The organism is Ralstonia sp. Ralssp135, from assembly GCF_047304345.1.
Taxonomy (GTDB): Bacteria; Pseudomonadota; Gammaproteobacteria; order Burkholderiales; family Burkholderiaceae; genus Ralstonia; species Ralstonia chuxiongensis.
Window position 1 is genome coordinate 1 of record NZ_JBGLYZ010000022.1, and the last position, 55,555, is coordinate 55,555.

Annotated in this window: 56 protein-coding genes (1 of these 56 cut by a window edge); 32 read left to right on the forward strand and 24 right to left on the reverse strand. The window is 62.2% G+C overall.

Annotated elements, in window-relative coordinates:
• The first annotated feature begins 45 nt into the window (after positions 1-45).
• The 4 genes from ACCD03_RS15740 to ACCD03_RS15755 all read left to right on the forward strand — a co-directional run bounded on the left by ACCD03_RS15740 (position 46) and on the right by ACCD03_RS15755 (position 3,977).
• Positions 46-681, forward strand: a complete 636-nt coding sequence (locus ACCD03_RS15740) for a LysE family translocator (RefSeq protein WP_253536019.1) — start codon at positions 46-48, stop codon at positions 679-681.
• 30 nt (positions 682-711) lie between these two features.
• The gene (locus ACCD03_RS15745; protein WP_413412230.1) at positions 712-1,905 is read left to right on the forward strand and encodes a low temperature requirement protein A; all 1,194 of its coding nucleotides are present in this window, start codon (positions 712-714) and stop codon (positions 1,903-1,905) included.
• A 94-nt stretch (positions 1,906-1,999) separates the two neighbouring features.
• On the forward strand, positions 2,000-2,707 hold the full coding sequence (locus ACCD03_RS15750; RefSeq protein WP_413412274.1) for a glutathione binding-like protein: 708 nt from the start codon (positions 2,000-2,002) through the stop codon (positions 2,705-2,707).
• A gap of 73 nt (positions 2,708-2,780) precedes the next feature.
• A complete protein-coding gene (locus ACCD03_RS15755) occupies positions 2,781-3,977 on the forward strand; it encodes an MFS transporter (RefSeq protein WP_413412231.1) in 1,197 nt (398 codons plus the stop codon).
• Positions 3,978-4,410: 433 nt separating this feature from the next.
• Here ACCD03_RS15755 and ACCD03_RS15760 read toward each other — a convergent pair whose 3' ends face one another.
• From ACCD03_RS15760 to ACCD03_RS15775, 4 genes are read right to left on the reverse strand one after another with little or no spacing between them, the layout of a single operon-like run.
• A complete protein-coding gene (locus ACCD03_RS15760; RefSeq protein ID WP_253536006.1) occupies positions 4,411-4,665 on the reverse strand; it encodes a hypothetical protein in 255 nt (84 codons plus the stop codon).
• On the reverse strand, positions 4,662-5,078 hold the full coding sequence (locus tag ACCD03_RS15765; RefSeq protein WP_253536004.1) for a VOC family protein: 417 nt from the start codon (positions 5,076-5,078) through the stop codon (positions 4,662-4,664). Before ACCD03_RS15765 ends, ACCD03_RS15760 begins: the two co-directional genes overlap by 4 nt.
• On the reverse strand, positions 5,078-5,584 hold the full coding sequence (locus ACCD03_RS15770; protein ID WP_045204996.1) for a helix-turn-helix domain-containing protein: 507 nt from the start codon (positions 5,582-5,584) through the stop codon (positions 5,078-5,080). The genes ACCD03_RS15765 and ACCD03_RS15770 overlap by 1 nt, the downstream gene beginning before the upstream one ends.
• A 20-nt stretch (positions 5,585-5,604) precedes the next feature.
• Positions 5,605-6,813, reverse strand: coding sequence for a PLP-dependent aminotransferase family protein (locus ACCD03_RS15775; protein ID WP_045204997.1), 1,209 nt, complete (start codon positions 6,811-6,813; stop codon positions 5,605-5,607).
• 126 nt (positions 6,814-6,939) lie between these two features.
• Here ACCD03_RS15775 and ACCD03_RS15780 point away from each other — a divergent pair, with 126 nt between their 5' ends.
• Complete coding sequence (locus ACCD03_RS15780; RefSeq protein ID WP_413412232.1) at positions 6,940-7,293, forward strand: glyoxalase superfamily protein; 354 nt, start codon at positions 6,940-6,942, stop codon at positions 7,291-7,293.
• Positions 7,294-7,366: 73 nt separating this feature from the next.
• On the opposite strand, the gene ACCD03_RS15785 is transcribed toward ACCD03_RS15780, so the two are convergent.
• Positions 7,367-7,555 carry a hypothetical protein gene (locus tag ACCD03_RS15785; RefSeq protein ID WP_024976897.1) on the reverse strand — a complete coding sequence of 63 codons (189 nt, stop codon included), beginning with the start codon at positions 7,553-7,555 and terminating at the stop codon, positions 7,367-7,369.
• Positions 7,556-7,616: 61 nt separating this feature from the next.
• Positions 7,617-8,087 (reverse strand): PRC-barrel domain-containing protein, encoded by a 471-nt coding sequence (locus ACCD03_RS15790; protein ID WP_045204999.1) that lies wholly within the window; start codon positions 8,085-8,087, stop codon positions 7,617-7,619.
• A 199-nt stretch (positions 8,088-8,286) separates the two neighbouring features.
• On the opposite strand from ACCD03_RS15790, the gene ACCD03_RS15795 reads away from it, so the two are divergent.
• Both ACCD03_RS15795 and ACCD03_RS15800 read left to right on the forward strand, forming a co-directional pair.
• The gene (locus tag ACCD03_RS15795) at positions 8,287-8,763 is read left to right on the forward strand and encodes a hemerythrin domain-containing protein (RefSeq protein WP_413412233.1); all 477 of its coding nucleotides are present in this window, start codon (positions 8,287-8,289) and stop codon (positions 8,761-8,763) included.
• 32 nt (positions 8,764-8,795) lie between these two features.
• Positions 8,796-10,592, forward strand: a complete 1,797-nt coding sequence (locus ACCD03_RS15800) for a thiamine pyrophosphate-requiring protein (RefSeq protein ID WP_413412234.1) — start codon at positions 8,796-8,798, stop codon at positions 10,590-10,592.
• Between the two features lie 15 nt (positions 10,593-10,607).
• Here ACCD03_RS15800 and rtcA read toward each other — a convergent pair whose 3' ends face one another.
• The 6 genes from rtcA to ACCD03_RS15830 form a co-directional block, all read right to left on the reverse strand.
• A complete protein-coding gene (rtcA, locus tag ACCD03_RS15805) occupies positions 10,608-11,666 on the reverse strand; it encodes an RNA 3'-terminal phosphate cyclase (protein WP_413412235.1) in 1,059 nt (352 codons plus the stop codon).
• Between the two features lie 43 nt (positions 11,667-11,709).
• The gene (locus ACCD03_RS15810; protein WP_413412236.1) at positions 11,710-12,519 is read right to left on the reverse strand and encodes a nucleotidyltransferase domain-containing protein; all 810 of its coding nucleotides are present in this window, start codon (positions 12,517-12,519) and stop codon (positions 11,710-11,712) included.
• 20 nt (positions 12,520-12,539) lie between these two features.
• Entirely contained in the window at positions 12,540-13,055 is a 516-nt protein-coding gene (locus tag ACCD03_RS15815; RefSeq protein ID WP_413412237.1) for a hypothetical protein, read from the reverse strand.
• A gap of 11 nt (positions 13,056-13,066) precedes the next feature.
• On the reverse strand, positions 13,067-14,281 hold the full coding sequence (locus ACCD03_RS15820) for an RtcB family protein (RefSeq protein WP_413412238.1): 1,215 nt from the start codon (positions 14,279-14,281) through the stop codon (positions 13,067-13,069).
• Positions 14,278-14,637 (reverse strand): zinc-ribbon domain containing protein, encoded by a 360-nt coding sequence (locus tag ACCD03_RS15825; protein ID WP_413412239.1) that lies wholly within the window; start codon positions 14,635-14,637, stop codon positions 14,278-14,280. Before ACCD03_RS15825 ends, ACCD03_RS15820 begins: the two co-directional genes overlap by 4 nt.
• A 354-nt stretch (positions 14,638-14,991) precedes the next feature.
• The gene (locus ACCD03_RS15830; RefSeq protein ID WP_413412240.1) at positions 14,992-16,551 is read right to left on the reverse strand and encodes a vWA domain-containing protein; all 1,560 of its coding nucleotides are present in this window, start codon (positions 16,549-16,551) and stop codon (positions 14,992-14,994) included.
• Positions 16,552-16,748: 197 nt separating this feature from the next.
• Here ACCD03_RS15830 and rtcR point away from each other — a divergent pair, with 197 nt between their 5' ends.
• Positions 16,749-18,347: an RNA repair transcriptional activator RtcR gene (gene rtcR / locus ACCD03_RS15835; protein ID WP_413412241.1), complete on the forward strand. Its 1,599-nt coding sequence runs from the start codon at positions 16,749-16,751 to the stop codon at positions 18,345-18,347.
• Positions 18,348-18,547: 200 nt separating this feature from the next.
• On the opposite strand, the gene ACCD03_RS15840 is transcribed toward rtcR, so the two are convergent.
• The 8 genes from ACCD03_RS15840 to ACCD03_RS15875 all read right to left on the reverse strand — a co-directional run bounded on the left by ACCD03_RS15840 (position 18,548) and on the right by ACCD03_RS15875 (position 26,540).
• A complete protein-coding gene (locus ACCD03_RS15840) occupies positions 18,548-19,450 on the reverse strand; it encodes a patatin-like phospholipase family protein (RefSeq protein WP_045205002.1) in 903 nt (300 codons plus the stop codon).
• Positions 19,451-19,559: 109 nt separating this feature from the next.
• Complete coding sequence (locus ACCD03_RS15845) at positions 19,560-19,832, reverse strand: DUF1145 domain-containing protein (protein ID WP_253535995.1); 273 nt, start codon at positions 19,830-19,832, stop codon at positions 19,560-19,562.
• A gap of 357 nt (positions 19,833-20,189) precedes the next feature.
• Entirely contained in the window at positions 20,190-20,933 is a 744-nt protein-coding gene (locus ACCD03_RS15850; RefSeq protein ID WP_253535991.1) for an EthD domain-containing protein, read from the reverse strand.
• A gap of 40 nt (positions 20,934-20,973) precedes the next feature.
• Positions 20,974-22,443, reverse strand: a complete 1,470-nt coding sequence (locus tag ACCD03_RS15855) for an NAD-dependent succinate-semialdehyde dehydrogenase (protein WP_045205005.1) — start codon at positions 22,441-22,443, stop codon at positions 20,974-20,976.
• Positions 22,444-22,455: 12 nt separating this feature from the next.
• Complete coding sequence (locus ACCD03_RS15860; protein ID WP_045205006.1) at positions 22,456-23,475, reverse strand: dihydrodipicolinate synthase family protein; 1,020 nt, start codon at positions 23,473-23,475, stop codon at positions 22,456-22,458.
• Between the two features lie 32 nt (positions 23,476-23,507).
• Complete coding sequence (locus tag ACCD03_RS15865) at positions 23,508-24,518, reverse strand: ornithine cyclodeaminase family protein (protein ID WP_045205007.1); 1,011 nt, start codon at positions 24,516-24,518, stop codon at positions 23,508-23,510.
• Between the two features lie 115 nt (positions 24,519-24,633).
• On the reverse strand, positions 24,634-25,587 hold the full coding sequence (locus ACCD03_RS15870; RefSeq protein ID WP_253535989.1) for a LysR family transcriptional regulator: 954 nt from the start codon (positions 25,585-25,587) through the stop codon (positions 24,634-24,636).
• Positions 25,584-26,540, reverse strand: coding sequence for a LysR family transcriptional regulator (locus ACCD03_RS15875; protein ID WP_045205008.1), 957 nt, complete (start codon positions 26,538-26,540; stop codon positions 25,584-25,586). Before ACCD03_RS15875 ends, ACCD03_RS15870 begins: the two co-directional genes overlap by 4 nt.
• 305 nt (positions 26,541-26,845) lie before the next feature.
• Between ACCD03_RS15875 and ACCD03_RS15880 the strand changes: the two genes are divergently transcribed.
• The 17 genes from ACCD03_RS15880 to ACCD03_RS15960 all read left to right on the forward strand — a co-directional run bounded on the left by ACCD03_RS15880 (position 26,846) and on the right by ACCD03_RS15960 (position 45,917).
• Positions 26,846-27,778 carry a transporter gene (locus ACCD03_RS15880; protein WP_045205009.1) on the forward strand — a complete coding sequence of 311 codons (933 nt, stop codon included), beginning with the start codon at positions 26,846-26,848 and terminating at the stop codon, positions 27,776-27,778.
• Between the two features lie 21 nt (positions 27,779-27,799).
• Entirely contained in the window at positions 27,800-28,960 is a 1,161-nt protein-coding gene (locus tag ACCD03_RS15885) for an alpha/beta hydrolase family protein (protein WP_045205010.1), read from the forward strand.
• 28 nt (positions 28,961-28,988) lie between these two features.
• Positions 28,989-29,945, forward strand: a complete 957-nt coding sequence (locus ACCD03_RS15890; RefSeq protein ID WP_045205011.1) for a VOC family protein — start codon at positions 28,989-28,991, stop codon at positions 29,943-29,945.
• Between the two features lie 17 nt (positions 29,946-29,962).
• Positions 29,963-30,331 carry a Rieske (2Fe-2S) protein gene (locus ACCD03_RS15895; RefSeq protein ID WP_045205012.1) on the forward strand — a complete coding sequence of 123 codons (369 nt, stop codon included), beginning with the start codon at positions 29,963-29,965 and terminating at the stop codon, positions 30,329-30,331.
• A complete protein-coding gene (locus ACCD03_RS15900; RefSeq protein WP_325654134.1) occupies positions 30,328-31,458 on the forward strand; it encodes an FAD-dependent oxidoreductase in 1,131 nt (376 codons plus the stop codon). Before ACCD03_RS15895 ends, ACCD03_RS15900 begins: the two co-directional genes overlap by 4 nt.
• A 16-nt stretch (positions 31,459-31,474) precedes the next feature.
• Entirely contained in the window at positions 31,475-32,647 is a 1,173-nt protein-coding gene (locus ACCD03_RS15905; protein WP_325654136.1) for an MFS transporter, read from the forward strand.
• Positions 32,644-33,453 carry a cyclase family protein gene (locus ACCD03_RS15910; RefSeq protein WP_253535986.1) on the forward strand — a complete coding sequence of 270 codons (810 nt, stop codon included), beginning with the start codon at positions 32,644-32,646 and terminating at the stop codon, positions 33,451-33,453. The genes ACCD03_RS15905 and ACCD03_RS15910 overlap by 4 nt, the downstream gene beginning before the upstream one ends.
• The gene (locus ACCD03_RS15915; RefSeq protein ID WP_253535985.1) at positions 33,450-34,046 is read left to right on the forward strand and encodes a cupin domain-containing protein; all 597 of its coding nucleotides are present in this window, start codon (positions 33,450-33,452) and stop codon (positions 34,044-34,046) included. Before ACCD03_RS15910 ends, ACCD03_RS15915 begins: the two co-directional genes overlap by 4 nt.
• Positions 34,043-35,050, forward strand: coding sequence for a fumarylacetoacetate hydrolase family protein (locus ACCD03_RS15920; protein ID WP_253535983.1), 1,008 nt, complete (start codon positions 34,043-34,045; stop codon positions 35,048-35,050). The genes ACCD03_RS15915 and ACCD03_RS15920 overlap by 4 nt, the downstream gene beginning before the upstream one ends.
• Complete coding sequence (locus tag ACCD03_RS15925; protein WP_253535981.1) at positions 35,047-35,997, forward strand: NAD-dependent epimerase/dehydratase family protein; 951 nt, start codon at positions 35,047-35,049, stop codon at positions 35,995-35,997. The genes ACCD03_RS15920 and ACCD03_RS15925 overlap by 4 nt, the downstream gene beginning before the upstream one ends.
• Positions 35,998-37,296: 1,299 nt before the next feature.
• The gene (locus ACCD03_RS15930) at positions 37,297-38,421 is read left to right on the forward strand and encodes an ABC-three component system protein (RefSeq protein WP_413412242.1); all 1,125 of its coding nucleotides are present in this window, start codon (positions 37,297-37,299) and stop codon (positions 38,419-38,421) included.
• Positions 38,418-38,915, forward strand: coding sequence for an ABC-three component system middle component 2 (locus ACCD03_RS15935; protein ID WP_413412243.1), 498 nt, complete (start codon positions 38,418-38,420; stop codon positions 38,913-38,915). Before ACCD03_RS15930 ends, ACCD03_RS15935 begins: the two co-directional genes overlap by 4 nt.
• The gene (locus ACCD03_RS15940) at positions 38,915-40,789 is read left to right on the forward strand and encodes a hypothetical protein (protein ID WP_413412244.1); all 1,875 of its coding nucleotides are present in this window, start codon (positions 38,915-38,917) and stop codon (positions 40,787-40,789) included. Before ACCD03_RS15935 ends, ACCD03_RS15940 begins: the two co-directional genes overlap by 1 nt.
• A gap of 128 nt (positions 40,790-40,917) precedes the next feature.
• Complete coding sequence (locus ACCD03_RS15945) at positions 40,918-41,436, forward strand: YkgJ family cysteine cluster protein (RefSeq protein WP_413412245.1); 519 nt, start codon at positions 40,918-40,920, stop codon at positions 41,434-41,436.
• 119 nt (positions 41,437-41,555) lie between these two features.
• Entirely contained in the window at positions 41,556-42,695 is a 1,140-nt protein-coding gene (locus tag ACCD03_RS15950; RefSeq protein ID WP_413412246.1) for a DUF3800 domain-containing protein, read from the forward strand.
• 77 nt (positions 42,696-42,772) lie between these two features.
• Positions 42,773-44,506, forward strand: a complete 1,734-nt coding sequence (locus tag ACCD03_RS15955; RefSeq protein WP_413412247.1) for an ATP-dependent nuclease — start codon at positions 42,773-42,775, stop codon at positions 44,504-44,506.
• The gene (locus ACCD03_RS15960; protein ID WP_413412248.1) at positions 44,442-45,917 is read left to right on the forward strand and encodes a UvrD-helicase domain-containing protein; all 1,476 of its coding nucleotides are present in this window, start codon (positions 44,442-44,444) and stop codon (positions 45,915-45,917) included. Before ACCD03_RS15955 ends, ACCD03_RS15960 begins: the two co-directional genes overlap by 65 nt.
• A gap of 45 nt (positions 45,918-45,962) precedes the next feature.
• Here ACCD03_RS15960 and ACCD03_RS15965 read toward each other — a convergent pair whose 3' ends face one another.
• The 3 genes from ACCD03_RS15965 to ACCD03_RS15975 all read right to left on the reverse strand — a co-directional run bounded on the left by ACCD03_RS15965 (position 45,963) and on the right by ACCD03_RS15975 (position 47,395).
• Positions 45,963-46,658 carry a hypothetical protein gene (locus ACCD03_RS15965; protein ID WP_413412249.1) on the reverse strand — a complete coding sequence of 232 codons (696 nt, stop codon included), beginning with the start codon at positions 46,656-46,658 and terminating at the stop codon, positions 45,963-45,965.
• A gap of 103 nt (positions 46,659-46,761) precedes the next feature.
• Positions 46,762-47,049 (reverse strand): hypothetical protein, encoded by a 288-nt coding sequence (locus ACCD03_RS15970; protein ID WP_413412250.1) that lies wholly within the window; start codon positions 47,047-47,049, stop codon positions 46,762-46,764.
• Positions 47,050-47,074: 25 nt separating this feature from the next.
• A complete protein-coding gene (locus tag ACCD03_RS15975; RefSeq protein ID WP_413412251.1) occupies positions 47,075-47,395 on the reverse strand; it encodes a hypothetical protein in 321 nt (106 codons plus the stop codon).
• 244 nt (positions 47,396-47,639) lie between these two features.
• On the opposite strand from ACCD03_RS15975, the gene ACCD03_RS15980 reads away from it, so the two are divergent.
• The 5 genes from ACCD03_RS15980 to ACCD03_RS16000 all read left to right on the forward strand — a co-directional run bounded on the left by ACCD03_RS15980 (position 47,640) and on the right by ACCD03_RS16000 (position 53,926).
• Entirely contained in the window at positions 47,640-48,020 is a 381-nt protein-coding gene (locus ACCD03_RS15980) for a PHA-granule associated protein 4 (protein WP_413412252.1), read from the forward strand.
• A gap of 700 nt (positions 48,021-48,720) precedes the next feature.
• Positions 48,721-49,146, forward strand: coding sequence for a hypothetical protein (locus ACCD03_RS15985; protein ID WP_413412253.1), 426 nt, complete (start codon positions 48,721-48,723; stop codon positions 49,144-49,146).
• Between the two features lie 8 nt (positions 49,147-49,154).
• Entirely contained in the window at positions 49,155-49,544 is a 390-nt protein-coding gene (locus ACCD03_RS15990; RefSeq protein ID WP_413412254.1) for a hypothetical protein, read from the forward strand.
• Between the two features lie 177 nt (positions 49,545-49,721).
• Positions 49,722-52,244 (forward strand): hypothetical protein, encoded by a 2,523-nt coding sequence (locus tag ACCD03_RS15995; protein ID WP_413412255.1) that lies wholly within the window; start codon positions 49,722-49,724, stop codon positions 52,242-52,244.
• Between the two features lie 2 nt (positions 52,245-52,246).
• The gene (locus ACCD03_RS16000; protein WP_413412256.1) at positions 52,247-53,926 is read left to right on the forward strand and encodes a hypothetical protein; all 1,680 of its coding nucleotides are present in this window, start codon (positions 52,247-52,249) and stop codon (positions 53,924-53,926) included.
• 642 nt (positions 53,927-54,568) lie between these two features.
• Here the strand turns inward: ACCD03_RS16000 and ACCD03_RS16005 are convergent.
• Positions 54,569-55,063, reverse strand: a complete 495-nt coding sequence (locus ACCD03_RS16005; protein WP_413412257.1) for a hypothetical protein — start codon at positions 55,061-55,063, stop codon at positions 54,569-54,571.
• 69 nt (positions 55,064-55,132) lie between these two features.
• On the opposite strand from ACCD03_RS16005, the gene ACCD03_RS16010 reads away from it, so the two are divergent.
• Positions 55,133-55,399: a hypothetical protein gene (locus tag ACCD03_RS16010; RefSeq protein ID WP_413412258.1), complete on the forward strand. Its 267-nt coding sequence runs from the start codon at positions 55,133-55,135 to the stop codon at positions 55,397-55,399.
• Between the two features lie 61 nt (positions 55,400-55,460).
• Positions 55,461-55,555 carry the 5' portion of a hypothetical protein gene (locus ACCD03_RS16015; protein ID WP_413412259.1) on the forward strand. The gene runs 112 nt beyond the window's last position, so 95 of the gene's 207 nt are visible here — the first part of the coding sequence; it begins with the start codon at positions 55,461-55,463; the stop codon falls past the right edge of the window.

Consider the following 55,555-nt stretch of genomic DNA (forward strand, 5'->3'; position numbering starts at 1 on the left):
GGATAACTGTGTCCCCCTCCCCCCAACAACACAGCGAGCCACCCCATGACCCTCCAAACCTGGCTGGCCTTCATCGGCGCCAGCATCATCATCCTGCTCATCCCTGGCCCGACCATCCTGTTGGTGATTGGTGATTCGCTGGCCAACCGTGGCCGCTCGGCGTGGAGCACCGTTGCCGGCGTGGCGGCAGGCGACACGACCGCCATGGCCGTTTCCCTTGCCGGTGCGGGCGCGCTGCTCGCCGCTTCAGCCACGGCCTTCACGGCGCTCAAGCTCATCGGTGGTTCGTACCTCGTCTACCTGGGCATCAAATCCATCCTCAGCGCCCGCCGCCTACGCGACGATGCGCCCGAGGCCACCATCCCCGTGCAGCAGAAGTCCGCCGGCCGCCGCTTCCTCTCCGCCTGGACGGTCACCGCGCTGAACCCCAAGAGCATCGTCTTCTTCGTCGCGTTCGTGCCGCAATTCATGTCCGCTGAGCAGACCTTCCTCTCGCAGAGCGTGATCCTGCTGCCGACCTTCGTCATCCTGGCTGCGGCCAATGCGTCGATGTACGCGCTGGCCGCCAAGCTGCTCGCCAAGCGCCTGACCAGCGTGGCCGCACAGCGCCGCTTCGGCTACACGGGCGGCGCGGTGATGGTGGGCGCAGGCACGCTCACGCTGGGCATGCAGTCGGCCTGATCGCACTTCAAGCCGCACCGAGGACACCCGATGCCCCGTAGTTATCTCCGCCCCTCGCCCGAAGGGGCCCACGGCCACCACCGCGTCACCAACATCGAGCTGTTCTTCGATCTGGTGTTCGTGTTTGCGGTGACGCAGCTCTCGCACCTGCTGATCGGAAACTTCACGCTGCAAGGCGGCGCGCAGGCGCTGCTGCTGATGCTGGCAGTGTGGTGGGTGTGGATCTTCACGTCGTGGGTGACGAACTGGCTTGACCCGGACAAGCTCGCCATCCGCATGCTGATGCTCGTGCTGATGACGGGCGGGCTGCTGCTCTCGGCATCGCTGCCGCAGGCGTTCGGCTCGCGCGGGCTGGCGTTTGCGCTGGCCTATGTGTTCATGCAGTTCGGGCGCACGGTGTTCTTCCTGTGGGCCGTGCGCGGCGAGTCGCTGCCCATGCGGCGCAACTTCCAGCGCATCGCCACGTGGCTCGGCATCTCTGCCGTGCTGTGGCTGGCGGGCGGGCTGTCGGACGGTTCCGTGCGCTGGGCCTGCTGGATCATCGCGCTGACCATCGAATGGCTTGGCCCCTCGATGGGCTTCTACACGCCGGGGCTGGGCCGCTCCACCACCAACGACTGGAACGTGGAAGGCGGCCACATGGCCGAGCGCTGCTCGCTGTTCATCATCATCGCGCTGGGCGAATCGGTGCTGGTGACGGGCTCCACGTTTGCCGGGCTCGACTGGAACGCAGAAAACATCGCGGCGATGGCGATGTCGTTCATCGGCAGCCTGGCGATGTGGTGGCTGTACTTCGACACGATTGCCGAGCGCGGTGCGCGCACCATCTCGCATTCGGCTGATCCGGGGCGGCTCGCACGCCTGGCCTACACCTACATCCACGTGGTGCTGGTGGCCGGCATCATCGTCGGGGCGGTGGCCGATGAGTTCGTGCTGGCGCATCCGGTGGGCCACGCCCATGACGGGACAACGCTGGCGGTGCTGGGCAGTGCGGCGCTATACCTGCTGGGCAACCTGCTGTTCAAGTGGGCGATCTTCGGGCGGCTGCGCCCGGCGCACGTGGTTGGCCTGGTGGTGCTGGGCGGCGCGTGGCTGCCAGCGGTTGAGCTTCCGGCGCTGGCCGTGTCGGCGCTGGCGACGGGCGTGCTGTGTGGCACCGCGGCCTGGGAATGGTACGCACGCGCTTGCGAAACAGCGGAGCCCGCACAGGCGCACGGCCACTGAGTGGTCACCTGAAAATTCCAGTTTTTGGACATTACAAAAGGCCACTCGCCCACATAATCTGTCAACCAACATGACAGAACACGAGGGCCCCGCCATGATCGACCTCTACTACTGCGCCACGCCCAACGGCCTGAAGATGGCGCTGTTCTTTGCCGAAACCGGCTTGCCGCACCGCGTCATCCCCGTCGATATCAGCCGGGGGGACCAGTTCAAGCCCGAGTTCCTGGCCATCTCGCCCAACAACAAGATTCCGGCCATGGTCGATCACGACCCGGCCGAGGGCAGCGAACCCGTGGTGCTGTTCGAATCGGGCGCCATGCTGCTTTACCTGGCCGAGAAGACCGGCCAGTTGATGCCCGCCGACCTGCACGGCCGCATGGAAGTGCTCAAGTGGCTGTTCTGGCAGGTGGGCGGCCTGGGCCCCATGGCCGGGCAGATCGGCCACTTCAACGTGTATGCACCGGAGCGCGTGCCCTACGCCATTGAGCGCTACACCAAGGAAACGAACCGCCTGTACGGCGTGCTCGACCGCCGCCTGGCCGATCGCCCCTACATTGCCGGCAACGACTACACGATCGCCGATATCGCGGCCTATCCGTGGATCGTGCCGCACGCCGGGCACGGCCAGGACTTGAACGACTTTCCGCACCTGCAACGCTGGTTCGAAGCCGTTGGCGCGCGCTCGGCCACGCAGCGCACCTATGCCGGGGTCGAGCGCGCCTACTCGCGCCGCCGCGAAGACATCTCCGACGACGAGCGCAGCGTGCTGTTGGGCCAGACGGCCAGCTCCACCGCGCGCTGATCCTCGCGGAGCCTCCGCGCTCCGCCTCCATTCCGCTTTCTTCTTCGTTTTCCTCTTCTGACAGGAGCCGACCATGCCGGCATCGCTGTGGTGGTTGTGCCTGGGCGCGTTCGCCATCGGCACTGAAGGTTTCATGATCGCCGGCCTGCTGCCGGTGCTGGCCGCAGACCTGGGCGTGAGCGTGCCAGCGGCGGGGCAGCTCGTCACCGTGTTTGCCGTCACGTACGCCGTGGGCTCGCCCGTGATGGCGACGCTGCTGGGCAACGTGGACCGGCGCCGCGTGCTGATCGGCGCGCTGGCCATCTTTGCGGCAGGCAACTTGCTGGCAGCCACCGCGCACGGCTTTGGGCAGTTGATGGCGGCGCGCGTGCTGCTGGCGCTGGCGGCCGGCGTGTTTCTGCCGACGGCCAATGCGGTGGCGACCTCGCTGGTGCCGGCCTCGCGCAGCGGTTCGGCGCTGGCCATCATCACGGGCGGCGGCACGGTGGCGGTGGCGCTCGGCGTGCCGCTGGGGGCGTGGATTGCCGCGCAAGGCGACTGGCGCTCGACGTTCATCGCATGCGGCGTGCTGTCGGCGCTGGCCACAGCAGGCCTCGCGTTCGGCCTGCCGCGCGCCCTGCCGCACAGCGTGACCACGCTGGCGCAACGGCTGAGCGTGGCACGCCGGCCCGGCATGCTGGGTGCGCTGGCGGTGTCCGCGTTGTGGGCGGCAGGCGGCTTTACGTTCTACACCTACGTCGCACCGTTCTTTGTGCAGGGGCTGGGGTTCGCGCCGCAGCATGTGGGCATCGTGCTGTTCCTGGTCGGCAGCTTTGCGGCGCTTGGCACAGGCCTGGGCGGCCACATGACCGACCGCGCAGGCGTGGCGCGCGTGCTGGCGGTGAGCAGCGCGGGCATCGTGCTGGCCTTCTCGGTGCTGTCGCTGTCGGCGCAGGTGCTGCACGGCACGGTGGCCGGCGCCATCGCCATCGGCGCGGTCGTGCTCTGGGGCATGGCCGGCTGGGGCTTCGGCCCGGCGCAAGCGACGCGGCTGATCCGCCTTGCGCCCGATGTGTCGCCGACCACGCTGTCGCTGCATGCATCGGCGGTGTATGTGGGGATTGCGCTGGGGTCGAGCGTTGGCGCACTGGCGCTGGCCCATGGCGGGCCGGGCATGCTGGGCTGGGCCGCCGCCGCGTGCCATGTGGTGGCGGTGGTGCTGTGGCGGATGGGCGGGCGGCATGGGGCAGCGTCGGCCGATGAACCTGCAGCCACGTCGGTCGCCCATTGAAAGCCGAAGCGCGGAACGCGACGCGCCGGGTTCTGAACCCGGCGATCGGACGTCAAACCCTCGCGCTCCGACCCTGGACCCCGGGGCTCGACCCTCAAACCCTCGCGTTCCGACCCTGCCCCCCGGCGCTCGGCCCTCAAACCCTCGCGTTCCGCGCCTGGACCTCGGCGGTCGAGCCTCAAACCTTCGTGCGCCACACTTTGAGCTCGACATTTTCGACCTCAAACACTCGCGCTCCGGGCTTCGAGGTCGACGTTCGGGCCTCAAAGGCTCGGCGTCCGGGCTCCGACCCCTCGCGCTCGGCCCTCTGAGCCCGATTTTTTCGACCTCGAACTGTCATGTTCCGGGCGTTGAGCTTGGTGCACGAGCCTCGGACACTCACGCTCGACTGTCTGAGCCCGGCAATCGAGCCTCAGAGCCTCACGCGCCGCGCTCAGACCGCCGCAGTGGGCGTGTCCCGCTCGCCGGTCGAACGCCGCCCGCCACGCCGATCCAGGTACGGCAGCGCAAACATATAAAGCCCCGTGAACAGCAACAGCGCCAGCGGCAGCAGCGGCGCATAGGTGATCCACGCGGGCGGCTGCGCACCCTTGCCCAGCCCCATGGCGACAAAGTTGGCAATGACCGTGAGCGTGAAGGCCATCGACACCCAGCGATGGAACTGGCGGATTGCGTTGCGGGCGCTCACTTTGCACCCCCAGCGGCCTGGATCATCTTCCAGCCGTTGCCAGCGGGGTCACGAAAGCCGGCATCGACACTGCCGAAGCGCTCGACCGGCTCCTGCGTGAACTCGACGCCGCGCTCGCGCAGTTGTGTGTAGGTCGCCCGGCAATCGGCAACGGTCAGCACCAGCGGCGGCATCGCGCCTTTAGCAACCATGGCGCGCAGCGTCTGCGCGGTGGCCTCGTCGTGAATGGGCGGGCCCGGCTGAAACAGGCCAAGCTGAAACGACGGCTGCTCCGGATGCTGCACCGTCAGCCAACGGTACGGGCCGTTGCGCACATCGGTGTGCACGCGAAACCCGAGCTTGTCGACATAGAACGCCAGCGCCGCGTCCTGATCATCTACATACAGCCCGACGACATTGATCCCTTGGCTCATCACCGCTCCTTGTTGTTGGTGGGTGACGGATTTGTACCGTCCGCCAGCTGGCGGCGCTTCTCCGAAACTGCTGTGACAAGGTCGGGCCGCTGCGCCGCTTTCAGCACACAGGCGGGCACGCGATCAAGTTGCTGCTGCGGCGCGGTGGCCTGGGCGTGGCGGCGCAGGGCGCTCGGGCTCTGCCCGGTGATGTCGCGAAAGATGCGGCCGAAGGTGCCAAGGCTTTCCCAGCCGGTGGCGTAAGCGATTTCGATGATGGGCAGGTCGGTATCGCGCAGCAGGGTGGTGGCCTGCTCGATGCGGCGCGTGAGCAGGTAGCGGTGCGGTGGAATACCGAAGGCCTGCTTGAACGAGCGCGCAAAATGCGCCTCCGACACGCCGCTCACTTCGGCCAGCCGCTTGACGGGCCACGCCTCGTGCGAGGCGGCGTCCATGCGGTCTTTGGCGCGAAGCAGGCGGCGCAGCAGCGCGGGGTCTTGCTGCGCGTCGGTGTGTGCCGTTGCCACCGCGGCCTGCGCCCGGGGGGTCAGCCGAGCTTGAACTCGCCGATGGCGTGTGCGAGCTTGCGCACGCCCTCTTCCACCTGTGCCAGCGACGAGGTGGCGTACGACAGACGCAGCGTCGAGCGATCCGGGTCGACCGGGTAGAACGCCGCACCCGGCACGAACGCCACACCACGCTCGATGGCCACCTTGGCCACATCGCCGGCATTGCGGCCCGGCAAGGCGCACCACAGGAACATGCCGCCGCGCGGGCGGTTGAAGGTCAGTTCGGTTTCCGGCAGCAGCGCGCGCAGGCCGTTGGCCATGGCGTGGGCGCGTTCGGCATAGGCGGCGCGCGTGCGCGGCAGCACGGTGTCCAGCCGATTGCTGCGCAGGTAGGCCGCGGCCGTGGCCTGCGCAAACGTGGAGGTGTGCGCGTCGGCAAACTGCTTGACCATCACCGCGTTGCCCAGCACCGGCTGCGAGGCGATCATCCAGCCCACGCGCAGGCCCGGCGCCATCACCTTCGACAGGCTGCCGAGATAGATCACACGCCCCTGAGCGCCATCGGTCTGCTGCGACAGCGCGTACAGCGACGGCGGCGGGGGTGCATCGAAATACAGATCGCCGTAAGGGTCGTCTTCCACGATCAGCAGGTTGTGGCGCACCGCCACGTCCAGCAGGCGCTTGCGGCGCTCCAGGCTCATCAGCGCGCCGCTCGGGTTGCCGAAGTTGGGAATCACGTAGAGGAATTTGGGGCGCGCGGTGGCGAGCACCTTTTCCAGTGCATCGACATCCAGGCCGTCGCCGTCGGTCGGCACGCCGGCCACCTTGGCGCCGTACAGCTTGAACGCCTGAATGGCGGCGAGGAAGGTGGGGGCTTCGGTCAGCACCGTGTCGCCTTCGCCGATCAGCACCTTGCCCAGCAGATCCAGCCCTTGCTGCGAACCGGTGGTGACGAGGATGTCGGTGTTGGCGACGTTGGCGCCGCGTGCCTTCATCAGCGTGACGATGGCCTCGCGCAGCGGCTCGAAGCCCTCGGTGGCGCCATATTGCAGCGCGCGGGCGGCGTCGGTGGTGAGCGCGCTGTCGGCCGCGGCCTTCAGGCCTTCCACGTCAAACAGGGCCGAGTCAGGAAAACCGCCGGCAAACGAGATCAGGCCCGGTTTGCCGAGCACCTTGAACAGCTCACGGATGGCGGAGGTTTCAACGTTTTGCAGGCGGGGTGCCAGCAGCGATTGCAGGAATTCCATGGCGTGCGTGTCTCTGTAGTTCGAGTGCCCGCCACTTTACGTGATGTGCGCCCCGTGCGCATGCCAACACGGCGTCACAGCCGTGACTAGAATTCCGCCACCGAATCGGTAAAAAGGAGCCCCTGCATGGCCGTCCGACGCATCGTCCCCAACCTGCATGCCGCCGACCCGGCAAGCGCCCGCGCGTTTTATGCCGAACTGCTCGATCTGGAAGTGGTGATGGACCACGGCTGGATCATCACCTTTGCCGATACCGCCAGCACGATGACGCCGCAGGTCAGCATCGCCCGCGAAGGCGGAAACGGTACGCCGGTGCCGGCGCTGTCGGTGGAAGTCGACGATGTGGATGCGGTGCATGCGCGGGCCGTATCGCTGGGCCTGGAAATCGTCTATCCGCTCGTTGACGAGCCCTGGGGCGTGCGCCGCTTTTACGTGCGCGATCCGTTCGGCAACGTGGTTAATATCCTGGCGCACCGTTGACAACACGGGCGGCAGGAACAAAAACGCCCGCATGCCGAATGGGCAATGCGGGCGCGGCAGTGCCGGCTGACGGCTACCGGTGATTGCCGTTGTGGGTGCGCTTGTCCTGGTGTGCGTTCGCGTTTTTGTCCTTGTCGACAACGCGGGTGATACCGCCCGTGGCGGGCGGATCACTGGCCGGGAACGTATCTTCCACGGCCTTTTCCACCAGTTCCTCACGCTTTTCTGCGTGCGGATGCTTCTCTTTCTTGCCTTTCTCCATGGCGCCCTCCTGTTTCAAGCGTGACTGACGACACGCAAGCGAACGGCGTGCCCGGGCGCGCTCAATACTCTTCCCAGTAAGGACGCGACCCGTAGTACTCGTGCACGGACTCGGCCCAGGTCGGGTCGGCCATCGTGGGCCAGCTGTCCTTATCGAAACCGGGAGCAGCCTCAAGGCGGTCCTTGTTGGCGTCGAGCACGAAGCACTTGCGGTCAACGTCCAGTGACATGGCGCTCCACGGCACTGCAAAGAGCTTGTCGCCGATGCCCAGGAAGCCACCCACCGACATCACCGCGTAGGCGATCCGGCCGCGCTGCACGTCGAGCATGATGTCGGTGATCTTGCCGAGGTCTTCTCCGTTGAGATTGACGACGCGATTGCCCTCCAGCGTATCGGCGGCCATCAGTTCCGGGCCCGGGCCGACCGAATCCGTATCGGCGCGCCCAATGATGCGCATGCGTACGCCCGCGGTGGTTCCTACACCGGTGCCAGTGCCGGTGCCCAGCGTGGTGCCGGTTGTCGTGGTTTGCATAGCAGTTACCTCCCATCAATCGGTTGACGTTCAGGATGGTGTGCGGCGGCCACGCATGTGCGCGGCGTCTGTCGCACGCAATCAACCGTGTCAGCACGAAGCTTGCCCGCAGCGCATCGCCCCGAAGGGCATGCGCACGGCATGGCGCTTGCTCGACGGTACGGCGTATCAAAACAGAAACCCCTACCGGAGAGCCCCCATGAACAAAGCTGAAATCCCTGTGGCACAACGCGCCGTGCTGTCGATGCTGCTGGACGATCACCGCGAGGTGAAAAAACTCTTCAAGACGTTCCAGCAAGAGAAAGACAAAGCGGCCTGCGAGCAAATCGTGCGCGAAGCATGTGAAAAGTTGACCGTGCACACGCAGCTTGAGGAAGAAGTGTTCTACCCGTTCGTCCGCGACAACGGAGGCGAAGCGTTCAAGGACCTCGTCGACGAAGCCGTGGTCGAACACGCCACCGCGAAGGACCTGATCAAGCAGTTGAGCGGCATGCACGCGGGCGACGATCTGTTCGCGGCGAAGTTCACGGTGCTGGCCGAGTACGTTTCACACCACGTGGAGGAAGAAGAGACCGAACTCTTTCCCAAGCTGGTCCGTCAGCACGTCGACCTGACGTCGCTGCAGGAGCCCATGACCGCGCGCAAGGAAGCGCTGCTCGCCGAAACAGCAAGCTGACCGACACGACCATCTGATACTGGACAGAAACCATGCAAGCCACCGTCAGCGACTTCCTCGTCGCCCGCCTGTACGACTGGGGCGTGCGGCGCATCTTTGGCTACCCCGGAGACGGCATCAACGGCATGTTCGGTGCGCTGCAGCGGGCCGGCGGCAAGATCGAATTCGTGCAGGTGCGGCATGAAGAAATGGCCGCCTTCATGGCCTCTGCACATGCCAAGTTCACGGGTGAGCTGGGCGTGTGCATGGCAACGTCCGGGCCGGGGGCGACGCACCTCATCACGGGGCTGTACGACGCGCGGCTCGACCACATGCCCGTGCTGGCGATTACCGGGCAGCAGGCGCGCACGGCAGTCGGTGGGCATTACCAGCAGGAGGTCGATCTGGCGGCGATGTTCCGCGACGTGGCCGGCGCGTTTGTCCACCAGGCCAGCATGCCGGCGCAGGTGCGGCATCTGCTGGATCGCGCGGTGCGCATCGCCATCGGGCAACGCCGGGTGACGGCGCTCGTGCTGCCGAATGATCTGCAGGAAATGCCCTACACCGAACCGGCGCGTGCGCACGGCACGGTGCACTCAGGCGTGGGCTACAGCGCGCCGAGCGTGATCCCGCAAGCCGCCGATCTGGAACGCGCGGCGGACATCCTCAACAGCGGCCGCCGGGTGGCGATGCTCGTAGGCGCGGGCGCACTCGGGGCCAGTGCAGAAGTGGCAGCAGTGGCGGAAACGCTGGGTGCGGGCGTGGCCAAGGCGCTGCTTGGCAAGGCCGTCCTGCCCGACGAATTGCCCTATGTGACAGGCGCCATCGGCCTGCTCGGCACCGAGCCGAGTTGGGAACTGATGAACCATTGCGACACGCTGCTGATGATCGGCTCCGGCTTTCCCTATGCAGAATTCCTGCCCAAGGAAGGCCAGGCGCGCGGTGTGCAGATCGACCTCGACCCCGGCATGCTCGGGTTGCGCTATCCGATGGAAGTCAACCTCGTGGGCGACAGCGCACAGACGCTGCGAGCACTGCTGCCGCTGCTCCAGCGCAAGACCGATCGCTATTGGCCTGAACGCATTGCCCGCTGGAATGAAAGCTGGTGGAAGACGCTGGAAGACCGTGCGCTGCAACCGGCCTATCCCGTCAACCCGCAGCGCGTGTTCTGGGAGCTGTCACCCAAGCTGCCGGACAACGTGATCGTCACCAGCGATTCCGGCACGTGTGCCAACTGGTATGCGCGCGATCTCAAGTTCAAGCCCGGCATGATGGGCTCGCTGTCGGGCGGGCTGGCATCGATGGGGGCAGCCGTGCCGTATGCAATTGCCGCCAAGTTTGCGCACCCGGAGAGACCCGTCATTGCATTCGTGGGCGACGGTGCCATGCAGATGAACAACATGGCCGAACTCATCACCGTGTCGAAATATTGGAAGCGCTGGAAGTCTCCCAAGTGGATTTGCATGGTGCTCAACAACCAGGACTTGAACGAAGTCACCTGGGAGCAGCGCGTGATGGAAGGCGACCCGAAGTTCCCGGCCTCACAGGACATCCCTGACGTGCCGTATCACCGCTTTGCCGAGTTGATCGGCCTGAAGGGCATCTACGTCGACGACCCCGACCAACTGGCCGGCGCGTGGGACGAAGCGCTCAACGCAGACCGCCCCGTGGTGCTGGAGGTGAAGACCGACCCCGATGTGCCGCCGCTGCCGCCGCACGTCACGCTGCAGCAGGCACGCAACTTTGCGACGGCACTGGCGTATGGCGACCCGGATGCGAGCGGTGTGCTACGCGGAACGGCGCGGCAGGTGTTGTCGGCGTTGTTTCCGGTGCATAGGGAGAAGGAGTGAGGTGGGAGAGCCGGCTCAAGCCACCTCAACATGGGCAGCGCCCGAGTCCAGCGGGCGCACCACCACTTCCACCGGCAGAAATTTCTCGATCACACCGATGTTGGTCAGCAAATGCGATGACGCAGTGACCACCGTGAAACTGCCCGCACCTGCAAGGGCTAGCGGCAGCACAAGCTGATCGGCGAGGTATTCGTCCACCGCTGCGGTGCTTTGCAGATAGCGCTGCGCGGCAGCGGCGACTTCCTTGCCGATTGTCTCGGCCGTCACGCCACGCTCGCCAAAGCCCGTAAAGACCTCGGTCACGTGCTCGTATTCGATATCGAGGACCAATGCGTTGCCGGGGCCTTCAGCATTGCCGAGATCGCGCACGGTGCCCTCAATGCCCGGAACGAGACGAGTCAACGTGTCCAACTCGCGGCGCGCCACGCTACCGCGCACCCCGGCAACAATGCCCTCCGCACTCAGCGCCCGCAGGGCGCCACGCTCGGTCAGATGCAGCGCAGTCAGCGTGCCGGCGCATGGTGCTACCGTCGCGATCACCTCGCCGCCGCCAGCGGGGTAGAAGCCGTGACGCATGAGCGCAAGCGTCTGCGTCACGCCCATGCGCGCCACCAGCGGCAGCCATGCCCGGATCAGGAAATCGACCGGTGGCGCAGCGCGGTTGTGCGTGCCGCCACTGACCGACACGGTACTCGGCGCATCTGCAAACCAAAGCGCGGGCAGGATGGTCTGCAGCACCAGCGTACAGCTGCCGGCCGTACCGATTGCAAATCGGTAATCGCCGCCACGAATCTTGCCCGGCGTAAACCGCAACGTCTGCGAGCCTGCTTCTGCGCCCTGCACGGTCGCGCCGCTGATCTGCATGGCCGCCTGTACAGCCGTCAGATGCTGGCGCAGCAAACCCGGCTTGGAACGCTTGGCACGAATGTTCGTGATCTCGAACGGCGTGCCGGTCAGCATGGACAGCGTGAGCGCCGTGCGCAGGATCTGGCCGCCCCCTTCACCTTGTGCACCGTCGAGTTCGATGCAGTCGGCGGGTCGCGCTTGCCGTGCTTGTTGTAATTGGGTGTTCATGGTTTGTTCTTTTTGCTTTGCGCACCCCGCAACGGAATGCGCGTCAGGTTGTACAGGGTGCGCGCGCCAGCACGGTGTCATGAAGAAACACATCCAGCGCAGCCGGGTCGCCAGTAGCCTGACGGAAATCGCTAGGCACATCTTCCTGCGCCAGCGCCTCTTCAATGAAGGCATGGATACGCGGAAAGCGTGCACCGTATTCCGCTTCTCCAGATTCCATCTTGATCGCCAGCAGTTGGTTGATCTCCTCTCGCAACGCGGCCTCTCTGACCATTGTGTCGGCCAGATCGGCAAAGCGCATCGGCGGGATGCCCCGCCCTTCGTCGATCCACTGTGCTGCGAGCAGCGGGCGCAGCACGTACAGGTACTTCTTCATGCGCACAGTCTCGCCCTGCAGATAGCCGCGAAAGTTCTTCGCCGCCATCGACACGTAATGCCAGCGCCCCTTGCGCTCGGAGAAGAACGTGGGCGCCAGTGTGCGCATGCGCGCGGCCAGCGCTGTGTCCTGTCGATACACAACCGGGGACGCCAGCCACTCCAGCAGCGTCGGGTTGGAGCGGTGCATGAGTTGCAGCGCCTTGCGCAGCTCCCAGCCCGAGATGTCGAGTTCATCACTGATCGGCAATTCGATCACGTCGCGCTGCGGCTCGACGCGCAGATACCACTCCGGCTGATGCACGTAGACGAAGCGCACGTCGTAGTCGCTGTCGGGCGAGGCAAAGCCCCAGCCACGGCTGCCGGATTCGCACGCGAACAGCACGCGCACATCATGCTGCTGCTCGATGTGCATCAGCTCCGTCAGCACGCGTTCGCGGATGGCGTCAGAGACGGGGTGGGAGTAGAGGAAACTCATAGCGATTCGTGGTTCTTGTCTTAATCAGTGGTGCTTGCTGCCAGCACACACAGCGTGCGGCATCGCGGGTTGTAAGCGGTCAGGCACCAGATGCCCCACCATTCCTTTCCCGCATCAAAGTAGTCACTCCACGCGCTGCGCTCGGGCGCTTCGTCAGGGTTGCCTACCCAGTCGGCGACGTCGAGTTCGTCATCCGGTAGAAGGCACAGCATCGCGAGCCAATCCCGGAAGTCTTTCGCACCGAGCTTCGTCCCATAAGGCGGATCAAGGAAAGCGCGTTCCAACACCCCGCCCTCTTCCATCAGCGCCCGAACTTCAGACACGTCGAGGCTCCTGGGGCAAGCGCTGTCCAGATGGACGTCTCGGGCCAGCCATCCGAGTTGCGCGAACAAGCCGGCGAGCGCCTGGCGGTGAATCTCAATGCCTGGCGCATCCGGCCCCTCAACACGATACAGCTCGAAGTCGAAGACGCAGCGGGCTTGCGCCAAGTGCCGGCGCATCGCTACAAGCTCTGGACCCTCAACACGCGTCAGCATGTTCGATCCTCCTAGCCTTTCACGCACACCACCTGCCGCAGCGTGTGGACGATCTCCACCAGGTCCGCCTGCGCAGCCATCACGTGGTCGATGTCCTTGTAGGCCATCGGGATTTCGTCGATCACATCGGCGTCTTTACGGCATTCCACGTGGGCCGTGGCACGGATCTGGTCATCGACCGTGAAACGCTTCTTGGCCTGCGTGCGGCTCATGGTGCGGCCGGCGCCGTGGCTGCACGAACAGAACGCCTCTTCGTTACCGAGCCCGCGCACGATGAAGCTCTTCGCCCCCATCGAACCCGGAATGATCCCGAGCTGCCCCTTCTGGGCCGACACCGCGCCCTTGCGCGTCACCAGCACATCGCGACCGAAGTGGGTTTCGCGCTGCACGTAGTTGTGGTGGCAATTCACCGCTTCCACGTCAGCCGCAAACGGCTTTGTGATGACCTTGCGCGCGGCCGCAATCACGTTCTGCATCATCGTGGCGCGATTGCGGCGCGCGTAGTCCTGCGCCCAGCCAACGGCTTCAACGTAATCGTTGAAGTGCTCGCTGCCTTCTTCGAAATACGCCAAGTCGCGGTCCGGCAGGTTGGCGATGTGCTGTCGCATATCGGCCTGTGCCAGTTCGATGAACAGGTTGCCGATGGCGTTACCCACCCCGCGCGAACCCGAGTGCAGCATGAACCAGACGCGCTGCTCATCATCCAGGCAGACCTCGATGAAGTGGTTGCCCGTACCTAGCGTTCCCAGGTGCTTGTGGTTGTTCGTCTTGTTCAGCTTCGGGTACTTGTCGGTGATGCGCTTGAAGCCATCGGCCAACTCACCCCACATCGTATCGACGGTTTCCGGCGGCGTGCTCCAGGCCCCCTTGTCGCGCGGGCCCGGCGTACGGCCGTGCGGCACCGCCGCTTCAATGGCGCCGCGCAGCCCCTGCAGGTTGTCAGGCAAATCAGCCGCCGTGAGCGTCGTGCGCGCGGCCATCATGCCGCAGCCGATATCGACGCCGACGGCCGCCGGGATGATCGCGCCCTGCGTCGGGATCACGCTACCAATGGTCGAACCCTTACCCAGGTGCACATCCGGCATCACCGCCAGGTGCTTGAAGATGAACGGCATCTTGGCCGTGTTCATCAGTTGCTTGCGGGCGTCGTCTTCCACCGGCACGCCGTTGGTCCACAGCTTGATGTCGGCGCCGTGTTCGACGTGGAGGGTGTTGTAGGTACTCATGATGCTTTCATTCCGTTGTTGTTGTCGTTGTTCTTCTTGCTGATCGTGCATCCGCTGCGTCGTGTCAATCGGCACGGTTTGCATCGGACGGCGATCGAATCCAGGTTGCCTTTGGCAGTTTCGTACCACCACTTCTGTTGAGCTGCGCTCCAGACTTCATGCTTGCCGCAGTCGACACAGGCGTACCAGGTATCGATGTAGTAACCGCGCTGTATGAACGCCGGCCACGAGAATCCGCGCTGCACGAGCTGCGATGCGTCTACCAGCACGCTACCGCGCGGCCGTGGCGGCACGGGCGCCGGGGCCGGCAGACGCGCAATCCGCTCGCGCTCGCGCCGCACTTGGCGCCGCGCCATGATGGCGGCGCGCCTCTGCTTTCCACTACACATGATGCCTCCGCATTGGGAACGGCGACTAGGTTTGGCGAAACACGCGCTCTATCCACTGAGCTACGGTCCCCCTGATTTGGGACCGACGGGATTCGAACCCGCGACCTCGATCTTCATAGGATGTAGTTCCGCCGGCATTCGCCGAAAAACAAAAGGTGGTGCGACTAGGGGAGCGAGTGGTCTCACGCTTTCGCGCGGGTCGGGTTCGAACCGACTAGATACCCATGTACACCCGCAGGCATTCGCACCTGGCGCGTCAGGACAAGCTCTTCAGCATTCGTGACGCGCCGGTAAAACGTTGTTGTTCACTACACAGACGGCCTACAGCACCGTCGCCTCGATGGCTTCGACCCACTGGCCCGCGCCAAAACTGCCAGACGCGAACTGCGCGATCACGTCGAACACCGCATCGCCAAAACCGCCGACGTTGAGGATGTCCTCACGCTCCATGGCCTGCGTGGTGCCGTACGGTTGCAAATCGATGCAGACCAGCTTGGCGTGCGGATTACGCAGCTTGAGCAAATCCCACTGCAGCATCGTCTGCGTCGCACCGCGGCGCGTGGCATCCACCCACGACTCGTTGTCTGACACCACAATCACCAGATCGACCTTGGCACGCTCTGCCACCAGCTTGGCCAGCGGCGCCGAGCAGTTTGTCCCGCCGCCACCGATGGCGGCCAGCTTGTCGGCATTGGTCATGACCGAATCGCGGGCGTTCAGGCGTACATCCACCACCTGCTGCTCGAACGGCAGCACACGTGCCGTCGGATGCGAGCGCAGGATGGCAGCGGCCACCAGTCCAGCCACGTCGATACAGCGCACGGCCGAAGTCGCGCCCTGACGCCAGCCCGTCAGCGGGCTGCCCATCGAACCCGAGACATCCGGGCACACGACCACGTTGCCTTCTAGCTTCGGCACGTTGGCCAGCGACACGTCGAGCGCGTCCTGCAACGCCTCACGCACGGCCAGCGGTACCGGATCAACCGCTGAACGGTAAGCCGCCAGCAGTTGGTACGGATACACACGCGCCTTGCGCACCTGCGCCGCATCCGCCAGACGTGCAGCCACACGCTTGGTCACACCCGGCAGACTGAACGCACCTTGGCGGGCCAACGTGCTCAGGTTCATGCGCAGCGCGTGCCAACCCATGCGCTCCGACATCACCGCCCATTGCGCCGCGTTCAGCGGCGCGTTGGTCAGTAGTTGGAACGGCACGTCCGGCAACACCTTCGACTCGCCGGCACGGAAGGCGCACAGCTCACGCGTCAGCGGCGGCAGTTGTGCAGCGTCATGCGGCTTACCGATCAGCCACGCAAAGAACGCGGCACGCCAGGCCTCGACCGGCTTCGGGTGCACCATCTTCACCACATCCGCCAAGGACGGTGCGTTGCCCACGGCGGCCTGCAGGAGCTGCACTTCCGTGGCGGTGTTCAGCCACGTCTGCACGAGCTTCTTCGGACGGCTGCCGAGCGACTTGCGGCCCGTTGCGCCGCTACGCACGATCTGCACGAAATTGCGCAGCATCTTGCCGGTGTCGATCGTGCGGCCGAACACCGTCGGCAGCAGTGCACTGCCCTTGGCCGCCAGCACGGCGGTCAGCAGGGCTGGCATGTCTTTCATCAGGCCTCGCTCGCGGCTGTACACCGCGGTCTTGGCAATGAAGGCATCGTCCACTTGCAGCGCCAATTGCAGCACGTCGGCCAGTTGCGTTTCGGCCGCAGCGTAGAAGGTGTGGTTCAGGCAGCCCGTCATCGCCAATTGCGCCAGCTGGTGCTGGGGCGACATTGCATAGGCCGGGGCGCCTGCCTGGTTGATCGCGTCGGTCGCATTGGCTTGGACCGTCTTCGCGAGCAAGGTCTGAAACAGTTGCTGGTTAGCCATTTGGCATCTCGCGTTGTGTTGTTGATGTCTTCTCTAGTGCAATGGGTATGCCAGGTCACTTTCAACCAAGCGCAGGCCCGCGTATCTCCTTGATTTCATTGAATTCCCGCGCACCCAACGCAGATGTAGGCATGCCGAATTTCCACAAAACTCGATCTATTGATATATTGATTTATCTTTTTGGATAGCACGTCAGGATGCGCAAAACCGTCGCCATCGGCTTCGTCGGCACCACACTCGATTACGTGGGCAAGGGTGCCCAGCGCTGGGAACGCTGGCGCCCGACCGTCGGCCTGTGCCAGCAGGACGACATGGTCATCCACCGTCTTGAGCTGCTGCACGACGCGCGCAGCCGCGGCCTGTTCGAACGACTGCGCGCGGACATCGCTTCCGTATCGCCCGAGACCGAGGTGCGCAGTGTCGAAGTAGCACTACGCGACCCGTGGGACTTCGAAGAGGTCTACAGCACGCTGCACGACTTCACGCGCGGCTATGCCTTCGACACCGAGGCCGAGGACTACCTCATCCACATCACTACCGGCACGCACGTCGCGCAGATCTGTTGGTTCCTGCTGGCCGAGGCGCGCTACCTCCCGGCACAGCTCATTCAGACCGCACCGCCGCGCAAGAAGGAACTCGGCAACACGGCCGGGAGCTACAGCGTCATCGACCTGGATCTCTCGCGTTACGACAAGATCGCCACGCGCTTTGCGCGCGAGCGTGAAGACACGGTATCGCTGCTGAAATCCGGCATTGCCACGCGCAACCCGGCGTTCAACCGGATGATCGAGCAGATCGAGCGCGTGGCCTCGCGCTCGAAGGCGCCAATGCTGTTGTTCGGGCCGACGGGCGCAGGCAAGTCATTCCTCGCGCGCCGTGTGTACGAGATGAAGAAGGCGCGCCATCAACTGGCAGGCCGCTTTGTCGAGGTGAACTGCGCCACGCTGCGCGGTGACAGCGCCATGTCGGCGCTCTTCGGCCACGTGAAAGGTGCCTTCACCGGCGCGCAAACCGAGCGCGCGGGCCTGCTGCGCAGCGCGGACGGCGGTCTGCTGTTTCTCGATGAGATCGGAGAACTCGGCCTGGATGAACAAGCCATGTTGCTCAAGGCCATCGAAGAGAAGCGCTTCCTGCCGTTCGGCAGCGACCGCGAAGTCGAAAGCGATTTCCAGCTCATCGCCGGCACCGTGCGCGACCTCCGGCAATGGGTGGCCGAGGGCCGCTTTCGCGAAGACTTGTATGCGCGGATCAACCTGTGGACGTTCGACCTGCCGGGCCTCGCCGATCGCCCTGAAGATCTGGAACCGAACCTCGATTTCGAACTGGCCCGCTTTGCCCGCGAGCACGGCGATCAGGTGCGCTTCCATACCGAAGCGCGTCGCATCTACCTGAAGTTCGTCACCTCGCCGCAGGCGCGCTGGACGGGCAACTTCCGAGAGCTGTCGGCCAGCGTCACGCGACTGGCAACGCTGGCCGAAGGCGGGCGTATCACGGAGGCCGATGTCACGGATGAAATCGCCCGGCTGCAACGTACGTGGGCCGAACCTGATTCGACGGGCAAAGGAGACTCCCTCGCTGGCCTGATCGGCGATGACGTTGCGTCGATCGATCTTTTCGACCGCATGCAACTGGAGAACGTGATTGCCGTGTGCCGCGAATCGGCATCGCTGTCGGACGCCGGGCGCCGGCTCTTCGACGTGTCGCGCACCGAGAAGGCCAAGGTGAATGATGCAGACCGGCTGCGTAAATACCTCGCACGGTTCGGACTCGATTGGGCAACCGTGCGCGCGGGCTAGGCGCTCGGCAAGATGCCGTCCATTCCTAACATTCCCGTCGGCATCTCGCGCGATGATCGGCGCCTGCTACCAGACTGTCCTGGTGCTCCGTGGATAACGGCAGCAGCCTGAGGGCAGCGGCGCGCGTGTTCAACGTTGCGCCCACACAGATTCAGTTTCGACGCCACGCTGAAATTGCTCTGCCCTACTTTGCCGTGACATCAAACCTGGGCACTGCAACTAGCCTGGGTCGCGTCGTGATGGTGCTCACGCAGCGCGCCCGGTATGCCGGTACCCGCCAGGCCATCGGCCGCCAGCCATGCCGCAGTGGCGGCAGCGGCGCGGTCGATGAGTTCTCCGCAGCGGGCGTAGTCGTAGGGCGACACATCGAGGGGGCACAGCGGTGGCACCACGGCAATGGGCACCTGCCCGGCCCAGCGCTCCAGGTCTTGCACAAGCTGACGCGCAACCAGCAGTGACAAGGCGTTCAGCGCGTGCTCGATGGCGCTGCGCGGGGCGCGACGGTCGGCACAGGCAAACCCCGCTGGCAATACGACGACACGTGTGGCGCCCAGCCGGATGGCGGCGGAGATTGGCGTGTTGTTGGCGACGCCCCCGTCGATCAACAGGCGATCACCAATGCGCACCGGCGGAAACACGCCCGGAATGGCGGCGCTGGCAAGCACCGCTGGCACGATGGCTCCGGAAGACAGCACCACCTCGGCGCCAGTTTGCATGTCGGTGGCCACAACGTGCAGGGGGAGCGTGGCCGCCTCCAGCAGGGTCTGCCCGAAATGCCGCGTCAGCAGGCGCTGCAGGCCGGATGCATCGACTAGGTGCTCCCGTTGCCCACCCAGGAGCCCGAGCATGCTGAACATTGCCCGCCAGGACCATGGCATCACGTCGGCGCGCCGCACACCGCGCCACAGCGCCTCGAGCTGGGCCGTGCCCGCCGCGTGCGGATTGCACGCAAAAAAGGCTGCGTTGATGGCGCCCGCCGAGGCGCCCACCACCATATCCGGGACCACGCCCGAGGCCACCAGCTCGCGCAGCATGCCGGCCTCGATGGCGCCGAGGCTGCCGCCGCCAGCAAAGACAAACGCCGTTCGTTCCACTCTGTCCATGATCAATGCTGCGTTGCAGCAAATAAGTCCAATCGAGTCAATCAGGAGACGACTGCAACTAGAGTAGGTCTGCGCTGCCGTTGCGGCTAGTCAGGCCGATTGGCGCCGATCAGCGAGCTTGCCGTGCAGCGTCTGCCATCGGCTTCCAGTGCAGAAAGCCGAACAGCAACGTCAGCAACACGCTGTCGAGCAACGGGCCCTTGTGCAGCGACACCTTCCGGAAGCAAAACACCACCTCCAACGCATGCGCGGCCAGCAACACCAAGGCCGCGACGCGCAACCAGCCGATGGCATCGGCGGACAGCGGCAGCGGCGTGGCATAGCTGGCCAGCGCAACGCCATACACGGCGAGCAGGACGAGCTTGCTGAGGACGGTGAACATGCAGGTCTCCAAAGAGTCGGTGATTGAGTTGCCATGCAGCATACCGGGCACCCCAATCACGCCAGCCGCTTCAAACACCTGGATAGACGCCGTCCTCCAGCCGGCCGTGTCGGCAGCCGGGCATTTGTCAGGCCACGGCCTGGCGGGGCAGCGCCTCGCTCAGATCCGCCAGCGTGGGCGCGTTGTCGGTGCCGAGTTGTCGCTCCGTCAGCACCACGCGCGCACAGACGACAACCTCGGCAGCAGGGCCCTCCTATCGATTGAGATGGTGAATCGCGAAGCAAGGCTTTCTAAGCTGTCGTAAGCGCCGTAGCTGTACGCGTCTAACACGCCAATGCAAGAGCATGGCGCTTGATGCTAGCTGCGCTCGTAAATTGGTACTTCCGTCGCGTAGAGGAAGAAGGACTGGGCCGGACGGTAGAACGTGGTGGTGGCGTTAGCGTTGATCGCGAGCAGCGCGCGTTCATAGGCGCGGAATGCGCCAACGGACGACACATCATCGAACCAGAGACTGGCAACACCTTCGTAGGCGGGCACATCCGTGGCACTGAAGTAGGCCAGCATGGCATTGAATTCCGGAACCTGTCTGTTATGTACGCAGCGTCGCAATGCGGCTGCGGCAAGCGGCTCGGCGGCCAAGGCCAGCTCGTGCGCCCGCGACCATCGATCAAAGAACTCGGGTAGTGACAATCCTTCCGCTGCCCGCAGGTAGTGCAGAACCTTGGCCCCACATGCGCGTTTCGGCGTCACAACCGGCTGCTCCGCTTCCACCGCCACCAAACTGAGCGAAACGCTGGCGTCTGCGAAGTTGGCGGCATCAGGTCCAACGTTTGTACGCACGTGCTCATGGGCAAAGGTGGCGGACATGTCCTGCGCATTGTCCCAATACAGTTCCGTTACCGAATCCCGTGCAACCGTCATCGAATGCTCGGGTTCGGCGGTCGATCCGAACGCCGCATCGAAGACGTGGTTCTGTACATAGCGCCGCAGGGTGACGGGGTTCTCATTCGAGATCGCGCCATGCACGTGCTGTACATAGGCCACGTATTCGGCATGCGTCATGCCAGGGCGGCGGCAGACCGCAGCGATCATCTTGATCATCGTTGTCCTTTGTGAGTTGAGGTTGGGCTATCCATCAGGCTCAAGCGGCGTCGAGGCCGTCCCAGCACAGATATTTGACCTCCAGGAACTCGTCGATACCGAGGTGCGAACCTTCGCGCCCCAGGCCGCTTTGCTTCACACCACCGAATGGCGCGACTTCGGTCGAGATCAGGCCGGTGTTGATTCCGACCATGCCCGACTCGATGCGGGCAGCGTTGCGCCAGATGCGGGCAGCGTCGCGGCTGTACAAATACGCGGCAAGTCCGTATTCGGTGTCGTTGGCCATGGCGATGGCGTCATCGTCGGTATCGAAGCGGAATAGAGGCGCCACGGGGCCGAAGGTCTCCTCGCGGGCAATCAGCATATCGTGCGTGACGTCAACCAGCACGGTCGGCTCGAAGAAGTTGCCACCGAGCGCATGCCGGTTGCCACCGTGCAGAAGCCGCGCGCCTTTGTCTAGGGCATCGACCACGTGCTCTTCAACTTTTCGCACGGCCGCCGTGTCGATCAGCGGGCCAAGCTGCACGTCTGCTTCCAGGCCGTTACCCGTACGCAGGCGGGCTACGCGTTCGGCCACGCGTTCGGCAAGCGCATCGTAAATGCTGGACTGCACCAGCACGCGATTTGCGCTGATACACGCCTGCCCCGTGTTGCGGAACTTGGCTGCGACTACGCCATCGGCTGCGGCATCAAGATCGGCGTCGTCAAAGATAATGAATGGTGCGTTGCCGCCGAGTTCCATCGAGCATTTCTTCACTGTCTGTGCGGCTTGGGCCAGCAAGACACGACCGACTTCGGTCGAGCCCGTGAAGGTGAGCTTGCGGATCAGCGGGTTGGCCGTCAGCTCACCGCCGATCGCTCGCGTGTCGTTGCCCGTCACTACGCTGAAGGCACCGGCCGGAACACCCGCACGCTGTGCCAGTTCGGCAAGTGCCAACGCGGTCATCGGTGTCTGGCTGGCGGGCTTGAGCACCATCGTGCAGCCGGCGGCAAGCGCCGGCCCCGCCTTGCGCGTGATCATTGCGGCGGGAAAATTCCACGGCGTGATGGCTGCGCATACGCCGATCGGTTCGCGCAGCGCGACAACGCGCTGCGCTTCCTTGGCGCCTGGAATCACATCACCGCGCACGCGCGTTGCCTCTTCGGCAAACCAGCGCAGGAACGATGCGGCGTAGTCGATTTCGCCACGGGCTTCAGCCAGCGGCTTGCCTTCTTCCAGCGTGATGAGCGTTGCGAGATCTTCACGATGCGCCAACGTCAATTCGTACCACCGGCGCAGAACTTCACCACGATGCTTGGCGGTGGTACGGCGCCAGGTGGTAAAGGCGCTATGCGCCGCATCGATGGCGCGGCGTACTTCCTCCTCGCGGCAGCGCGGCAGTTCTACGAGCAACGATTGATCGGCCGGGTTGTGCAGCGCATAACGACCGTGCGGTGTGCTTTCCACCCATTCGCCGGCGATGAAAGCGGCTTCGCGCCACAGCGTGGGATCTTTCAGAAGGTGCTTCATGGTTGTGCTCCTTCAGCAGGGGAAGCGGCCAACCATGAAGGCTTCATCCGGGTCCGACGTGACGGGCAGGCCCGACGCCACCAGACCTTGGCGCAGCATCTTCATCAGGCGATCCGGCACGCGCATGGCTGGCGCGCGCAGGGGGCCACCGTTAAAGCCGGCGAGCCAGTCCTGATACTTCCACATGGTGCGGTTGAGCACGCCGGTGCCGCCCGCGTAGGTTTGCGCGGCCGCGCCGTTGGCGCTGCGTGCCGGATTGACCTTCCAGTACATCGCCATGGCCTCTTCCCACCGGCCGGTGCGTGCCAGTTCAAACGCCTTCGGGTAGTAGTCACCCATCCACGCGGTGTTGCTGGTGCCGGAGAACTGCAGCTCCATCAGACTCATCAGCGGAATCGCATCGCCTTCGATCGGGCAACTGATGACGACCTCGTTGCGGAAGTGGTGGTACATCTCGCAGATGCCAGCCGGCAGCGGGAATCCTTGCTCGGATTTGATCGCAACGATGTTGGGGCAATCGTCGAGCAGCCGGCGCACCAGGCTGACCGGCATGCCCGCCGGATGTACACGCTCGAAGCCCCACAGCGGGATCGGGAACAGCATCACCGCAAGGTCGGTCGCGTCACAGAAGGTCTTCGTGTAGTTGTAGATTTCTTCCTCGCTCGTTGGCCAGAACTGGGGCGGGTAAGACAGCAGGACGATGTCGGCGCCAGCTTTCTCGGCCAGCTTTACGGCCTCAATGTTTTCGGCCAGCGTGCCAAACGCCGCATGGAAGAAGAGGCCAAGCCGGTTGCCTGCGGTCTCGCGTGCCCAGGCCGTGAACTGGGCGTTTTCTTCGGGCGTGATGGCAACTTCGCTGCACAGCAACGTGTAGCTGAACCCAAGCTTGGTTGCCAATTCAATGTCGTGGCGGATGCCGTGTTCGTTCAGGCGCTTCAAGTCGGCGCTGTAGCTGGGTATGGTGACGGCCGAGCAGCCGATCAGGTGTTCGCGCGCCCAGGCGCGGGCGTCGGATTTCTTGTAGGTGGCCATCGTTGGCGTCTCCTTGGGAATGTGGGGGTGATTTATTTGGCGATCGGAACAATGCTGGCCGGCAGGGGCACGCCGCGCCCTTGCTCCTTGGCATGTGCAAAGAGCATCTCGGCAATGACGATGTCCTGAAGCGCGGACCCGACAGACTTGTAGAGCACGATGTCGCTGTCAGCCTGGCGGGGCTTGATCTCTCCCGCAGCGAGCGCCGAGAGCGGCACCAGCTTGCTGGCGATGGGCACGCCTGCACGCGAGGCGGCGATGGCATCGCCAGTATCGTGGGCGACTTCCTGTGGCATGTCGGCCACGATGCAGGCGGCGCGCGCCATCGTTTCCTCGTCGACTTCGCGCTGTTCCGGCAGCGTGGAACCCAGCGAGACCACCGTAGCGCCCGGCGACAGCCACGCGCCGCGCAGGACGGGTGACTCGTCCCGACTGCGCGCGGCACAGATGACGATATCCGCACCCTCCACAGCCGCTTCAGGCGACTCCGATGCGGCGATGTCCAGTGCAGTGCGAAACGATTCGGCAAAGCGCTCGCGGCTCGCAGGCGTGGGGCTGTATACGCGCACGGATTGCAGTGTGCGCACCGCACGCAGGCAATCGAGTGCATTGCGTGCTTCAAAGCCAGAGCCGATGATCGCCACGTGCAGCGGCCGATTGGGTGCTAGCAGGTCCACCGCCAACGCCACGGTCGCTGCCGTACGCAGGCCGGTGACCCTGTTGCCATCGACCAATGCACTCAGGGCCATGGTCTTCTGATCGAACAACGAGATCAGGTAACTTGCCCGGCGCGCACGCGGGGATGCCGCGATCAGCTTGCAGCCCATGTGGCCGCCGGCCGGCGACACGGCGGTCAGGCTGCGCAGCCAGATGCCGTCACCACGTGCCATCGAGCGCGGCGGCACCATGGCGTCGGACGTGGGTTTAGCGTAGGCCTTGGCGAGGGCAGCGACGGCCGAAGGCCAGTCGGCAAGCGATGCGACATCGGCATCGCTCAGGAACAACGTGGGGGCGAGCAGTTCGCTCGGTTGCAGGTCGGACATGGCGCTGGGCGTGGAAGTCAACGGCCAGCCGACTATAGAAGGCCGCACCTGCGCGAGGTACTGCCTGACAGCGAAAGCAGCTATGCACCAGATCGATAGCTGCGGAAGATGCCGCTCAGGTGATGTGAGACTCCGCTACGCGATGGATCAGGCGGCGCACTTCCAGCGTGGCCCGCGTGTGGGGTCGGAGCGGGGATTCCGCCAAGACCACGAAGCGCTCAAGCAGAGGCTGGACGATCTGCGACGACGCCAGCCGCGCATCCAGCATGCCGGGCTGCACGGATGCGATAGCGTAGCCGCCGCCGGCTGCGGCAATCTCGTATTGCAGGCGGACGGAGTCGGCCTCTACCGCCACTTGCAGTGGCAAGGCGTGGTCTGTGGCCAGACGATCCAGCCGCGCACGCAACAGATGAGGGCGACTGGGTACGACAAGAGGAACACCGGCCAGCGCGGTCAGCGCGACATCGCTCTTGCTGACAAGGGCATCCCCACGTCGGCCAACCAGATGCAGAGGTACGCGCGCAAGCACGTGTGCGTCACCAATGCTCGCCTCGTCTTCCCGCAGAACAATGCCCATGTCGAGCCGGCCGTCCCGCAATTGCTCTTCAAGCTGCGCGCTGGCACCTTCCACCAGGTGTAGCCGCACGCCGGGCAGCTGCTCGCGCACGGCGGCGAACAGCGGCGCTGCAAATTGCCCGACCGCCGAAGGCAGCAAGCCGACCAGCACCTCCCCAACGGGTTGGCCGCGCGCATTGCGAATGTCATCGGCAAGAGCGTCGGCCTCATCCACAAGACGGGCGACACGCGGCAGTGTCTGCTCACCAAACTCTGTGAGCACGACACCGCGACCGGTTCTGCGAAACAGGCGCTGCCCACACTGCTGCTCAAGCTGTGCAATGTTGCGGCTGACCATGGACTGCGGCATATCGAGCATCGCGGCGGCCTTGCTCAGGCTTCCTGATGCGGCAACGCGTACAAACAGCAGCCAGCGTGGGTCGATGATCGGTAGCGTGCTGAGCATGTCCGGCATGACCACCTTGCCGGGCTTTGGCGAGGGTGTCGGCTTCATGGCTGCGGTGCGGACGGTGATACCGGCGGCGATGCACCAGGCGCGGCAGCGTCCATGGCCGCCGCCGCTTCCTTGATAAGCGCACGCAGCCAGCGCAGGCCAAGATCGGCGCTGCGGTGCTTGTGCCACTGCATGGATTGCTCCATGCGAGGAATGGGCACCGGCACCGGGCGAATCGTGATGGGCAGGCTGCGGACGGCCTGCGCGGCGAGCCGCTTGTGCATGGTGGCAATCCGGTCGGTGCCGATCAACAGGTGCGCGGGTGCCACAAAGCTGAATGTGGTGGTCTCTATCCGTCGGACGATGCCCAGCTTGTGCATGAACCATTGCTCCAGCGCGGAGTGTTCGTCCCCCGGCTGCACGACGATGTGGCCGGCGCCCATGTAGCGCTCGGCGGTCAGTTCGCCCCTGGCCAGCGGGCTTTGGTCCCACAGCACGCAACAAAAGGTTTCCTCAAACACGACCTCGGCTGGGTGCTCGGCCGGGCAGTAGTCCTTGGGGATGATAAGCAGGTCGACTTCACCGCGCTCCAGCGCACGCTCGGGGTATGCGACCTGCGGGCGCAGTTCAAAGCGGACGCCCGGTGCCTGGTGGTATGCGAGCCGCAGCAGATGCGGCATCAGGGTCATCGTCGTGTAGTCCGAGACCAAGAGGCGGAAGATCCGATCCGATTGGCGTGGCAGGAAGGCCGGTTGTGCGGCGACGGTGGCATCGATCCGCACAAGGATGTCGCGCACGGGGTCTTTCAGGCCTTCTGCACGTGCCGTCAGTTCCATCTTGCGGCCGACTTGGACCAGCAGCTCGTCGTCAAAGTACTCGCGCAGCCGCGCCAGCGCATTGCTCATTGCGGCCTGGCTCAGATGGACCTTCTCTGCGGCGCGGCTGATGTTCTGTTCGGTCAGGAGAGCGTCGAGGGCGACGAGCAGATTTAGGTTGAGCTTGTTAAAGCGCATGGGCGCCGTCTCCGTTGAAGGTCTTCTCCCGAAGCGATTGGGGCAACCCCCGCAGCGTGGTCTTGCGGTCTCGCGCTAGGGTTTCCCCTGAAAGTATTCAGGGCGCCAATACAGCGGATGGAAACAATCAATTTGAGCCATTCGCGAGGGCATCTTAATCTAAACCCGTCCTGGCACACACGCGAATTGCGGTGCACAACCCAGGATGATGTGCGCCCCAAATAGACGGCAGCAGCAGCTTGGTTGCGCGCATTCAACGACAAGACAGACACCCGACACGAGGTGTCGAAAAGTGAGGAGACAACATGAGCAAACGACTAGCCGCGGCGTGCACTGCCGCAGGCTGCATGACGCTGGCCGCGCTGGCGTCGAACACCGCGAATGCATTTGAAGGGGGCGTTTCGCCGTATCCGGCCGGTGCTGCGGGCACCAGCATCGCAGCCATGCCGCCGATCCCTGGGTTGTTCGTGCTGGAGCAATTCAGTTACAGCCACTCCAACGGGTTATACGACAACAGCGGCAACAAACTGCCGATTCCGTTCAGTATCTCTGCGCCGTCGATGACGACGCGCTTGCTGGCGGCGTATCCGGTCACCGTGCTGGGTGCGGGTCTGTATTCCCAACTGGTTGTGCCGGTGGTCTCGCTGCATACGGACATTGTCGGGCAGAGCCAACGCCATAACGGCTTGTCGAATATCACGGTATCGCCTGCCATCTTGAAGTGGTCGGTCACGCGCAACCTCGCCATCGTCACGGGCTTTGATATCGCGCTCGCCAACGGTGCATACAACCAGGACCGCCCAAGCGTGGCAGTGGGCTACACGTCATGGCAGCCGGTCTTCTCGTTTCGTTACAACGTGCCCAACGGCATTGACGTTGGCATGACCAACCGCTTGCTCATCAACCGGGAAAACGGCGACACCGGATACCGCTCGGGTTCGGCCTATGTGGCGGATTTCACGGCGGGGTGGAACTTCGGCAAATGGAAAGTCGGCGTGGTGGGCGGCTATCTGAACCAGTTCACCGACGACAAGCTCAATGGCGCGACCGTCGCCAACAACCGTGCCCGCAGCTTGGCACTGGGGCCATCCATTGCGTACGACGCGGGCGCCTTCAATATCAACATCAACTATCAGCAAGGGGTGTATGCAGCCAACACATCCAAGAGCAGCGCAGTGTGGCTGAACATCGCCATCCCGCTGTGGGCGAAGCCGCCTGGCCCGGGCAACGGCATCTGAAAACGCATTAAAGGAATCGGGATGTTCCGCTATTTCCCTACGAACTACGTCTGGAATCTGTCCGTCGATCTTGCCATTGAAATGGGGGCGCGCATCGGCGAAATTGAGGCGATGTGCGCACCATTGCAGGAGGCCGCCAAGCAGCCTGATGCCGCCGGTACGCGCGCGTTTCGCGAAACGTGGTCGCGCATGGCCGACAAGCTGTGCGAGCTGGCCGCGGAGGACGAAGCGCGAGGGCGCACGCTGTCCGCCGGCGACAAGTACAACCGTGCCGCCACGTACTACCTCACCGGCGAGCGCTTGCAAGCGCACGGCGCGGAAGGCCGTCTTGAGCTGTACAAGCGCTTTCTGGAGGTGTTTGCCAAGGGCATTGCCGCGACGGGCGAAAACTGCGAACGCGTGGAGATCCCGTATGGCGATGCGCATCTCTCTGCGCTCTATGTCCGTGCGGAGGGCGTGACCGGGCGGGCCCCGATTCTCGTGCAGATCAACGGGTTGGACTCGACCAAGGAGATGAAGTACCGCGTCGGGCTGCCGCAGTGGCTGGCGCGGCGTGGGGTGTCGTCGCTCGTGGTTGATCAGCCTGGTACGGGCGAGGCCTTGCGCCTGCACGACATGCATGCGGTCTACAACACCGAAGTGTGGGCCAGCAAGATCGTCGACTGGCTGGAAACGCGCGATGACATCGACCCGAAACGCATCGGCCTGGAAGGCGTTTCACTCGGCGGCTACTACTGTCCGCGCGCGGTGGCTTTCGAGCCGCGCTTTGCATGCGGCGTGGTGTGGGGCGCCAACCATGACTGGCGCGACGTGCAGAAAAAGCGCCTGGCGCGCGAGGGAAGCTTTCCCGTGCCGCACTACTGGGAACACGTGCGCTGGGTGTGGGGCGCGCCCGACATGGACACCTTCATGCGCATTGCCGAAAACGTGCATCTGGATGGCGTGCTTGACCGCATTCGTGTTCCGTTTCTCGTCACCCATGGCGAGAAGGACTCGCAAATTCCCGTGCACTGGGCCCACCGCACGTATGAGCAACTCGTCAACAGCCCCAAGCGCGAGCTGAAGATCTTTACCGACCGCGAAGGCGGCGTGCAGCACAGCAGTTTCGATAACTCGGCCAACGCTGGTGCCTACATCGCCGACTGGGTCGCAGAAACACTGGGCGGCCGGACGGCCCCCTGATCATCAACCCATGACCGATAGGACTACCATGAACATCATCGGACCCGATGCACTGCTGTTTGGCGTCGACGACGTTGCCGCGTGCGCGCAATATCTGACCGACTACGGCCTGAAGCCGGTGGGCGTGACCGCCGCCGGAGGCCGCTTCGAGGCGCTGGACGGCACGTTCATCCGCATTGCGCACAAGGACGATGCGACCTTGCCGCCCTCGCTCGGCACCGCGAGCTTCCTACGCCAGACCATCTACGGCGTGGCCGACCAGCAGACGCTGGAGGCGATTGCCGCAGAGCTGCAGAAAGACCGCCCCGTCGAACGCCATGCGGATGGCTCCATCCACGCTGTGGACGATGCGGGCTTTGCACTGGCGTTTCAGGTGACGGTTCGCCGCCCGCTGGAGTTACCGGCGGAGCGTGTCAACGCACCGGGCGCACCTGCGCAGCGGCCGGCGAACGTTGTAGGCGTGGACGGCGATGCCGTGGTGCAGGCCCGCACGCTCTCGCACGTTGTCTACTTCGTGCCGGATGCCGCGAAGGCGGAGGCGTTCTACGTCAAGCGCCTGGGCTTTGTCTGCACCGATCGCTTTGTCGGCGTGGGGCCTTTCTTGCGCCCTGCCGGCACGCTCGACCACCACACGCTTTTCATGATCGAGACGCCGCCATTCATGAAGGGCTGTGAACATTTCACGTTCCATCTGGGCGGCCCGACCGAGGTGATGCAGGCCGGGGCGCGACTGGTCGAGAAGGGCTATCAATCGTTCTGGGGCCCGGGGCGCCATCGCTTCGGCTCCAACTGGTTCTGGTACTTCAACAGCCCGCTCGGCTGCCATGTGGAATACGACGCCGACATGGACTTGCACGATACCGACTGGATCGCACGCGAAGCACCCATGGGGGCGGACACCTCGCAACTGTTCCTGTTCCAGCATCGCGAGAACTGGGCACCGGGCGGTCCGCCGGCAACCGATGCGGCGCACGCCGCATCCTGAGGGATCTGAACTCAGCCATGTCGACATCCAACCGCGTACCGCTATGCCAGTTGCATGAGTTGATCGATGGCCATTCGCGTGGTTTTGACCCGCGCGGTATCGGCCAGGACACGGTCTTCGTGGTGCGGCGAGGCGAGGCACTTCATGCCTACCGTGATGCCTGCCCGCATCAGGGCGGAACGCCGATGGCATGGCGCAAAGATGCCTACCTCAATGGCGACGGCACCCGCATCGTCTGCCATGCGCATGGCGCGCAATTCGATATCGGCTCCGGCGTTTGCGTTCTTGGCCCCTGCCTGGGACAAGCGCTGGAGCCCATCAAGATCGAGGTGGCCGAAAACGGCACCGTGTTCTTGATGCCAGACAACAAGGAGACACCACAATGACATCCCCAGTGCAGAAGATCCTCGTGATTGGCGGCGGCTTTTCCGGCATGGCCGCAGCCATCCAATGCGCCAAGCTCGGCATGCAGATCGACATGGTCGAGATTGATGCGAAATGGCGGGCCTATGGCGCCGGCATCAGCATCGGTGGCCCAACGCTGCGCGCCTTGAAAACTATTGGCGTACTCGATGCATTCCGAGAGCGCGGCTATTGTGGCGATGGCGTCAATCTTTTCACATCGAGCGGCCAGGCGCTGGGGCAGCTACCCACGCCGCGTGTGGCCGGACCAGATGTGCCGGGCGGCGGCGCAATCATGCGCCCGGCGCTGGCTGACATCCTGGCCAAGGCGACAGTCGCTGCGGGCGTGAAGGTGCGCCTGGGCTGCACATTCACGGCGATTGAGCAACGCGCCGACGGGGTGGACGTTGCCTTTACCGATGGCACACAAGGTCGCTACGACCTCGTGATCGGCGCCGATGGGTTGTACTCGAAGGTGCGCGAGGCAGCGTTTCCCAATGCACCCACGCCGCAGTACACCGGCCAGGGTGTCTGGCGTGCCGTGGTTCCTCGCCCCGCAGACATTACGTGCGCGACGATGTGGCTCGGGCAGAAGGTCAAGACAGGCGTCAACCCCGTGTCGCAAGACGAGATGTACCTGTTCGTGACCGAAGACCGTGAGGCGAACGAGTACATCGACCCGCAACGTTGGCCGCAGATGCTGTCGGATCTGCTCGCACCGTTCAGCGCGCCGTTGATGCAAACCATCCGCGCGCAGATCTCCGCAAAGTCGCTCATCAACTATCGCCCACTGGAAAGCCTATTGATGCCGCGCCCGTGGTTCAGCGGCCGCATCGTGCTGATCGGGGATACGGTCCACGCGACCACACCGCACATGGCGGCCGGTGCCGGTATCGGCCTGGAAGACGCCATCGTGCTAGCCGAGGAATTGGAGCGCGCTGCCACGCTCGATGCCGCACTGCAAGCCTTCCAGGATCGCCGCTGGGACCGTTGCCGCATGGTGGTGGAAAACTCCGGCCGCCTGGGCGAGATCGAGATTGCCGGCGGTGACAAGGCCGAGCACGCCCGCATCATGCGCGACACGCTCATGAGCCTGGCACAGGCCATCTGACACGGCGGAGACCTCCATGGAATCGAATCTTGAGACCGGCGGCGCAGCGCGATTGGGCGGCCGGGGCACGTTCGCGCTACTGGCTGCACATTGCGCCGGCATGGTCGACATGGTCGCCTTGCCGGTGTGGGTTGGCACCCTGATCGGAAGCTATCACCTCGACCCGCAAGAGGCGGGTGGCTTGGTAACGTTGTTTTTAGCGGCGGCGGTGGCAAGCAGCGTAGTCTTCGCGCCACGACTGAATCGTCTGCCGGCCCGTGCTTCTGTATCTGCTGGCTTTGGGGTGGCCATGCTGGCGTTTCTCAGCATGGCAGCCGTGGGCGACAGTTATGCGGCCATGGCAAGTTTGCATGCTGTTGCGGGTTTCGCCGTGGGATGCAGCCTGAGCTTTACGCACGGCACGATCGGGCGCAGTCGCAATCCGCATCGGTTGTTTGCTGCGGCGGGCTTGGCGCTGGGCTGCTTTGCCATCGCTTTTCTGGGTGTGACACCGGGCTTGGTCGCGTTGCACGGTGGACCGATCCTCTTCCGCGTCTTCGCGGGTGTCATGGCGATTGCCGCCGTGCTGTGTGCGGCGGCGTTTCCGGCCCTTGAGGCGCCGCGCCTTGAGATGTCCGCTGCCGAGCCGAGCTTTTCGCCAGCCGTATGGAGCGGCATGCTGGGCGTGGCCTGCATGGCAGTGACCCAGGCAATGGTGTTCAGCTTTGTCGAACGCATTGGCGTGGATCGAGGTTTCGGCCTGGCCGCCGTCACCTCCGTATTGATCGCAACGGGGTTGGTGAACCTGCTGCCAGCGCCAATGGCGGGGTTCCTGGAGTTGCATGTGCCGGCCCGGCGGGTTGTGCTGGGTGGGCCGCTCGTGCAGGCAACACTTGCGCTCGTCATCACGCAGAGTTCTGCGCTGGCCCCGTATGCGGCGGCCGGCGCGGTGTTCGTTGCCGTCATGATCTTCACGCACACCTTCGCGTTTGGCGTGCTGGCCCGGATGGACGTCACCGGCCGCGCCGTGGCCGCCACGCCCGCCATGCTGATGACTGGCGCCGCCGTCGGGCCGATCCTTGGCGGCACGCTGGTCAAGTTTCTTGGCTACGGCAGCCTTGGCATCGCCGCTGTCTTGATGGCCATTGCCGCCATGCTGTGTTTCTCACGTCTTGAGCGCCGCGCTGTGCCCGCAGGAGCCTCCGCATGAAGCCAACTCGACGCTTTGTCGATCTCTCCATCTATCTGGAGAACGACGTGCTCTCCGACCCGCCGCCGCTGGCACCGAAGATCACCTATCAGAAGCATGCCGATACCTTGCCCGAGTTCATGGCGATGCTGCCCGGCACGAAGCCTGAGGACTACCCCGACGGCGAAGCCGCTGCGGCCGAGTGGGTCACGCTCACCACGCACAGCGGCACGCATCTCGATGCGCCCTGGCACTTCCATTCGACCATGGACGCCACCCTTGGCGAGGCCAAACCGTCGATCACCATCGACGAAGTTCCGCTGGAATGGTGCTTCCAGCCCGGCGTGAAACTCGACTTCCGGCACTTCCCCGACGGCTACGTGGTGACGGCCGCCGATGTGGAGGCAGAGCTTGCACGCATCGGCCACACGCTGCAGCCGCTCGACATCGTCGTGGTCAACACGCGGGCGGGCGCGCGCTATGGGCACAACGACTACGTCAACGCAGGCTGCGGCATGGGCTACGAGGCGACGATGTACCTGCTCGAACGCGGCGTGCGCCTGACCGGAACCGATGCATGGAGCTGGGATGCACCGTTCTCCTACACCGCCAAGAAGATCGCCGAGACGGGCGATACCTCACTGATCTGGGAAGGGCACAAGGCCGGTCGCGACATTGGCTACTGCCATCTGGAGAAGCTGCACAACCTCGAGGCCCTGCCTCCGCATGGATTTGTCATCAGTTGCTTTCCGCACAAGATTCGCGGGGCATCCGCAGGGTGGACGCGCGCGGTCGCCATCTTTAACGCTGAACGGGACATTGCATGAGCTTTCCAACAATTCAACGTATCGTGACGGGCAACGACGCCGACGGGCGCGCGGTGATCGTCTCGCAAGGGCCATTGCCGACCGTGGTGGAAATTGCGGCCATTCCCGGCACGGTGTTCCACGAAGTGTGGAGCACGTCGGGCAACCCGGTGCCGATCGACAACGGTGCGGATCCCACCGTGGGCGCGCTGATGTTGCCGCCGCCAAAGCAAGGCACGCGCTTCCGATTTGTCGATATTCCGCCCGATACCTCGGAGTTCCTGGCGCGTGGCGCGACCCGGATGCAGGAAGCGTTCACCCAGGTGGGCGATGCACATGCATCTACCGTGCGCGCCGATTCGCCGCATCCGCTGATGCATCGCACGGAATCGATCGACTACGGCGTGGTGATCGATGGCGAGATGACGCTGGTGCTCGATGATTCCGAGGTGGCGCTTGCACCGGGAAGCGTGGTCATTCAACGCGGCACCAATCACGCCTGGGCCAACCGCTCCAGCCGGCCATGCAGGATGCTCTTCGTGCTGATCGACGGCGTGTACGACCCGGCCATCGCCGAGGCATTGCAGGCCCGGACGCAACGGGAGGCGCAATGAAGTTCGCCACATTGCCCGGCGAGGGAACCGATGGTCGCCTTGTGTTGGTGTCGCGCGATCTTCAGCGCGCTGTCGATGCCACCCCAATTGCCGCCACGTTGATCGATGCACTGGAGCGTTGGGAGCATGTTGCGCCCAAGCTGCAGGCGCGCTACGACGATCTCAATGCGGGGCGTATTGCTGATGCACGTGCATTTGATGCTGCCGCTTGCCTGGCACCGCTGCCGCGTAGTCCGCAATGGTGCGATGGCTCGGCGTTTCTCAACCACGGTCGACTGATGGAGCGCGCATTCAATACGCCGCCGATTCCAGATTTCGCCACCATCCCCGTGATGTACCAGGGTGCGAGCGACGACTTTCTCAGCCCGACGCAGGATGTGCCGTTGCCCAGTGAGGCCGACGGTATCGATTTCGAAGGCGAGTTTGGTGTGGTCGTCGGTCGTATACCGATGGGCGTCTCTGCCACGCAGGCCTTGGAGCACATCCGCCTGCTCGTGCAGATCAACGATTGGAGCCTGCGCGCATTTGGGCCGCGCGAGATGAAGACAGGTTTTGGGTTTCTACAGGCCAAACCGTCGACCAGCTTTGCGCCGGTCGCCATCACGCCCGACGAGTTGGGCGGAAATTGGCGCGACGGCCGCGTGCAACTGCGTCTGCATATCGAATGGAATGGTCACTGGTTTGGTCATCCATGTGGCAGCGAAATGAATTTCAGCTTTGGCGACCTCATTGCACATGCCGCGCGTACACGCCAACTGTCCGCTGGAACCATCATCGGCTCCGGCACGGTATCGAATGTGAGCCGCACAGCTGGATCGGCATGTATTGCAGAGCGGCGTGTGATCGAGATCATCGACGAAGGCGAAGCCAAGACTGGCTTCATGCGCTTCGGCGATCGGGTCAGGATGATGGCGCACGACGCAGAAGGTGAGATGCCGTTCGGCATCATTGAGCAGCGTGTTGTTCAAGCGGGTGCCGCTAGCGCAAAAGAGGAACACCGATGAGAGCCTTGGTGACGGGTGCCAATGGTTTCGTAGGATCAGCGTTGGTTCGCCGGTTATTGCGCGATGGGGTCGCTACCACAGGCGATGTCACAGAGTTGCTGCTTGTGGACCAACAGATCGACGCCATCCCCGCGGATGCGCGCGTTACTGTCATCAACGGAGACTTTGGCACGCCGCACACACTTGATGCTGTGCTGTCAAAGCCCGTGGATCTCGTCTTTCACTTGGCGAGTGTGCCGGGCGCACAGGCCGAAGCCAATCGGGATCTGGGCGACCGTATTAATTTGCATGGCACCCTGGCGTTGTTCGAATGCCTCGCAAAACAGCCGAGCGTTCATGGGACCGTGCCGCGAGTCGTCTTTGCCAGCAGTGTCGCGGTTTATGGAGTCCCTCTGCCGTCGCACATGGACGAGCATTCGGCGGTACACCCCACCATCAGTTACGGCGTGCACAAGTTAGTTGGCGAGCAATTGTTGGCCGATTGGACGCGTCGCGGCTCGGTCGATGGCCGCTCGTTGCGCTTGCCGGGCATCGTGGCGCGGCCCGGATTGTCCCTAGGACACGGCTCCGCCTTCATGAGTGCGATCTTTCGCGTCGCTCAGCACGGGCAACCCTATGTATGTCCTGTCTCGCCATCGGCAACAGCATGGTGGATGTCGCGTGCCTGCTGCGTCGACAACTTGGTACATGCTGCGCGGCTGTCTTCGGACGGTCTACACGCGGAGCGCGTCTGGACACCCCCCGTGCTGCGATTGGAGGTTGGTGCGCTCGTCGACGCGCTGACGCATAGGTTCGGCCCGATGCAAATCAGCTATGCCCCCGAGGATGGGATCGAGCGATTGTTTGGCCGCCAGCCACCGCTGATCGATCGTCGCGCTGTCGCGGCTGGCTTTCAACACGACGGCACTGTCGAGGCGTTGATCGAACGGGCGCTGATGGAGGGCTGAAATGGTTCAGCCAGCCCACATGGCCGCCTTCGGCGACATATTTTTAATAGAGCATCGGTGAGCATCGACGCATCATCCATGCGGGTCAGAAGCGTTCCAGATTGTTGACGCGCCTCGCTATGGAAGGGCACACGTGAGCGATCGACCTACTTGACACATGAGAGCTGGCGACTGTCATTGACCCCGTTCGGCGCGTGGGAGAACCGCATGAAATCGCAGGTGTCGCCGTCATGCTTGCTAGCCCAGCGGATGGTTTATGACGGGTCAACACATCGTCGTGGACGGAGGGACGACTATTAGCGATGGAAGTTGACGCACGTCGATGATTTGCAGCCGGCGCCCGTTGAGGTCATTCTGGCGTACACATCACGAAACGCGAGATGTATTGCTCCACTACTGAAGGGAGCGCACGTGCCACATAACATTCTCGCGAGCGGAGGAAAAACCAGGGTGCTAAGCGGGGGTAAAAAGCACCGCGCCAAGCTGGCGCGCCCGCAAACATTACGTAGTGCTTAAAGCCTTGCAGTACAGCGGTTTCTGGAGGGGCTCGCCCCCCAGAATCCAAACTTTTCAGCGAGTTTGAAACGCTTTCATTTCCTCGCCACATTCTAGCGATTTGAAATAGTTATTGCGCCGCGTTCCCGAAGTTGTTGCGCCGCTGTCCCGGAATGCCTTATGACCACTGGGTTTCCGGGGCGGCGCAACAACTAATTGAAACACCAAGCTAGGAAGGCAGACGTCCGGGTTTGCGTCTGCTGTTCTTCTCCACAGAACCCATCTCATGCGCTCAGCGCGCCCCCAGCGCATTTGAGCGCGCTTTCCCACCTCCGCGTCAAACTTCACTCGCGCATCGAGATGCGTATATCGCCGAATGCGTCCCTCGTCGACTAACGGCGGATTTCTACTGCGCGTTACATCTAAGACCTGGCCTGCGCGGCCTGCCTGCCACGCCATGTCGCCAGCGTCGCTCCCAGTCGCCAATACGCCAATACGCAGCGGCTCGTCGCTCCACACTCTTGTCCAAGTGGTTCGTGCTCTGGAGCGCGAGCAGTGGTTCGAGACCATTGCCACTGTCCCGACTATCAACCCGCTCATGCTGACTCGAGCCGCTGCGCTTCGTCAGCGAGCAAGCTAGCCACGCGTCAAAAATTCGGCCTGAAGCCGTTCGCCAAATAACCTGCGGATTTGCATCGCCGCACCCCTCATCGGCAGGGGTTGTCGTTGATTTTGAATTTGCTCCCCTCGGGCCGGCTAGAATATCCAAAAAAGCGAACATAATCCCTCTGGGGGAGGTGCGCCGTGGCGAAGAATCAAATACAAAAAGCCAGTGCTGCTTTTAGCGCGCTGCCTGACCCTACTCCGTGGCCAGGAGCGAATGCTCGCTTGCTGGGACTGGGCTTAGGGTTACCGGTTTCTTCTATTGACCGCCTTGCTCAGTTTGGTGCGACTGAATTCGAGCGGTTTACCCTCGAATGGGCAACTGGTTATCTCGCCAAACAATTGAATGTTGTCGAAGTGCAGCAGCGAGGCGGCTCTGGCGACAAGGGGCGGGACGTTATCGTATGGCTCGACCCAGTCGACGTGAAACCTAGGCGATGGCATCTATACCAATGCAAGCACTATGATGCCAATCTTGGTCTGCCAAAGGCGGGCGGCGAAATCGCGAAGGTGCTGTTCTACACTCACGAGGGGGACTACACGGCGCCGGAAAAGTATTATTTTGTGACGCACAAAGGCATAACCTCTCCATTCCAAGACCTTCTCGACGACCCAGATAAACTTAAGCAGGAAATCATTTCGAACTGGGACACTTACGCCAAGTCAATCACCACAAAGCACGTTATCACCCTGACCCCGGAACTCAAGAAGCACATAGAAGAGTTTGACTTCAGTGTTTTCCGCGCGAAGCAACCTCATGAGCTACTCGCAGAGCACGCGAAAACTCAGTTTCACCTCACGGTCTTCGGCGCGCCGCTAATAGACCGCCCACCGCCCCAATCCCCACCCTCCACCGTGGCGGCTACGGAGACACGGTACATCCAGCAGTTGTACCGCGTTATCGGTCATGACATGGGCACCCCTGTTCAGGCCGCCGCAGACTTTCAGCACAGCCAGGCGCACCAAAAGATTTTCGAGCGTTCACGTGTCACTTTCTACTGCGCTGAAGGCCTCAAGGAGCTCGCTCGTGACCACATGGACCCCGAGCATTTCGAGTCTCTGCTAGACGAGTTCGATAATGGTCTCTACTACGCCTACACCGACCATGTGTCGCAGCCACTTGCCCGTATGAAAAGTACGGTACAAGCTGCGCAATCTCTACAGTTGGGGGCTCATCCTCTCGCACCGCACGTCACCACCAAGGACCGTGAAGGCATGTGTCACCAGTTGGCCAATGAGAACCTAGTTGACTGGTGTAACCCATGAGCAAACGCCAGCACGTGAGGCCATTCAATTCTGCCCTTGAGTATGGGTTGCGTACCCTGTTCATTCTGAACGCGTCCAAGGCCGCTCCAATAGACCTCCAGCGGATTGTTTCCTACGACTACCTCCTTGTGCACTCTGGAGATGTCGATGATGGGCCGGCGAGCCTGCATCCGGCCGTGCCTCATCGAGGGACGGAGCTTCTTGTGAAACGCAGCTTGATACAAGCCGGCCTTAATCAGATGCTTTCAAGAGAATTGGTTAAAGTGATTTTCTCCTCTGATGGATTCCTGTATCGGGCGACGAATTTAACAGAGCCATTCATAAATCTTCTAAAGTCACCATACGCGAAAGAATTGCAAAGCCGAGCACTATGGACTATCAAAGTCTTTGGTGGTTACACGAACGAGCAGCTTACCTCGTTTATGGAAGGTAATGTCGGTCGTTGGGGTGCTGAATTTGACCAGATTACCGCGGTTGATTTACTGGATTTGTGATGATGCTTCGGATAAGAAAGATACTTTTGCGTGGCCACGGTGTTGACGACGCGTACGTTGAATTCGAAAGTGGCGCAAACATTCTTGCCGGCGAGTCTGATACCGGTAAGAGCTTCCTGGTGCGTTGCCTAGACTATATTTTTGGCGCCGAAAAACTAAAAAATAATCTCAAGGAAGCGGCGCAATATACGCATCTCTTCGTCGAATTCGAGAACCCCGAGCAGGGCTTCCTCACGCTTGAGCGTCCCCTTAAAGGCGGGAACCTACTAGCGCACCAAACGCAAATTAAGGACATCAAGGAGGTGGGTAAGGAGATTGCTCCAGTCCGAAAAGGAACGAGCAAAGGCCCCGACGTCACCTCTGTAATATTTCCCTTCTGCGGCATCAAAGAGGCTCGGCTGCGCAAGAATGTTCGAGGCGAAACGCAACGCCTAAGCATACGAGTGCTCGCGCCGATTTTTCTTGTCGACGAAGTCTCCATCATTGATGAGCAGTCTCCTGTAACAGGTCGAACAGGATTCGACGATACGGCTCGCAAGCGCATGTTCTCGTTCCTGCTCTCTGGCAAGGATGACGACGGCATTGTCGCAGCTGAGAAGGACGAGGTTGTAAAAGCACGCCTTAAGGCGAAGCTCGAGCTTGTCGATGACCTGCTGCGACCGCTCAACGAACGCTTCGCTGCATCTGATAGAGATACGCCAACGGCTCCGTCAATTGAATTCGACGAGCTCATTGGCATCTTGACCCAAGAGCTTGAGTCGGTTACTGGCGCCACCGCCGCCTTGCGCGAGAAGTCTCAGGCGGCAATGACACGGAGCGTACGCGCCGATTCGCAATTGCTCGGCGTTTCAGAAATACTTTCAAAGTATCACCTTCTGAACGAACGGTATCGCACTGATTTGGAGCGATTGGACTTTCTCAGCGAAGGCGCCCACTATTTTGGCTCTCTCCAAGAGGTCCCTTGTCCGCTCTGCGAGCAGAAGATGCCACACGGGCATACCGAGGAACAGGGGACTGATACGGCGACCGACGGACAGTCGATTCGACGTGCCGCGACTGCTGAGGCCGAAAAGATTCTTGCGCACAGAGCCGACCTTGCGAGAGCAATCGGTAGTCTGGAGCTGCGGAGGGACGAACTCAGCGATGAAAAGCAGAACGCTGAGCTTGCTCTTTGGCTTCTCCAAGAAGAGCTTACCCAGACGTTTGCACCGAGGCTGGATGACACTGCAAAACGCCTTGAGCTGCTAGTCGAGCTACGTGCCGACAAAGAAGCTGAGCGCGCTGAACGTGAGCGCTGGTCAAGTCTGCTCGAACTCCGAGCAAATATTGAAGCCTCCCTCACTGAGCGCGGTCAAGTGAAGCAAGAATGGGATGCGTTGCCTTCTGAGCCTTTGCGTGGCCTTTGCGTAGAAATCGAAAAGGTCTTGGCCGAGTGGCACTGGAAGGGCACGCCTCGCGTTACCTTTGACGAGAAGGAGTTTGACATCGTTGTCGATGGGCAAGCGCGCCAATCTCACGGCAAAGGTGTACGGGCGGTGCTCTATTCGGCCTTTGTTATCGGTCTCCTTCGATTCTGCGCCGCAAACCAACTTCCTCACCCCGGTGTAGTAGTAATCGACTCTCCGCTAACCAGCTATAAGAAGAAGGCAGCCAAGGAAGTGTCAGGCTCTGACGAGCCAATTGAAGCCGGCGTCGAAGCAGGTTTCTGGCATTCGCTCACGCGCGTACCAAAGGACGTGCAAATAATTGTGATTGAAAATAAGGAGCCGCCGACGTCCGTCGCGGACGAAGTTCACTACGAATGGTTTTCGGGGGAGTTTGCCAACAGCGGCGAGCGAGCCGCACTAATTCCTGCCGTTACCGCTCAAACCTGAGCGTGCTGTGTCAGTTGTAACCAATTCATATTCCGGGGAGCGAACTATCCATGCATGAGAGAAGTGGTGCCGGTTCGACTGACGCAGAGCAAGCGCGCGCTGAGGCGCTGCAGCAGCGAGACTTGTTCATGGCAAGCGTCTCCAAAGAACTGCTGGAGGAGGAAGACTCGATTGGCAAAACGGTGACGCTGATGAACAGTGGCGCTCGTCCGAAGCTGCGCAAGATTTATGCGCTGGTCGACAAGCTTGTCGACGCTGCCGGTCCTTTCGTAGCTTGCAGACGCGGCTGCAGCGACTGCTGCCATATCAACGTCAACATCACCGAGGTCGAAGCGCAGCTTATCGAAGAGCAAACCGGGCGAGGATATAAACGACTATCAACACCAGTTCGGCATCCAGCGGACAAATTCACCGGAGTGCCGTGCCCATTTTTGGCGGACGGTGCTTGTTCGATATATTCAGTTCGACCATTCATGTGCCGGCATCACCTGTCCTTCAATTTGAACGCGTATTGGTGCGCCCCAGAGAGAGCACACTTGGCAGAGATGCCAATGGTCTCCTTTGGAGCTGCAAAGGAGGCTCACCGCTCCGTCACCCGCCTGGACGGGGGTGGCATACATGGTGACATCCGAGACTTCTTCCCTTGAGTTCGGCGCGGTGGCGGACAGGCTAGTTCCTGTCAGGCAGCGCGCGTTGAGATGCTGAGCTGCAAACCACTGACTTGTGGTCGCTGCTTTCGCAGGCCACGCAAATCACCGGAGTGCAAATGCCAGAAGCTGACATCTTTGCTGGTCTTCCAGCAGAACAGGATGAAGGTGTTGACGCCGCCGCACCACCCGAAGGCGAAGAGGCACTCGCAAAAAAGCTCGCCAAGGTCGAAAAGGAAAAGGCAGCGCTATTGAAGTCTCTTGCTGCAGGTGATTTCAGTACAACGCGGACCAGGGTGGCATTCATCCTTAACTTGTACAAGGACACGAGAAACAGTGACGTGACCTTGGCTATCAAGTATTGGGAACAATTCCAACCAGAGCTATACAGCAATCACGGAATCTTGCCTCAGAATCTCTTCAGGCTGGAACGATTCCATCTCATTGTTAGGGCCCGCGCGAAGATTCAGAACGAGTACGGTTTGTACCTTGCTGATGATGCTATCCGGAGACACCGGCGACGAAACGAAGAAGCGATGGAAGCGGACGTCGTCGCCGACGCTGCATCCCGAGGTGTTGTCCAGGTTTTCGCTGACGAAACAGGGAAAACGCAGCGCTTCGTCACTGTGGCGGCAATATGGGTGCTGGCTGGACGAGCGGTGTACGAGGTTACGCAAGCCGTGCGGGCATGGCAAAAGACATCTGTTTGGGCCAATAGGGAAATTCACTTTGCGAAGCTTGGCGCCAGAGATGCAGACGTTCTCCAAGAATTGCTCAATGTTGTAGTCAACCACAGAGCATTTCTCAGCTTCAAGGTCATCTCATACGAGAGAGAGGGGTCCCGCCGAAGTGTCGAGGACATCGTAGCAAGGTTGCACGAGTTCATGCTCGTAAGAGGCTTGGAACATGAGGTAGGTAGCGCTCGTGTCGGCCTACCTCTAGCCGTCACGGTGACGCTTGATGAGGAGCCCTCGCTAGATGAGATTGCCCGTAGTGACCTTAAAGCAGCGGTGGAAAGGCGCTATGACGAAGTCTTCGAGGGGCGAGCCAGCATTGATTCTGTCGTTTCAGTGCGCTCCCATGACAGCGTGCTTGTACAACTTGCGGACCTTATTGCCGGCGCCGTTAATCGACGACTTAACCATGTCGCGGAACGCGGCGTGAAGGACGATATGGCAGACGCCATCGTCGATGCCTTTGGTCTTGTGGACCGAGAAGAGGATATTGGCCTGGACGCGTTTGCGCGGCTTCATGTGTAGTGTCTGCTCTCCTGTCCGCGCATCCCTTAGACCGCTTCCGCCGCGTTGGGACATTTTCCTGACCGATGAGAGGAAACATGACCCGAGTCCGTCATCTTGAAATTCGCAATTTCCGCTCGATACAGACGCTCGATTGGACACCGTCCAACGGCGTGAACTGCCTTATTGGGCCGGGCGACAGCGGCAAGTCGACCATACTCGATGCCATCGACCTGTGCCTTGGAGCACGGAGAAGCGCACCTTTCGGTGACACGGACTTCTTCGGCCTAGACGTCAACCGGACCATCGTGATTGCGGTCACGCTCGGCGCACTACCCGACGCGCTGAAGAACATCGACACCTACGGAGAGTTCCTTCGCGGATTTCACCTTGGCACGGGTCTGCTTGAAGACGAGCCACGCGCAGGTCTTGAAACGGTTCTGACGCTGAAGCTTGAGGTCAAGGGCGACCTCGAGCCAAGTTGGACGCTTCATTCCGAACGAGCCGCCCACCAGCATCTGGAACGGTCTCTGGCCTGGAAGGACCGCAGCCTCCTAGCACCGGCCCGAATCGGCACCTACGCAAACACGAACCTGTCTTGGGCTAGGGGCTCGGTATTAAACCGGCTCACGGAAGAGCGCGCGAACCTTGGCTCGGAACTCGCCGGCGCGGCACGCGCCGCCCGGGCCACCTTCGGCGCACAGGCGGCCGCGCAGCTCGCCCAGACCCTGCAAGTGGTTACGCAGACAGCTACCGGCCTGGGCGTAGAAGTTGGTGCGAGCGCTCAGGCGCTACTTGATGCTCACTCGGTGTCGATTGGCGACGGTGCTATCGCGCTCCACAGCGAGACCGGCATTCCTCTACGCTCGCTGGGTACCGGTTCAGGGCGGCTCCTTGTCGCAGGGTTGCAAAGGGCAGCAGCAGCGGCCGCTACAGTCGCGCTGGTAGACGAAGTCGAGTACGGACTTGAGCCGCATCGGCTCATGCGACTGCTCGATTCACTCGGGGCGAAGGACCCAACCCAGCCCCTGCAGGTCTTTATGACGACCCATTCACCGGTGGCGCTCCGGGAGCTCTCTGGCAACCAGCTTTTCGTCATGCGGCAGCGTTCGGGCATCCACACAGCCACATGCGCTGGCACGGACGATGGCATCCAGGGCACATTGCGGAAGGCGGCCGAGGCCTTTCTGTCCAAGTCCGTCATTGTCTGCGAAGGTGCCAGTGAGGTTGGATTCGCTCGCGGGATGGACCAGTGGTGGGTCCACTGTGGGGCGACGTCATTCCTAGCCCATGGCGGCTCATACGTGGACTCAGGAGGAGGAAGCCCGGACCAGTGCTTTATACGAGGCGAGGCATTCCTCAAGCTAGGCTATCGTGTGCTTGTCTTCGTCGACGCGGACAAGCCTGTTTCAACCGTCGGGCTCGTCGAGAGATTCGTTGCGGCCGGCGGACAGTACATCACGTGGCAGCCCGGCTTGGCGCTCGAGGACGAGCTATTCCGCCATTCAAGTGATGACGCCGTGCACGAGCTGCTGACTAAGGCGGACGAGATGATTGGCCGCGACCTCATGGCCGAGCACATCAAGTCGAAGTCAAACGGGCATGTCACCTTGGAGGCCATAGAGGCCGAACGGCTAAACGGCGGCTACACGCCAGCGAGCCGAACGTTGCTCGGACTCGCCGCTCGCAACAACAAAAACGGTTGGTTCAAGTCCGTGAGTGGCTTCCAGGAAATCGCCAGAGACATCGTCGGCCCCCACATAGCGAATGCTGAGCCGGGCTTCATCGAAGTCACGAACCAGCTCTGGAGGTGGACGAGTGCCGCCGCCTGAAATCGACATCTTTCAGGCGCGCCTAGGCTCAGTTACCGCCCCAGCCGGATGCGGTAAGACCCAGCTCATCGCGGACGCGCTCACTCAGCACACAGACAACAAGCCAGTCTTGGTGCTGACGCACACCAACGCTGGAGTGACAGCCCTACGTGCAAGGCTCCAGCGCGGTGGCGTCCCGAGCTCAGCGTACAGGGTGTCTACCATCGACGGTTTCGCGATGCGGCTAGCGGACAAGTTTCCGCTCCGCGCGGGCCTCGACGCGCGCGTTTTGGAACTGGCCAACCCGAACGCCGATTACCCCGCTATCCGAGGTGCAGTGCAACGGCTTCTACAGGTCGGTCACATCAGTGACCCCATAGCCTCGACATATTCGCGCTTACTGGTCGACGAATATCAGGACTGCAACACCGCGCAGCATGCCATCGTCTGTTCCGTTGCGCAGATATTGCCAACTTGCATCTTCGGGGACCCGATGCAGGCGATATTCGGCTTCCGCGACCCACTGGTCCACTGGGAGCGTGAGGCGCAGGCTGCGTTCCCGCCCATCGGCGCACTGCAGACCCCTTGGCGATGGCGACTCGCAGGCATGGACGCACTGGGTGCCTGGCTGCTTCAGGCCCGCGCGGCACTACAAGCGGGTCAACCTGTGGACCTGCGTGGAGTGCCAGAGGGAGTCCAGTGGGTTCAACTGACCCGAGGCATGGAAGTGCAGCAGCGACTCATGGCCGCCCGGATAGAAGCGCCAAACCGAGACGGCCGCGTTTTGGTGATTGGCGATTCCATGAATGCCAACGGCCGCCATCAACTCACAATGCAGACGCCGGGCGCCACATCCGTCGAGGCCGTCGACCTGAGGGACATGGTGAACTTCGCCCGCCAGTTCGATTTGACGAGCCCCAACGCGCTACGACAACTGGCCGAGTTCGCAGCTTCAACGATGACCGGGGTAGGTGTCGCAAACTTGCTCGCACGAGTCGAAACGATACGAGGCGGCCGAGCCCGTACGCCGGCGACAGCTGCGGAGGCCGCAGCTGCGGCGTTCATGGCGGCTCCCAGCTACACGACCTCGATTGAGCTGCTCCAGGCCCTCGCGGACCAACACGGTGCTCGTGTTTACCGACCCGAAGTTCTGCACTGCTGTATTTCAGCGCTAAGGTCGGCCGGGGGTGAAGGTGGGTTCATTGGCGCAGCGACGCAGGCTCGCGAACGGAATCGCCATTTGGGGCGACCGCTGGGCCGGCGAGCCGTTGGGAGCACGCTTCTTTTGAAAGGGCTGGAGGCTGACGTCGCGGTCATTCTGGAGCCAGAGCGCATGACTGCGCAGCACCTCTACGTAGCGCTCACGCGAGGTGCAAGGCGAGTCGTGGTCTGCTCGTCGACGCCCTTGCTAACGCCGGCCATGGGCCGTTAGTAATCGCTTATTCAACAATCGAAGCGGAACTGAATGGTGCCAACGTCAGGCGTTAACTAGTGTGACCTCCTCCCGCCTCCCAAGATGCGTATTAAGGTACTCGAAGGCGACGATGTTTGGGGCGATGCCTAGCTCGTCAACCCAAATCCGTATGGCGACCTCCTTCTGGGCTAAGGCAGGTAAGACCGCTGCAGAGAATCGTTCAGCCAGTTGCCGATACCCGCGTTGTGCCAGAACTTCATGCGCGAGAACGTGGGCTTCACTCCCGGGGATAACATGCAAAGCGAAAGCCCATAGAGCTGCAGCGGCCTCTCTATTGTCCGCCTCGTTTTCGCGAATCTCGTTCCAACGCTGGAGCATCATTTGCTCCCAGTAGCCCCTCCTCTCGGGGCAACGCCGTAGCTCCTCCGGGACAACTATCAGGTGCTCGAAGGCATTGTCTTGCTTCGTAAGACTGTCTTCCATGCCTGGCTGCCACGGCTCATAGTCACCGCGAACCACAAGAAGCGGAACGCCCTCGGCCAAAAATCTCCGTAGGTGTAGGACTTCATGCACGACTGAGCCGTCTGCTAGCGCCTTTGGCGCCGGCGTAAATATCTCCCCATGGCTCAGGTGTGGCTGACATGAGACTCGCTTGTCAGGACGAACCGTAACGACAATCGGGACGCCGCTCCTGTGCTCCACCTCTTCAACCAAATCGCGTACATGTCCGCTGAGCTTGGACAAATATTCATCCTGCATGTGGTTGCGTCCTCGCAAATTCGTTCACGTATGGCGCGTGCAAGAAACAAACCTTAGAACAGGTCCCCATGCACAGGACGCGATGAACCATTGTAGGCACTCATCACGGCGGCATCTTTCCGCACGTGTCTATCTCGTACTCCCACTCCTGCAACCAGGACTCTGCCGCCAGCTCGCCTCGAAGGGCGCCAAGGATGAGGTCGGTATCTGTTGTGCCTTCACCCGGCGGCAGTGACTGCTCCAGTTGCCGTGCGCGCATGATGACCACCTGCAGGCATTTGATTTCCCAGAGCAGCCTACGTACGACCGGGTCACGGCCGTACTGTCGCTGAATCTCCTGCAGACGCCTTCTGGTGAGCGGCGGGAAGCGGCGCCGTAGTGGAAACGACATTGTGGAATCCCCCAACGCGGTAACGCTACCGCCGGCCCCGCGACAAGCGCTTCAACGCCTGTTCTTCTTCCGTCGACCAACTCAGCGGTCGTTCCCATAGGGCGGGCTCCGCAAACAGCGCGGAATCCAGCGCATTCAATCTCGTTAGGAACGGCTTATCGATGCCCCATACGCGAGCCAACGTGAGGACGCCGTACGCCTGCGTGGCGATGTCTTGCAGGCGATAGATTTCCCAGAGCAAGTCGCGCACTTCCGGCGTTGGGTTGCTCTGCCAGATGGAACGAAGCGCCGCGGAAGAAAGCTTCTTGCGGTGAGTTGCGGGGGCGGAAAAGTCACGTGCTGCCATGGCCGAACTACTGTATATTTATCCAGTATCTGCGGCCAAAGGCATCCCGTCAACGAGCGCCTGCTCCATGTGGCGGATGAGCCGCCAACAACGCGTGGCGAGTGCAGCTGACCCTCGTCCAGGTGATGGCCAATAGCGGTCGACTCAACCAAGCAGGCAGCGCCCGTCTGAGTGCGCTCGAACAAAAATGATGCAAACAGAACAAGGGGTACGCATGCCCTCGCGAATTCCGCGGAGCGGCCATATGGCGACAGGCACGGCGCGCGCCGGTAGCAAGGAAGAGGCGCTACGGTTGGTGGGTTCGGGCGGTGTCGCGGCCGTCGAACTCGACTACGAATCTGGTTGGCAAGACGCAGTTGAGTTGGGACGGCTCGGCCGAGCAGTTGGCGTGCGTGTCGAGTTCCGAGGCCATGAGAGCATCGCGGTCAAATCCCCTGCTGCCCTGGTCGCTGGCCTTGCGCGCGCGAAGCCGTCGTTCCGGCAACGGAATCTCTACTGCCAGTTCGACTTGGACTTATTGCCCGCGGGCCAACTGGAGCAGCTCGAGGTCAAGGCCACAAAGCTGGGCGACTACATTTTGGGTGGCCACCTGCTGCGAGACGTCGACGCTGTCTGGTCCGAGTAGCTCAGTGCGCTGACCGCATTTCATCTCACCGGCAACCTGATGTGGCTCGCATCGAATTGGGAAGCAAAGCAACTCCAATATGCTTCCCCATTCAATGGGCGCTTCTATGCTGCCTTGCTCTCGGTTCTTGACGGAAGCGCGACGCGTGCTGCGGTTGAACTGGTCATCGACGGAACTCGTGGTAGAGCGGCGGACGGATACGCTCACTTGCTGGTCGTTGAGCCAGAAGGCGTGGCAAGTGACCCATTTGCTGCTCTTCGTATCCTTGGCGACATCTCGACGGGACTTGCGCAGGCTGTGAGCCCTGTGGATGAACATCCAGACCGACGGCGAGGGGATAGCGGTGAGCGCAGCTAGTATGAATCTGCAGTTGGCAGTCTGCCAGCGATTCAATGCACAGTATTTCGGTTGCGACCACATGCTGACGGTTGGCATCTCGCGCAACGTCAGGTCAGGACTGCGCCCCCTAAACGGCTTGCGACTCAAGCCAGAGGGGGAAACGTCGGGCTGGTACATCTGGGCGGGTGAGCAATTCTCAGAGGCACCGGATTTCTTCGTTCCTCTGCATGTTTCGCATCTGCTTACATGGGCTCCACAGGTCATGCCATATTTGGGGGTGCCACCAGGGTGGCGATTCCTCGTCACTGACGGGTACGAGGATGTGTGGGAGGACCCATATTTACTCCGGAGCCCATAACAGATGAACTACTTCTTTCTTGAGCCGGAGGTTGCGGGGGCGTTGGGTGAGAACACTGTTCTCGACGCTAGCACGCATCCACCCAGGGTCGAAAAATTGCATTTCGAGTTCAGCGGCTGGCTAGGAGACGCCATATTGGAGAGCTTCCCCTGCGTGATTGCAACGCTGTCCGCCTCGGAGGCCCTTGAACAAAGCGGCGTAACTGGGATTCAGCTTGCGGAACTGGAGGTGTCGACGTCGGTTGGGTTCCGGGACATGTATCCGGCGCGCGAAATACCGAGCTTTCGATGGCTGAAAGTCCAAGGAGAGGCCGGTAGGCATGATTTTGGTATTGCTGCAGACCTGCGTGTTGTTGTCTCTGAGAAAGCCTTGGACGTGCTCCGACCGTTTGGAATCGAACACGCTGTGACAGAACCATTTTTGCAGTGACACCAGCCATGAGGCTCGACGTCGAAGGTAAGGCCAGTGTCAGCAATCCGACACCAGCACAGATTGCCAGAGCGATTCGGTCGCTGAAAAGCTATGGGCGGTCCTCCTACGCCTCTTTGACGAATGAGTCAGGCGACTACATACAGGTCGCCGGGGGCGGCGTAAGTTGCATGGTCGAGCTATTCGACGCCTCAGCAGATGTTCGCTCCAGGGCTTTCCACGATAAGCCCAGCGCCGCCCGCCCTGATGGAACAATCTTGGTTTTCGGAGCAGGCAACCTTCCCATGCGCTCCGACGAATGGTTCATCACTGCCCAGCTTGTCGAAATCTTTCTGGCCTTCCAGGCTAACGCACCATTTCCGGGCTACATCCGCTGGCGTCCGGCGCCACCACTCTAGTTCCTGCTCGTAACGTGCTGCTGTGCGCAGTGTGACCTCTCTCCGTGCTGAGGTAGGGGACGCCCCCCACGTTTGCTCTATTGCGGCCACTTGCCACTGTGGCAAGCTATTCGCGCCAACAGTCATAGGCTGTGCGCGGGCAATACGAATAGCGAGTGGTAAGAGAGTTGGGGAGCTATGCAAACAACGCTGTTGTCGCTCGTCCATGCGGCCAAGCCGCGACGGGCGCTTTTCACGACGTACACTTTCAGCATTTTCTGGTTCGAGACATTTGCCCTGCCGGCCCTGCGCAATGCGGGCTGCAAGCAGATTGACGTCCTCGTCGATGAGCGGGAAGCACGCAAGTCGTGCGAGGAAGCCACCAGTCTGAGCGCAGGCAGCGCGTACCGCATCATTCCGGTCTACATGAACGGCACGGCGGTGTTTCACCCGAAGCTCGTCTATCTGCAAGGCTCGGAACATGACCACTTGGTGGTGTCTAGCGCGAACCTGACCCTGGCTGGCCACGGGAAGAATCTGGAAGTGCTCGATGCCGTTAGCTCGTACCGTGAGCCGGCGGTGTTCGGGGAGTTCGCGGGCTTCCTCGACTCGCTTACGAACAGGTTGGAGTTCTCCGATGAGGACCGGGCGATTCTGCGCGAGTACAAGCAACGCGCAAGAGACTTGCGCCAAGCAGCCGGCGATATTCCGGAGGCTCGCCGCACGACATGGCTTATTCACACCGTTGACCAGCCGGCTAACAGCCAGTTCGTCGCACTCGCTGACGAACAACTGGAGGCCCCCACGAGCCTCACCGTTCTGTCGCCCTATCACTCACCCTCCGGTGCTCCGGTAGCGCGCTTGGCCGCTGCGCTCGGTGTGCAGGAGCTGAGTATCGGCATCGAAGCGGGAAGGCGCATTGCGCCCTTTGACCCCGACGCGGTCCAGTTTGAGCATCCGCCGCAGTACGTCACGGCAGTCACGGAAAACAATCTTCGCTTTCCCCATGCCAAGTGCTTTGAAGTCCAAGCGGCGAATGGCGTCTTGCTCATGACGGGCTCGGTCAATGCGACACAACAGAGCCTTGAGACGACGAAGAACATCGAGGTATCCCTCACCAGACGCCTGCCGGAAGCGCCACTCCAGTGGCAGCCGGTAGAACCCAAGGAATTTGTGTCATGCGATTTCAGCGCAGCAGCAATGACACCGCGTGCGGCGTCATTGCAAGCGACCTGGACGCAGGCTCACCGCCTAGTCGGGCGCGTAAAACCTGCGGGGCAAGCGCAGGCAGTCACCTTGCAACTGTGGGCCGGTACAAACCTCCTCTGGGCGGAGGAAGGTGTCCAGTTGGCGGCAGACGGTACGTTCAATACCCGGATGAGCCAGTATTTCGATGCGTCACTCGGGTTGCGCCTGGAACTGACCGGCCCGACCATCGAGGCCCGGGGCTGGGTCAACGTGGAGTACGAGCTGTCGGCCAATGAGCAGGAGCGCACGCTGACGCGTGCGTCGACGCGGCTCTTGGCGGGCCACTTTGGTATCGAGGACATCCACACCATTGTCGGCTGGATTCGAGGCCTTGGTGGGGCGGCCGCCAAAGCGACGCCGGCCGCTGGTGCCGCTTCCCCGAACTCAGGCCAAACGGCTGCCGCGGTCCCCGCCGCCAAGGTGACCTACGAAGAGTGGCGTGATAGCGTCGAGCAATATCGCGGTTTCGGCCTTCAGGCCTCGGTAGCCGGCCAGTCGTTTGAGTCGGCCATCAAGTGGCTGAATCGGGACTTGCATGCCCGCCACTCGACAGGGACATCCAAAGCCGCGGACGCGGGCAGTAGGCGCATGCGGTTGCTCGCGGACGACGAGCGTGGGACGTTGGACGATGCGCCCGAGCCAATTAGCGAGGCGGATGCCAACGAGCTAGAGCAAAGCCTAGTGGCCTCCATTCCGTTTGCGCTCGAACTGGATGCGCACGCGGCCATCGTCCCGTTGCTGGTCGAGCTCTCCGGATGCCAGATGCTGAAGTACGCCATGGAGTGCCTGGACAGCGCCAGCGATGCCGGGCGGTCGGCAGATGGCGTGCAGCTCGTGCTCGACGCGTGGCTGACGCGTTTCTCGAAGTTCGACTACAGCGCGGTCAATCGCGAGCGCTTGCTGCCCCTTTTCTACGCCATGGCTTGTTGCGCCGCCTACTATCATCCGAGGGCAGCAATCGCCGCCCTGAAGGAAGCAGTGGTGCGCCTAGCTGGCCGCCCTGTTAGTACGCAGGAGATGGTCGACCTGGCATCCATGGCGCTGCAGTCGAATCGGTTTGAGCGCGTAGCGGCCGGCGACCGTGCGGCCGTTACGGCGCGTGCGCAGGCGATTTGCGAGAGTGCGACGTTGTCTGAAACGCTCGAAACGCTCATTGCCCAGACTCTGAACGACACGGCTACGAAATCGCCTGCAGAGAGCAACTCCACGGCGCTGCCGATTCCTGTCGAATACACCGCCGTGTTCGACGCGTTGCGGCAGCACAGGACCTCCAAGCAAGGCGCGTTCGGCTTGATACGCCCTCAGGGCACTATGGGCTGCCTCTACTGTTACAAGGCTGTCAACGATAAGGAACAACTGACGTTGAGGACCACGCGCGCTGTTCTCTGTGGAAACTGCAAGCGCCCGCTGTTCTACGACCTCGATGCTGCTGCGCTCGCGCGCCATGGGCTGACCGGAAAATTTCGAGGATAACGATGTTAGCTGCCCCGCTCTACACCAAGGCCCTGGATAGCGCCCAGACGCTGGACCCCCTGGGCACACAGGCCGTCAACGAGGCGCTTTACCGCTCTGTGTTTCCGGGCATCAACAACGTGGTGCGCTACATCCGCGTGTACTCGGCCATCTGCTGGATGGTTCGGCGAATTGATGAGACGGCCAAGGCCGAAGCGACCCCTGACATTGCAGCATTGTCGGCAGCCGGGCTGGGCAAAATCCAGTTACTGCTGACCTGGTACAACAAGCTGCAAGGCGTAGCGTCGCTTCCTGGCTCGGAACGCCACTTTCCGGAGGACAACACCCGCGTCAAGTTGAGCTTCCGGACCCTGGTTGGCGCGGAGATGGCAAATGCGCTCAGGGCCGACCCGGACTACGGGGTGCTAAAGGATGGCGCGAAGTTCCTCACCGCCGTGGAGTACCGTCCAAGCCTGGTCAACGGCCTTCAGTTCCTCATGGCCCGTCAGGCCATCACCGACACGTACACTTTGACCGAAGCCGGCAACGCCTTGGCGGACGCATACGAGGATGTTATTGCTGAGCACCCCTGGCGAGAATGGTTGGCCGACGTCAACGCGCTGTACGTCACTCGCGACGAGGTCCTGGATATGGGGGACATGCTCCGTCTCGACCTGCAGTCGGAGGGGGAGCAGCATGCATTTCTGTCGCGCTACTACCCAGAGCGCGAAGACCAGGAATGCATGTCAGACTCGGATTGGAACCGTTGGGCCGGTTTGACGCTCGCCCTGCGGGCGCTTGCCGCCGAAGAAGCTACCGGCCGGGAAAGCGGTGTTTCGTCGGATGACATTCGGATGACCATGGCGCGCGGGTCAACTTTGACGGGTGCCGCCCTGGACCTCTCTGAGGTCGCTGAGGCTCAGGGCTGGTGGGCAAACCTGCAGCTTCGCCAGTATCTGAAGCTAGCGCTGGAGACGCTGTTTCGCTACACCCAAAGCTGGGTGCACGATGCGACAGTCGCCCAGGGGAACCGCCCCCGAGACATCGACGACTGCGCCGCAGGGGTGGGCGCGTTGTTGCTCAAAGAACTACCGCCAGAGCTCCAAGGGAGCGTGGCTACTTTTGCAGAAGCCGTGACGGCGCTCCAGGGCACGTACCCGTCCTTCTACGCTGCGGGAATCGCTGTTCCTGAGCTGCGGCTCGATGTACGCTCGAATGCGCTGTGGGAACTGAGCAACTTTGTGCAACGGAGCCCGAAAGAAGCCCTGGCGTTGCAGGAGGTATACAGGGCGTTGGTGTACTGCGCGCTTGAGGCTGAGAACATGGCGGGCAACCCCTATGTGGTGCAGAGCTATGACGCCGAGCGAGGACGCCTGTCTTTAGCGACGCTGCGCCACGTGTTCGTGCAGTTCAGGGGCGCGTCGCCAGCGGAGTTCATTGGCCACATCGTCAAGAACTATGTGTTGCTCCAGCATTTCTCGGTGGTACGCAGTCGCACCTTCGACGGCCGGAATCGCTTCGTACTGATGCTTGGCGACAACGGCCTGGAGCGCGTGGCTAATCAAGGGCTGACCAGCGCGGGTTGGTTGGAGGACCGACTGCATCACGCGATGCTCCTGTTGGCCCAATGTGGGCTGATTGAGGAACACGACGATGGCGGCTATGTTCTGACGGACGCCGGACGCGCGCGGCTTGTTCAATAGTGCGGCAAGCAGCGTCGCCTGTTGACCACAGTACCGAAGCATTTCGACTGGCCGCACAATGGTTTGAATGCTTTTTGCTCGTGAAGGCACGGACCACTCGTTGATTCGCCAGACCATCATGGCGGTAGCGACGTCGACGCGGCAGGTCCGCCGTCAAGGGCCATCAGCACGTAATATCGAGAACCGACAAGCCGGAGGCAACTGTGCTGAGCCCCCAGGAATTTGCCGGTTTGCTCTTGGTCACAGATGGCTGATGCTGCCTCCGAAACGAGATGAGGCAGGCTCGATGGCTGAGTGTGAACCTCGGGCCGACCTAGCTTCGGCCGCTGCCGTCCTCATCCGTACCCAAGTCTGGCGTGCTGGCCAAGGTCTCTTTGGACAGACGCCTAAGACTTGCCACGCTTTGCGCGGCACTTTTCGAGCTCTTGCGAGAGTGCCTCAATTTCAGCCTCCATACTGGCTGCCCGCCGGAGCAACTGAGCAATCTGGTACCAATATTCGTAACCGAGGTCGCCGTCTGCTAACGCGAGTTCATGCAACTTGCGAAGTGCAATCTCTAGGTCGATTTGGTTCTCGGAAGTCATCATCGTGCTCCCTTGTGTGCCGGCGGCGTTTCGACGAGGCAGTAGGCCTGGATACGCGTCAGCGGCGCAAATGTTTCCGTCCTCGGGCATCACCAGTCATCACGCGAATGATTGAAGGGTTGGCCTGTGAGAGGTGTGGCAATTCCGCGTGGTACCCATATAGTCGATGCAGTGCGACAGCAATCGCACATGAGCGCGAGTATCCGCCCTCACAATGCACGACGACCGATGCGATTTCCGAGGGTAGGGATTCGACAAACGTACGAATGGCAGAGCCGTGCTCAGCCGTGAATGCGTGAGGAAGCTTTTCCTTTGCTCGAGCAGACAGGTCAGGATTGAGGAAATCGACGTCAGCAAAGCTCAACCGGAGTGCGTGAGTTAAGCCGCCGATGTTGGCTGGTGGGCGCTCTGGCGCGGTGACGGAGATGATGGCAATCGATGCGAGTTCAGGCAGTCGCTCAGCGTCCGCACGTGATAGTGCAAAGACCTGTCGCGTGCCATCGGTGGGAGGCCTGTACAGCTTGCTTAGGATGTCTTGCAGGCGTTGCGCCATTTTCGCACCTCAAGCGTCTCGACCCAGGTTCCGCAGAACTAGCGCCGAACAACCCTCCCGAGAAACATCGTGAACAAGGAATTCAACTGCGGCTTTGTGATTGAGCAGCATCACCGTGTCGACACCACCGTACAGCTCACCGCCTTTGAGCAGTTCTGCGGCCGCGTGCAAGCTGTAGCGGTTGCCTTCCAAGCGGGACGAGTTCCCAGCCAGGTCGACGAGTGGGTCCATGAGGGTACGGTCCGACTACCTCGCAGCGGAAAGAACCAGACTTCGACTCCCGGCACGATAGAGTTCTTCCGCCACTTTGCGCGGCATCAGCTGCGATTTGCGTAGGACGAAATCACGCTGGTACGTGACAGGACTTCGAGCCGCCATTGGAACGTCGAGCTGATGGATGAGCTCGAACGCTACCAGCGACCAGATTGGATGCGCGGTGCTTTCAGTATCGGAGCTCACAGCCGTCGTCGCTAAAGAAGCGTTCCACGTTGG

What these genes read in the sequence shown, in the direction of transcription:
- ACCD03_RS15740 (WP_253536019.1), top strand. Translation starts at nt 46, where the DNA reads ATGACCCTCCAAACCTGGCTGGCCTTCATCGGCGCCAGCATCATCATC.
- ACCD03_RS15745 (WP_413412230.1), top strand. Translation starts at nt 712, where the DNA reads ATGCCCCGTAGTTATCTCCGCCCCTCGCCCGAAGGGGCCCACGGCCAC.
- ACCD03_RS15750 (WP_413412274.1), top strand. Translation starts at nt 2,000, where the DNA reads ATGATCGACCTCTACTACTGCGCCACGCCCAACGGCCTGAAGATGGCG.
- ACCD03_RS15755 (WP_413412231.1), top strand. Translation starts at nt 2,781, where the DNA reads ATGCCGGCATCGCTGTGGTGGTTGTGCCTGGGCGCGTTCGCCATCGGC.
- ACCD03_RS15765 (WP_253536004.1), bottom strand. Translation starts at nt 5,078, where the DNA reads ATGAGCCAAGGGATCAATGTCGTCGGGCTGTATGTAGATGATCAGGAC.
- ACCD03_RS15775 (WP_045204997.1), bottom strand. Translation starts at nt 6,813, where the DNA reads ATGGAATTCCTGCAATCGCTGCTGGCACCCCGCCTGCAAAACGTTGAA.
- ACCD03_RS15780 (WP_413412232.1), top strand. Translation starts at nt 6,940, where the DNA reads ATGGCCGTCCGACGCATCGTCCCCAACCTGCATGCCGCCGACCCGGCA.
- ACCD03_RS15785 (WP_024976897.1), bottom strand. Translation starts at nt 7,555, where the DNA reads ATGGAGAAAGGCAAGAAAGAGAAGCATCCGCACGCAGAAAAGCGTGAG.
- ACCD03_RS15790 (WP_045204999.1), bottom strand. Translation starts at nt 8,087, where the DNA reads ATGCAAACCACGACAACCGGCACCACGCTGGGCACCGGCACTGGCACC.
- ACCD03_RS15795 (WP_413412233.1), top strand. Translation starts at nt 8,287, where the DNA reads ATGAACAAAGCTGAAATCCCTGTGGCACAACGCGCCGTGCTGTCGATG.
- ACCD03_RS15800 (WP_413412234.1), top strand. Translation starts at nt 8,796, where the DNA reads ATGCAAGCCACCGTCAGCGACTTCCTCGTCGCCCGCCTGTACGACTGG.
- rtcA (WP_413412235.1), bottom strand. Translation starts at nt 11,666, where the DNA reads ATGAACACCCAATTACAACAAGCACGGCAAGCGCGACCCGCCGACTGC.
- ACCD03_RS15810 (WP_413412236.1), bottom strand. Translation starts at nt 12,519, where the DNA reads ATGAGTTTCCTCTACTCCCACCCCGTCTCTGACGCCATCCGCGAACGC.
- ACCD03_RS15815 (WP_413412237.1), bottom strand. Translation starts at nt 13,055, where the DNA reads ATGCTGACGCGTGTTGAGGGTCCAGAGCTTGTAGCGATGCGCCGGCAC.
- ACCD03_RS15820 (WP_413412238.1), bottom strand. Translation starts at nt 14,281, where the DNA reads ATGAGTACCTACAACACCCTCCACGTCGAACACGGCGCCGACATCAAG.
- ACCD03_RS15825 (WP_413412239.1), bottom strand. Translation starts at nt 14,637, where the DNA reads ATGGCGCGGCGCCAAGTGCGGCGCGAGCGCGAGCGGATTGCGCGTCTG.
- ACCD03_RS15830 (WP_413412240.1), bottom strand. Translation starts at nt 16,551, where the DNA reads ATGGCTAACCAGCAACTGTTTCAGACCTTGCTCGCGAAGACGGTCCAA.
- rtcR (WP_413412241.1), top strand. Translation starts at nt 16,749, where the DNA reads ATGCGCAAAACCGTCGCCATCGGCTTCGTCGGCACCACACTCGATTAC.
- ACCD03_RS15840 (WP_045205002.1), bottom strand. Translation starts at nt 19,450, where the DNA reads ATGGACAGAGTGGAACGAACGGCGTTTGTCTTTGCTGGCGGCGGCAGC.
- ACCD03_RS15845 (WP_253535995.1), bottom strand. Translation starts at nt 19,832, where the DNA reads ATGTTCACCGTCCTCAGCAAGCTCGTCCTGCTCGCCGTGTATGGCGTT.
- ACCD03_RS15850 (WP_253535991.1), bottom strand. Translation starts at nt 20,933, where the DNA reads ATGATCAAGATGATCGCTGCGGTCTGCCGCCGCCCTGGCATGACGCAT.
- ACCD03_RS15855 (WP_045205005.1), bottom strand. Translation starts at nt 22,443, where the DNA reads ATGAAGCACCTTCTGAAAGATCCCACGCTGTGGCGCGAAGCCGCTTTC.
- ACCD03_RS15860 (WP_045205006.1), bottom strand. Translation starts at nt 23,475, where the DNA reads ATGGCCACCTACAAGAAATCCGACGCCCGCGCCTGGGCGCGCGAACAC.
- ACCD03_RS15865 (WP_045205007.1), bottom strand. Translation starts at nt 24,518, where the DNA reads ATGTCCGACCTGCAACCGAGCGAACTGCTCGCCCCCACGTTGTTCCTG.
- ACCD03_RS15870 (WP_253535989.1), bottom strand. Translation starts at nt 25,587, where the DNA reads ATGAAGCCGACACCCTCGCCAAAGCCCGGCAAGGTGGTCATGCCGGAC.
- ACCD03_RS15875 (WP_045205008.1), bottom strand. Translation starts at nt 26,540, where the DNA reads ATGCGCTTTAACAAGCTCAACCTAAATCTGCTCGTCGCCCTCGACGCT.
- ACCD03_RS15880 (WP_045205009.1), top strand. Translation starts at nt 26,846, where the DNA reads ATGAGCAAACGACTAGCCGCGGCGTGCACTGCCGCAGGCTGCATGACG.
- ACCD03_RS15885 (WP_045205010.1), top strand. Translation starts at nt 27,800, where the DNA reads ATGTTCCGCTATTTCCCTACGAACTACGTCTGGAATCTGTCCGTCGAT.
- ACCD03_RS15890 (WP_045205011.1), top strand. Translation starts at nt 28,989, where the DNA reads ATGAACATCATCGGACCCGATGCACTGCTGTTTGGCGTCGACGACGTT.
- ACCD03_RS15895 (WP_045205012.1), top strand. Translation starts at nt 29,963, where the DNA reads ATGTCGACATCCAACCGCGTACCGCTATGCCAGTTGCATGAGTTGATC.
- ACCD03_RS15900 (WP_325654134.1), top strand. Translation starts at nt 30,328, where the DNA reads ATGACATCCCCAGTGCAGAAGATCCTCGTGATTGGCGGCGGCTTTTCC.
- ACCD03_RS15905 (WP_325654136.1), top strand. Translation starts at nt 31,475, where the DNA reads ATGGAATCGAATCTTGAGACCGGCGGCGCAGCGCGATTGGGCGGCCGG.
- ACCD03_RS15910 (WP_253535986.1), top strand. Translation starts at nt 32,644, where the DNA reads ATGAAGCCAACTCGACGCTTTGTCGATCTCTCCATCTATCTGGAGAAC.
- ACCD03_RS15915 (WP_253535985.1), top strand. Translation starts at nt 33,450, where the DNA reads ATGAGCTTTCCAACAATTCAACGTATCGTGACGGGCAACGACGCCGAC.
- ACCD03_RS15920 (WP_253535983.1), top strand. Translation starts at nt 34,043, where the DNA reads ATGAAGTTCGCCACATTGCCCGGCGAGGGAACCGATGGTCGCCTTGTG.
- ACCD03_RS15925 (WP_253535981.1), top strand. Translation starts at nt 35,047, where the DNA reads ATGAGAGCCTTGGTGACGGGTGCCAATGGTTTCGTAGGATCAGCGTTG.
- ACCD03_RS15935 (WP_413412243.1), top strand. Translation starts at nt 38,418, where the DNA reads ATGAGCAAACGCCAGCACGTGAGGCCATTCAATTCTGCCCTTGAGTAT.
- ACCD03_RS15940 (WP_413412244.1), top strand. Translation starts at nt 38,915, where the DNA reads ATGATGCTTCGGATAAGAAAGATACTTTTGCGTGGCCACGGTGTTGAC.
- ACCD03_RS15945 (WP_413412245.1), top strand. Translation starts at nt 40,918, where the DNA reads ATGGCAAGCGTCTCCAAAGAACTGCTGGAGGAGGAAGACTCGATTGGC.
- ACCD03_RS15950 (WP_413412246.1), top strand. Translation starts at nt 41,556, where the DNA reads ATGCCAGAAGCTGACATCTTTGCTGGTCTTCCAGCAGAACAGGATGAA.
- ACCD03_RS15955 (WP_413412247.1), top strand. Translation starts at nt 42,773, where the DNA reads ATGACCCGAGTCCGTCATCTTGAAATTCGCAATTTCCGCTCGATACAG.
- ACCD03_RS15960 (WP_413412248.1), top strand. Translation starts at nt 44,442, where the DNA reads ATGCTGAGCCGGGCTTCATCGAAGTCACGAACCAGCTCTGGAGGTGGA.
- ACCD03_RS15965 (WP_413412249.1), bottom strand. Translation starts at nt 46,658, where the DNA reads ATGCAGGATGAATATTTGTCCAAGCTCAGCGGACATGTACGCGATTTG.
- ACCD03_RS15970 (WP_413412250.1), bottom strand. Translation starts at nt 47,049, where the DNA reads ATGTCGTTTCCACTACGGCGCCGCTTCCCGCCGCTCACCAGAAGGCGT.
- ACCD03_RS15975 (WP_413412251.1), bottom strand. Translation starts at nt 47,395, where the DNA reads ATGGCAGCACGTGACTTTTCCGCCCCCGCAACTCACCGCAAGAAGCTT.
- ACCD03_RS15980 (WP_413412252.1), top strand. Translation starts at nt 47,640, where the DNA reads ATGGCGACAGGCACGGCGCGCGCCGGTAGCAAGGAAGAGGCGCTACGG.
- ACCD03_RS15985 (WP_413412253.1), top strand. Translation starts at nt 48,721, where the DNA reads ATGAACTACTTCTTTCTTGAGCCGGAGGTTGCGGGGGCGTTGGGTGAG.
- ACCD03_RS15990 (WP_413412254.1), top strand. Translation starts at nt 49,155, where the DNA reads ATGAGGCTCGACGTCGAAGGTAAGGCCAGTGTCAGCAATCCGACACCA.
- ACCD03_RS15995 (WP_413412255.1), top strand. Translation starts at nt 49,722, where the DNA reads ATGCAAACAACGCTGTTGTCGCTCGTCCATGCGGCCAAGCCGCGACGG.
- ACCD03_RS16000 (WP_413412256.1), top strand. Translation starts at nt 52,247, where the DNA reads ATGTTAGCTGCCCCGCTCTACACCAAGGCCCTGGATAGCGCCCAGACG.
- ACCD03_RS16005 (WP_413412257.1), bottom strand. Translation starts at nt 55,063, where the DNA reads ATGGCGCAACGCCTGCAAGACATCCTAAGCAAGCTGTACAGGCCTCCC.